The sequence below is a fragment of the Streptomyces sp. NBC_01255 genome (assembly GCF_036226445.1).
Lineage (GTDB): Bacteria > Actinomycetota > Actinomycetes > Streptomycetales > Streptomycetaceae > Streptomyces.
The window spans coordinates 5,809,091-5,865,739 of record NZ_CP108474.1; the positions used below are offsets into that span (position 1 = coordinate 5,809,091).

General features: G+C 71.9%; 53 protein-coding genes and 2 tRNA genes (2 of these 55 only partly in view). 44 read left to right on the plus strand and 11 right to left on the minus strand.

Translation table 11 applies throughout. From position 1 onward, the window contains the following. The 3 genes from OG357_RS26270 to OG357_RS26280 form a co-directional block, all read left to right on the plus strand. Positions 1 to 1,248, plus strand: the 3' portion of a protein-coding gene (locus tag OG357_RS26270; protein ID WP_329623493.1) for a glutamate-5-semialdehyde dehydrogenase. It extends 36 nt beyond the left edge of the window; the window shows 1,248 of its 1,284 coding nt (coding positions 37-1,284); its start codon lies beyond the left edge, outside the window; its stop codon occupies positions 1,246 to 1,248. Between the two features lie 77 nt (positions 1,249 to 1,325). Next, a complete protein-coding gene (locus tag OG357_RS26275) occupies positions 1,326 to 1,892 on the plus strand; it encodes an SCO2584 family spore wall biosynthesis protein (protein ID WP_329623494.1) in 567 nt (188 codons plus the stop codon). Between the two features lie 71 nt (positions 1,893 to 1,963). Next, the gene (locus OG357_RS26280) at positions 1,964 to 3,046 is read left to right on the plus strand and encodes an SCO2583 family membrane protein (RefSeq protein ID WP_329623495.1); all 1,083 of its coding nucleotides are present in this window, start codon (positions 1,964 to 1,966) and stop codon (positions 3,044 to 3,046) included. On the opposite strand, the gene OG357_RS26285 is transcribed toward OG357_RS26280, so the two are convergent. Next, entirely contained in the window at positions 3,031 to 4,167 is a 1,137-nt protein-coding gene (locus tag OG357_RS26285; protein WP_329623496.1) for a M48 family metallopeptidase, read from the minus strand. The genes OG357_RS26280 and OG357_RS26285 overlap by 16 nt on opposite strands. 223 nt (positions 4,168 to 4,390) lie before the next feature. On the opposite strand from OG357_RS26285, the gene OG357_RS26290 reads away from it, so the two are divergent. The 6 genes from OG357_RS26290 to OG357_RS26315 all read left to right on the plus strand — a co-directional run bounded on the left by OG357_RS26290 (position 4,391) and on the right by OG357_RS26315 (position 8,364). Continuing rightward, positions 4,391 to 4,555, plus strand: a complete 165-nt coding sequence (locus OG357_RS26290) for a hypothetical protein (RefSeq protein ID WP_329623497.1) — start codon at positions 4,391 to 4,393, stop codon at positions 4,553 to 4,555. Positions 4,556 to 4,607: 52 nt separating this feature from the next. Beyond that, on the plus strand, positions 4,608 to 5,228 hold the full coding sequence (nadD, locus tag OG357_RS26295; RefSeq protein WP_317595110.1) for a nicotinate-nucleotide adenylyltransferase: 621 nt from the start codon (positions 4,608 to 4,610) through the stop codon (positions 5,226 to 5,228). Between the two features lie 19 nt (positions 5,229 to 5,247). Continuing rightward, the gene (locus OG357_RS26300; RefSeq protein ID WP_329623498.1) at positions 5,248 to 6,999 is read left to right on the plus strand and encodes an LCP family protein; all 1,752 of its coding nucleotides are present in this window, start codon (positions 5,248 to 5,250) and stop codon (positions 6,997 to 6,999) included. 82 nt (positions 7,000 to 7,081) lie between these two features. Further along, positions 7,082 to 7,546: a ribosome silencing factor gene (rsfS, locus tag OG357_RS26305; protein WP_024756719.1), complete on the plus strand. Its 465-nt coding sequence runs from the start codon at positions 7,082 to 7,084 to the stop codon at positions 7,544 to 7,546. Continuing rightward, positions 7,543 to 8,196: a histidine phosphatase family protein gene (locus tag OG357_RS26310; RefSeq protein ID WP_329625702.1), complete on the plus strand. Its 654-nt coding sequence runs from the start codon at positions 7,543 to 7,545 to the stop codon at positions 8,194 to 8,196. The genes rsfS and OG357_RS26310 overlap by 4 nt, the downstream gene beginning before the upstream one ends. Before the next feature lie 95 nt (positions 8,197 to 8,291). Next, positions 8,292 to 8,364 (plus strand) — tRNA-Ala (locus OG357_RS26315). Here OG357_RS26315 and OG357_RS26320 read toward each other — a convergent pair. Next, positions 8,346 to 9,266: a helix-turn-helix transcriptional regulator gene (locus OG357_RS26320; protein ID WP_329623499.1), complete on the minus strand. Its 921-nt coding sequence runs from the start codon at positions 9,264 to 9,266 to the stop codon at positions 8,346 to 8,348. The two genes, OG357_RS26315 and OG357_RS26320, sit on opposite strands and share 19 nt — an antisense overlap. Before the next feature lie 101 nt (positions 9,267 to 9,367). On the opposite strand from OG357_RS26320, the gene OG357_RS26325 reads away from it, so the two are divergent. Both OG357_RS26325 and OG357_RS26330 read left to right on the plus strand, forming a co-directional pair. Continuing rightward, positions 9,368 to 10,801, plus strand: coding sequence for an MFS transporter (locus tag OG357_RS26325; RefSeq protein WP_443066736.1), 1,434 nt, complete (start codon positions 9,368 to 9,370; stop codon positions 10,799 to 10,801). Positions 10,802 to 10,938: 137 nt separating this feature from the next. Then, positions 10,939 to 11,172: a hypothetical protein gene (locus OG357_RS26330; protein WP_024756723.1), complete on the plus strand. Its 234-nt coding sequence runs from the start codon at positions 10,939 to 10,941 to the stop codon at positions 11,170 to 11,172. On the opposite strand, the gene OG357_RS26335 is transcribed toward OG357_RS26330, so the two are convergent. Then, positions 11,151 to 12,383, minus strand: a complete 1,233-nt coding sequence (locus tag OG357_RS26335) for a glycosyltransferase 87 family protein (RefSeq protein ID WP_329623500.1) — start codon at positions 12,381 to 12,383, stop codon at positions 11,151 to 11,153. The two genes, OG357_RS26330 and OG357_RS26335, sit on opposite strands and share 22 nt — an antisense overlap. A gap of 124 nt (positions 12,384 to 12,507) precedes the next feature. On the opposite strand from OG357_RS26335, the gene OG357_RS26340 reads away from it, so the two are divergent. From OG357_RS26340 to OG357_RS26380, 9 genes are all read left to right on the plus strand, one after another. Then, positions 12,508 to 12,580, plus strand: a tRNA-Ala gene (locus OG357_RS26340). Positions 12,581 to 12,860: 280 nt separating this feature from the next. Then, positions 12,861 to 15,743 (plus strand): leucine--tRNA ligase, encoded by a 2,883-nt coding sequence (gene leuS / locus OG357_RS26345; protein WP_329623501.1) that lies wholly within the window; start codon positions 12,861 to 12,863, stop codon positions 15,741 to 15,743. A 174-nt stretch (positions 15,744 to 15,917) separates the two neighbouring features. Beyond that, complete coding sequence (locus OG357_RS26350) at positions 15,918 to 16,625, plus strand: hypothetical protein (RefSeq protein ID WP_329623502.1); 708 nt, start codon at positions 15,918 to 15,920, stop codon at positions 16,623 to 16,625. Positions 16,626 to 16,725: 100 nt separating this feature from the next. Further along, on the plus strand, positions 16,726 to 17,571 hold the full coding sequence (locus tag OG357_RS26355; protein ID WP_329623503.1) for a DegV family protein: 846 nt from the start codon (positions 16,726 to 16,728) through the stop codon (positions 17,569 to 17,571). A 109-nt stretch (positions 17,572 to 17,680) separates the two neighbouring features. After that, the gene (locus tag OG357_RS26360) at positions 17,681 to 18,706 is read left to right on the plus strand and encodes a ComEA family DNA-binding protein (protein WP_329623504.1); all 1,026 of its coding nucleotides are present in this window, start codon (positions 17,681 to 17,683) and stop codon (positions 18,704 to 18,706) included. Positions 18,707 to 19,089: 383 nt separating this feature from the next. After that, positions 19,090 to 21,225 carry a ComEC/Rec2 family competence protein gene (locus OG357_RS26365; protein ID WP_443066821.1) on the plus strand — a complete coding sequence of 712 codons (2,136 nt, stop codon included), beginning with the start codon at positions 19,090 to 19,092 and terminating at the stop codon, positions 21,223 to 21,225. A 74-nt stretch (positions 21,226 to 21,299) separates the two neighbouring features. After that, on the plus strand, positions 21,300 to 21,929 hold the full coding sequence (locus tag OG357_RS26370; protein ID WP_329623506.1) for a winged helix-turn-helix domain-containing protein: 630 nt from the start codon (positions 21,300 to 21,302) through the stop codon (positions 21,927 to 21,929). A gap of 5 nt (positions 21,930 to 21,934) precedes the next feature. Next, positions 21,935 to 23,203 (plus strand): MFS transporter, encoded by a 1,269-nt coding sequence (locus tag OG357_RS26375; RefSeq protein ID WP_329623507.1) that lies wholly within the window; start codon positions 21,935 to 21,937, stop codon positions 23,201 to 23,203. 27 nt (positions 23,204 to 23,230) lie between these two features. Continuing rightward, a complete protein-coding gene (locus OG357_RS26380) occupies positions 23,231 to 24,082 on the plus strand; it encodes an arylamine N-acetyltransferase family protein (RefSeq protein WP_329623508.1) in 852 nt (283 codons plus the stop codon). A 46-nt stretch (positions 24,083 to 24,128) separates the two neighbouring features. On the opposite strand, the gene OG357_RS26385 is transcribed toward OG357_RS26380, so the two are convergent. Beyond that, complete coding sequence (locus tag OG357_RS26385) at positions 24,129 to 24,392, minus strand: hypothetical protein (protein ID WP_329623509.1); 264 nt, start codon at positions 24,390 to 24,392, stop codon at positions 24,129 to 24,131. Between the two features lie 111 nt (positions 24,393 to 24,503). On the opposite strand from OG357_RS26385, the gene holA reads away from it, so the two are divergent. Then, positions 24,504 to 25,490, plus strand: a complete 987-nt coding sequence (holA, locus tag OG357_RS26390) for a DNA polymerase III subunit delta (protein ID WP_329623510.1) — start codon at positions 24,504 to 24,506, stop codon at positions 25,488 to 25,490. A gap of 715 nt (positions 25,491 to 26,205) precedes the next feature. Here the strand turns inward: holA and rpsT are convergent. Further along, entirely contained in the window at positions 26,206 to 26,472 is a 267-nt protein-coding gene (gene rpsT / locus OG357_RS26395; protein ID WP_317595090.1) for a 30S ribosomal protein S20, read from the minus strand. A 183-nt stretch (positions 26,473 to 26,655) separates the two neighbouring features. On the opposite strand from rpsT, the gene lepA reads away from it, so the two are divergent. From lepA to hemW, 3 genes are all read left to right on the plus strand, one after another. Then, the gene (lepA, locus tag OG357_RS26400) at positions 26,656 to 28,521 is read left to right on the plus strand and encodes a translation elongation factor 4 (protein ID WP_329623511.1); all 1,866 of its coding nucleotides are present in this window, start codon (positions 26,656 to 26,658) and stop codon (positions 28,519 to 28,521) included. Between the two features lie 234 nt (positions 28,522 to 28,755). Next, positions 28,756 to 30,633 carry an AMP-dependent synthetase/ligase gene (locus OG357_RS26405; protein WP_329623512.1) on the plus strand — a complete coding sequence of 626 codons (1,878 nt, stop codon included), beginning with the start codon at positions 28,756 to 28,758 and terminating at the stop codon, positions 30,631 to 30,633. Positions 30,634 to 30,698: 65 nt separating this feature from the next. Further along, positions 30,699 to 31,931 (plus strand): radical SAM family heme chaperone HemW, encoded by a 1,233-nt coding sequence (gene hemW / locus OG357_RS26410; protein ID WP_329623513.1) that lies wholly within the window; start codon positions 30,699 to 30,701, stop codon positions 31,929 to 31,931. 32 nt (positions 31,932 to 31,963) lie between these two features. Here hemW and OG357_RS26415 read toward each other — a convergent pair whose 3' ends face one another. Both OG357_RS26415 and OG357_RS26420 read right to left on the minus strand, forming a co-directional pair. Next, positions 31,964 to 32,767 (minus strand): DUF3097 domain-containing protein, encoded by an 804-nt coding sequence (locus tag OG357_RS26415; protein WP_329623514.1) that lies wholly within the window; start codon positions 32,765 to 32,767, stop codon positions 31,964 to 31,966. A gap of 10 nt (positions 32,768 to 32,777) precedes the next feature. Next, positions 32,778 to 33,506: an MBL fold metallo-hydrolase gene (locus OG357_RS26420; RefSeq protein ID WP_329623515.1), complete on the minus strand. Its 729-nt coding sequence runs from the start codon at positions 33,504 to 33,506 to the stop codon at positions 32,778 to 32,780. 156 nt (positions 33,507 to 33,662) lie between these two features. On the opposite strand from OG357_RS26420, the gene hrcA reads away from it, so the two are divergent. The 4 genes from hrcA to OG357_RS26440 all read left to right on the plus strand — a co-directional run bounded on the left by hrcA (position 33,663) and on the right by OG357_RS26440 (position 37,809). Further along, positions 33,663 to 34,682: a heat-inducible transcriptional repressor HrcA gene (hrcA, locus tag OG357_RS26425; protein WP_317595083.1), complete on the plus strand. Its 1,020-nt coding sequence runs from the start codon at positions 33,663 to 33,665 to the stop codon at positions 34,680 to 34,682. After that, entirely contained in the window at positions 34,683 to 35,819 is a 1,137-nt protein-coding gene (gene dnaJ, locus OG357_RS26430; RefSeq protein WP_329623516.1) for a molecular chaperone DnaJ, read from the plus strand. Positions 35,820 to 35,986: 167 nt separating this feature from the next. Then, entirely contained in the window at positions 35,987 to 37,069 is a 1,083-nt protein-coding gene (locus OG357_RS26435; protein WP_329623517.1) for a nitronate monooxygenase, read from the plus strand. Further along, positions 37,066 to 37,809, plus strand: coding sequence for a 16S rRNA (uracil(1498)-N(3))-methyltransferase (locus OG357_RS26440; RefSeq protein WP_329623518.1), 744 nt, complete (start codon positions 37,066 to 37,068; stop codon positions 37,807 to 37,809). The genes OG357_RS26435 and OG357_RS26440 overlap by 4 nt, the downstream gene beginning before the upstream one ends. On the opposite strand, the gene OG357_RS26445 is transcribed toward OG357_RS26440, so the two are convergent. Then, on the minus strand, positions 37,806 to 38,171 hold the full coding sequence (locus OG357_RS26445; RefSeq protein WP_329623519.1) for a hypothetical protein: 366 nt from the start codon (positions 38,169 to 38,171) through the stop codon (positions 37,806 to 37,808). The two genes, OG357_RS26440 and OG357_RS26445, sit on opposite strands and share 4 nt — an antisense overlap. A gap of 94 nt (positions 38,172 to 38,265) precedes the next feature. On the opposite strand from OG357_RS26445, the gene OG357_RS26450 reads away from it, so the two are divergent. From OG357_RS26450 to OG357_RS26470, 5 genes are all read left to right on the plus strand, one after another. After that, positions 38,266 to 39,582, plus strand: coding sequence for an ATP-binding protein (locus tag OG357_RS26450; protein ID WP_329623520.1), 1,317 nt, complete (start codon positions 38,266 to 38,268; stop codon positions 39,580 to 39,582). After that, positions 39,579 to 40,673 (plus strand): tetratricopeptide repeat protein, encoded by a 1,095-nt coding sequence (locus OG357_RS26455; protein ID WP_329623521.1) that lies wholly within the window; start codon positions 39,579 to 39,581, stop codon positions 40,671 to 40,673. Before OG357_RS26450 ends, OG357_RS26455 begins: the two co-directional genes overlap by 4 nt. 86 nt (positions 40,674 to 40,759) lie before the next feature. Next, positions 40,760 to 41,119, plus strand: a complete 360-nt coding sequence (locus OG357_RS26460; protein WP_329623522.1) for a histidine triad nucleotide-binding protein — start codon at positions 40,760 to 40,762, stop codon at positions 41,117 to 41,119. 3 nt (positions 41,120 to 41,122) lie between these two features. After that, a complete protein-coding gene (locus OG357_RS26465) occupies positions 41,123 to 42,025 on the plus strand; it encodes a ribonuclease Z (protein WP_329623523.1) in 903 nt (300 codons plus the stop codon). Between the two features lie 10 nt (positions 42,026 to 42,035). Further along, positions 42,036 to 43,043, plus strand: a complete 1,008-nt coding sequence (locus OG357_RS26470) for an adenosine deaminase (protein ID WP_329623524.1) — start codon at positions 42,036 to 42,038, stop codon at positions 43,041 to 43,043. A 19-nt stretch (positions 43,044 to 43,062) separates the two neighbouring features. Here OG357_RS26470 and OG357_RS26475 read toward each other — a convergent pair whose 3' ends face one another. Together OG357_RS26475 and OG357_RS26480 are read right to left on the minus strand one after the other, a co-directional pair. Next, complete coding sequence (locus OG357_RS26475; RefSeq protein ID WP_329623525.1) at positions 43,063 to 43,809, minus strand: class I SAM-dependent methyltransferase; 747 nt, start codon at positions 43,807 to 43,809, stop codon at positions 43,063 to 43,065. 220 nt (positions 43,810 to 44,029) lie between these two features. Next, positions 44,030 to 45,385, minus strand: a complete 1,356-nt coding sequence (locus OG357_RS26480; RefSeq protein ID WP_329623526.1) for an MFS transporter — start codon at positions 45,383 to 45,385, stop codon at positions 44,030 to 44,032. A gap of 254 nt (positions 45,386 to 45,639) precedes the next feature. Here OG357_RS26480 and OG357_RS26485 point away from each other — a divergent pair, with 254 nt between their 5' ends. From OG357_RS26485 to OG357_RS26505, 5 genes are all read left to right on the plus strand, one after another. After that, positions 45,640 to 46,770, plus strand: a complete 1,131-nt coding sequence (locus tag OG357_RS26485) for a carbohydrate kinase family protein (protein WP_329623527.1) — start codon at positions 45,640 to 45,642, stop codon at positions 46,768 to 46,770. Positions 46,771 to 46,875: 105 nt separating this feature from the next. Beyond that, positions 46,876 to 47,958 (plus strand): PhoH family protein, encoded by a 1,083-nt coding sequence (locus OG357_RS26490; RefSeq protein WP_329623528.1) that lies wholly within the window; start codon positions 46,876 to 46,878, stop codon positions 47,956 to 47,958. A gap of 12 nt (positions 47,959 to 47,970) precedes the next feature. Beyond that, positions 47,971 to 48,468, plus strand: a complete 498-nt coding sequence (ybeY, locus tag OG357_RS26495; RefSeq protein WP_141297996.1) for an rRNA maturation RNase YbeY — start codon at positions 47,971 to 47,973, stop codon at positions 48,466 to 48,468. 4 nt (positions 48,469 to 48,472) lie between these two features. Next, complete coding sequence (locus OG357_RS26500) at positions 48,473 to 49,774, plus strand: hemolysin family protein (protein WP_329623529.1); 1,302 nt, start codon at positions 48,473 to 48,475, stop codon at positions 49,772 to 49,774. Positions 49,775 to 49,779: 5 nt separating this feature from the next. Beyond that, positions 49,780 to 50,133 carry an MmcQ/YjbR family DNA-binding protein gene (locus OG357_RS26505; protein WP_329623530.1) on the plus strand — a complete coding sequence of 118 codons (354 nt, stop codon included), beginning with the start codon at positions 49,780 to 49,782 and terminating at the stop codon, positions 50,131 to 50,133. Position 50,134: 1 nt separating this feature from the next. Here the strand turns inward: OG357_RS26505 and OG357_RS26510 are convergent, their stop codons facing one another. After that, on the minus strand, positions 50,135 to 51,529 hold the full coding sequence (locus OG357_RS26510) for an MFS transporter (RefSeq protein ID WP_329623531.1): 1,395 nt from the start codon (positions 51,527 to 51,529) through the stop codon (positions 50,135 to 50,137). A gap of 167 nt (positions 51,530 to 51,696) precedes the next feature. Here OG357_RS26510 and OG357_RS26515 point away from each other — a divergent pair, with 167 nt between their 5' ends. The 6 genes from OG357_RS26515 to era form a co-directional block, all read left to right on the plus strand. Then, positions 51,697 to 52,518 carry a helix-turn-helix transcriptional regulator gene (locus OG357_RS26515; protein ID WP_443066822.1) on the plus strand — a complete coding sequence of 274 codons (822 nt, stop codon included), beginning with the start codon at positions 51,697 to 51,699 and terminating at the stop codon, positions 52,516 to 52,518. 111 nt (positions 52,519 to 52,629) lie between these two features. Continuing rightward, on the plus strand, positions 52,630 to 52,992 hold the full coding sequence (locus tag OG357_RS26520; protein ID WP_329623533.1) for a cytidine deaminase: 363 nt from the start codon (positions 52,630 to 52,632) through the stop codon (positions 52,990 to 52,992). A gap of 209 nt (positions 52,993 to 53,201) precedes the next feature. Further along, complete coding sequence (locus tag OG357_RS26525; RefSeq protein WP_329623534.1) at positions 53,202 to 53,681, plus strand: hypothetical protein; 480 nt, start codon at positions 53,202 to 53,204, stop codon at positions 53,679 to 53,681. A 191-nt stretch (positions 53,682 to 53,872) separates the two neighbouring features. Further along, positions 53,873 to 55,207, plus strand: coding sequence for a beta-xylosidase (locus OG357_RS26530; protein WP_329623535.1), 1,335 nt, complete (start codon positions 53,873 to 53,875; stop codon positions 55,205 to 55,207). 66 nt (positions 55,208 to 55,273) lie between these two features. Next, complete coding sequence (locus OG357_RS26535) at positions 55,274 to 56,233, plus strand: WxL protein peptidoglycan domain-containing protein (protein WP_329623536.1); 960 nt, start codon at positions 55,274 to 55,276, stop codon at positions 56,231 to 56,233. Between the two features lie 51 nt (positions 56,234 to 56,284). Beyond that, a protein-coding gene (era, locus tag OG357_RS26540; protein ID WP_399222362.1) for a GTPase Era crosses the window boundary here: on the plus strand, positions 56,285 to 56,649 show its beginning. The gene runs 586 nt beyond the window's last position; 365 of the gene's 951 nt are visible here — the first part of the coding sequence; its start codon is at positions 56,285 to 56,287; its stop codon lies beyond the right edge, outside the window.

Consider the following 56,649-nt stretch of genomic DNA (forward strand, 5'->3'; position numbering starts at 1 on the left):
GTCACCCGGGCCGCCTACCGGGCCCGTGGCGCCGCCGCCGAAATCGCGCCACTCCCGCGCTCGGCCAAGGACGATGCCCTGCTGGCGATCGCGGACGCCCTCGAAGTCCGTACCGCCGAGATCGTCGAGGCCAACGCCGAGGACATCGCCAAGGCCCGCGAGGCCGGCACCGACGAGGGCATCATCGACCGGCTCACCCTCACGCCCGAGCGCGTCCGGGCCATCGCCGCCGACGTCCGCCACGTCGCCGCGCTGCCCGACCCCGTCGGCGAAGTCGTCCGCGGCTCGACCCTCCCCAACGGCATCGACCTCCGCCAGGTCCGCGTCCCGCTCGGCGTCGTCGGCATCATCTACGAGGCCCGCCCCAACGTCACCGTGGACGCCGCCGCCCTCTGCCTCAAGTCCGGCAACGCCGTCCTGCTCCGCGGTTCGTCCTCCGCGTACGCCTCCAACACCGCCCTGGTGAAGGTCCTGCGCGACGCCGTCGGCGGCGCCGGACTGCCCGCCGACGCCATCCAGCTCGTCCCCGGCGAGTCCCGCGAATCGGTCCGCGAGCTGATGCGCGCCCGCGGCCTCGTCGACGTCCTCATCCCGCGCGGCGGCGCCTCCCTCATCCGCACCGTCGTCGAGGAGTCCACCGTCCCGGTCATCGAGACCGGCACCGGCAACTGCCACGTCTACGTCGACGCCAACGCCGACCTCGACATGGCCGTCGACATCCTGGTCAACTCCAAGGCCCAGCGGCCCAGCGTCTGCAACGCCGCCGAGACCCTCCTCGTCCACCAGGACATCGCCGACGCCTTCCTGCCCCGGGCCCTCGACGCCCTCGCCGAGGCCGGCGTCACCGTCCACGCCGACGAGCGGGTCCTCGCCCACGCCCCGGCCTCCAAGGCCACCGTCGTACCGGCCACGCCCGAGGACTGGGAGACCGAGTACCTGTCGTACGACATCGCCGCCGCCGTCGTCGACTCCCTCGACAAGGCCGTGGAGCACATCCGCACGTGGTCGTCCGGTCACACCGAGGCGATCGTCACCACCTCGCAGGCCGCGGCGCGCCGTTTCACCCAGCTGGTCGACTCCACCACGGTGGCCGTGAACGCCTCCACCCGGTTCACGGACGGCGGGCAGTTCGGATTCGGCGCCGAGATCGGCATCTCCACGCAGAAGCTCCACGCCCGGGGCCCCATGGGGCTTCCCGAGCTGACCTCGACCAAGTACATCGTCACCGGCGACGGTCACGTTCGATAACCGGCTCCTTTCGGTACGGGCGGGGAGGGTTCGCACTCTCCCTGCCCAAAACCACCTCCCGGGTCTACTCTGAAACCGTGCCGGACGACGTGGGGGGCACGCCGTTTCCGGACGGCGGGGACCCTGAGGACTCTGTCGACCGCGGAGGCGCGTCCGAGGACTTCGCCGCCGTGGTCTTCGACGAGGCCTTCGTACGGGCCGCCACGGTGCACGAGCCGAGCGCCGTCGAGCGACTCCTCGCCGCTGCCCAGGCCCGCGCCGAGGCCGAATCCGCCCGGGCCCGCGCCGGCGGCGGATCCGCCGACGACGACCCCTACGAGGACGGCCGCGACCCCGTCGGCCTCACCTACGAGCCCGACGACATCGGGGACGACGCCAGCCCCTACGGCCGCCACGGAGGCGCCCTGCGCCCCTACCGGGGCAGCCCTCGCTGGCACCGGCCCGTCGCCTGGGCCCTGGCCCTCCTCATGGGCATCGGCATGGTCGCCCTCGCCTTCAGCGCCGTCTATCGCGGCGCCGTCGCCAACCGCCAGGACCGGATCCCCCCGCCTGCCACCACCGGCGTGGACACCCCGAACCCGGCCCCCGCCCCGCCCGCCGCATACGCGCCGCCGCGGGTCTCCGTCGCTCCCCGTACACCCTGACGGCGGAACTCTTCCGAAGTTGTCGCGCACCTCGGCGTTTACCAAAGCCCCCGCCGACCTACCCTGAAGGTATGGCAGGGCGTGGCGACCCGCCTGAGGGGACACCCGAGGGTCTCCCCGGCGGTGGTGAGGACGAATACCGATCCGTCGTCTTCGACGAGGCGTTCGTCCGTGCTGCCCGCCTCCAGGAGTTCTCCGCCCAGGAGCGGATGGGGGAGTACGCCCAGGCCGTCCGGTCCCGGGCCGCCCGGGAGGGCCGAACCGGCTCCCGCCAGGCCGTCCTGCTGGTCCTGCTGATCCTCCTCGCCTTCGGCACCGCCATCTACCTGGGCGTGCGCAACCCGTACCAGCCCCCCGTCGACCAGCGGGCCGCACCGCTGCGGACCACCGTGGTCCCGCTCGCCCCGCAGGGCACCGTCCCCGGCGGGCAGCCCGATCAGCTCTTCGACCACAGCCCGGTCGCCGAGTACCGCACGGGAGCCGCCGGCATCAATCTGCCCGTCGTCGGACGCACCTCCCACTTCGCCGAGAGCCAGGTCGTCACCGCCCTCGCCATCGCCAAGGACTACCTCGTCGCCTCGTCCCTGGAGCCCGACACCCTCTCCGGGACGACCGTGCGGCCCGTCCGGCTGCTGCTCGACCCCGACCAGCTGGAGCAGTTCGACCGGAGCGTCGAGTCACCGGCCGACGACGGACGGCACGCCCTCGCCGGCTGGCTCGTCCGCTTCGACCCGCGGCAGGTCGCGCTCGCCGACCCCGGCACCCGCGTGCAGGGCACGCTCCGCTTCGAGGAGTCCGGTCCGGACACGCTGGACGTCACCGCCGACCACACGTTCACCTACGCGCTGCGCCCGGCGACCGAGGGCGCCGGACCGGCCGCCGCGGCCTCGCTCTTCACCGTCCACCGCGTGGTGCACTTCCGCTTCGACCGTGAAGACCTGCGCATGCACCGGGCCGAGCTGCTGGCCAGCACGGTGGAGGCCGGACCGCAGGCGTGCGGCCCCGGCTCCACCGGCATCCTGAAGCCGCTCCTGGCCGGAGCGCGGGCCCCGGAGGCGGGCGGGCCGGCGGTCACCGACCCGTACGCCACGACCAGGCCCGCGGCCCCGTCCCTCTGCGGTGCGCTGGCGCCGAGCGCTCAGCCCTCGCTCTGACCGTCCCCGGTCCTGCCGTCCGCCGCCTTACCGTCGGCGGCCCCGCTGCCGGGCTCTCCGTCGGTCTCCTTGGAGCTCGGACCGCTGCCCTGGCCGCCGAAGCGGTTGCGCAGTCGCCCGCCCAGGTCGCCCGCGAGGTCACCGGCGCCACCGGCTATGTCCCCGACGAGCTTGATCAGCGGATCCTTGCTCGTCCGCACCGTCTCGGCGTAGTGCCCCGCCGACTCGCGGAAGGCGTCCGTGACCGAGGTGTCCTTGTCCTCGGAGCGCCGGGGGTAGTGCCCGTCCATGATCCGCTGGTGGTCGCGGCTCTCCGACCACTTCTTCAGCTCGGCGGCCCGCACGGTGGTGAAGGGGTGCGAGCGGGGCAGCACGTTGAGGATCTTCAGGACCGAGTCCCGCAGGTCACCGGCCTTCTCGTACTCGTCGGCCTGGGCGAGGAACGCGTCCACGTTCATCTCGTGGAGGTGGTTGCCGCCGGCGATCTTCATCAGACCGCGCATCGAGGCCTGCACGTCCTGCCCGACGAGGAGCCCGGCCCGGTCGGCGGAGAGCTCCGACTTCCGGAACCACTCGCGCAGCGCCGTCACGATGGCCGTGATCGCCACGGTCCCCAGCGGCACCCAGGCGATCTTGAGCGCGAGGTTGGTGAGGAAGAGGAGGATCGTGCGGTACACGGAGTGGCCGGAGAGCGCGTGCCCCACCTCGTGGCCGATGACCGCCCGCATCTCCTCCTCGTCGAGCAGCTCCACCAGGCCGGTGGTGACGACGATGATCGGCTCGTCCATGCCGATGCACATCGCGTTGGGCTTGGGGTCCTGCGTGACGTACATCGACGGGACCTTCTCCAGGTCCAGGATGTAACAGGCGTCCCTCAGCATGTCGTTGAGCTGGCCGAACTGCGCGTCGCTCACCCGGACGGAGTCGGAGAGGAAGAGCAGTCTCAGGCTGCGCTCGGGGAGGAGTCCGCTGAGTGCCTTGAAAGCGGTGTCGAAACCGGTGAGTTTCCGCAGCGCGACCAGCGCGGAGCGGTCGGCCGGATGTTCATAGGCCCGCGAGGAGATGCCGGGGAACCGCTTTCGCTGCCTGCTCGGCACGTTCCCCTGGTGGTTCTCGGTCATGGATGCCCCCTGTTCGTACGAGTCGGTGCTCGTCCCCCTGACGGAACCCAGCCTAGGCGTTGGCACCATGGCGTGCCGGAGCCTGTGGATAACCGAGGCCGGCACCGACACCAACATCGTCGACAACGCGAACGCCTGAGTCGGCGTGAGAGTGCCCGGACGGCCCGCATACGATGTGCGCGAAGTCTCCGCTCCCATTCCCGATCGATAGGTCCTGCTGACGATGAGCCTCCACAGCACCGCTGCCAACCTGGTCACGCTCGCCGAGGGCGCCGCCGAGCACGGTGGCAACCACGACAGCCTCAGCCCCTACGTCACCGGCCTCGGCGCCCTCGGTGCGCTGCTCCTGCTGCTGTGGATCACCACGCGCTTCAACCGCGACCGCTGATCCGAGGACCGCTGATCCGGCGTCCGCCGCGGTGCCAGTAGGCTCTGCACGCATGGGAGAGCAGGAAGTGTCTACCGGCGGCCGCGGCAAACGCCGACTCGGCGTGATGGGCGGAACGTTCGACCCGATCCACCACGGTCACCTGGTGGCCGCCAGCGAGGTGGCCGCCCTGTTCCACCTCGACGAGGTGGTGTTCGTGCCGACCGGGCAGCCGTGGCAGAAGGGGCACAAGACCGTGTCGGCGGCGGAGGACCGCTATCTGATGACGGTCATCGCCACCGCGTCCAACCCGCAGTTCTCGGTCAGCCGGATCGACATCGACCGGCCCGGCGCGACCTACACCATCGACACGCTGAGGGACCTGCGCTCTCTCAACAGCGACTCGGACCTCTTCTTCATCACCGGGGCCGACGCGCTGTCGCAGATCCTCACCTGGCGCGACGCCGAGGAGCTCTTCTCACTCGCGCACTTCATCGGCGTCACCCGGCCGGGCCACGACCTCACCGACGACGGACTGCCCAAGGGCGGGGTCTCGCTGGTCGAGGTTCCCGCGCTCGCCATCTCGTCCACCGACTGCCGGGCGCGGGTCGCGCAGGGCGATCCCGTCTGGTATCTCGTCCCGGACGGTGTGGTGCGCTACATCGACAAGCGCCAGTTGTACCGCGGCGAGTGAGCTTCGGGGAGGGCCACCGGTGAACGACCAGCAGAATCCGTACGATCCGTACTATCCGCAGCCGCAGATCATCGGCTACGACGAGTACGGACAGCCGGTGTACCAGCAGCCGCAGCCACCGCAGCAGTCCGGTCAGCAGCACTACGACCCGTACGGCGGTCAGCAGCAGCAGTCGCAGCAGCCGCCGCAACAGCAGGCGTACGGCTACGACCCCTATGCCCAGCAGCAGCAGCCCGCCCAGCCCGTCCAGCAGCCGCAGTACGACCCGTACGGGCAGCAGGGCTACGCCTACCCCTCGTACGACACGGACACCGGGCAGCAGTGGGCCGCGCAGGCCGAGCCCGCCCCCGTACAGGCCACGCAGGCGATGCCGACGACGCAGGCCATGCCGACCACCCGGGCGGTGCAGGCCGCGCCCGCCGGTCCCGTCGCGGCGCCGGCCGGTGTCCCCGGTCAGCGCCCCGCGTCCGAGCGGCCCGGCCCGGCGCGCCAGGGCGAAGACGACGACCGGGAGTACCGGACCGAGCAGTTCTCGTTCATCGAGGAGCCCGACGAGGACTCCGAGGACGTCATCGACTGGCTGAAGTTCACCGAGAGCCGCTCGGAGCGGCGCGAGGAGGCCAGGCGGCGCGGCCGCAACCGGATCGTCGCGCTCGTGGTCGTCCTCGTGCTCGCCGCCGTGGGCGGTGTCGGCTACCTCTGGTCCGCGGGGATGCTCCCCGGCACCTCCGCCCCGGAGCAGCAAGAGAACACGGCGACCGGCCCGCAGAAGCGCGACACGATCGTCGTCCACCTCCACGACACGAGGCGCGGCGGGACCTCCACCGCCCTGCTCGTGGACAACACCACCACCAAGCAGGGCACCACCGTCCTGCTCCCCGACAACCTCGCCGTTGCCGACGGAGAGGGTTCCGCGACCACCCTCGGCAAGTCGGTCGAGGAAGACGGTTCGGGCGGCACCCGCGAGGCGATCGGCAACCTCCTCGGTGCGAAGATCACCGGCACCTGGCGGCTGGACACCCCGTTCCTGGAGAACCTCGTCGAGCTGGTCAGCAGCATCGAGGTCGACACGGACACGGCCGTGCCCGACACGAGGAAGGGCGCGGGGCCGCTCGTCCAGAAGGGCGAGAAGCAGACCCTGAACGGCCGCGCGGCCGTCGCCTACGCGACCTACCGGGCCCCCGGCGAGGCCGAGGCCAAGCAGCTCCAGCGCTTCGGTCAGGTCCTGTACGGGGTGCTGCGGAAGATCTCCGACGACCCCAAGGCCGCCACGGTCACCGTCGAGTCCCTGGTCCAGATCCTCGACCCGTCGCTCCCCGAGAAGGACCTCGGCGCCTCCCTCGCCAAGCTCGCAGAGCACGCCAAGATCGGCGCACACAAGACGGCCCTGCTGCCGGTCGCCCAGGACGGCTCTCTGGCCGAGGGCGCGAGCGACAGCGTGGTGAAGGACATCCTCGGCGGCAAGGTCTCCGCCCCCGACGCCGGCGATGTGCCGCGGGTCTCCCTGCGGGACGGATCCGGCAAGGACGCGACCGAGGCGGCCCGGGTCGTCCTGATCAACGGCGGCTACGCCTTCATCGGTGGATCCGAGACGGACACCCAGGAGAAGTCGCAGGTCATCTACGGTGACGAGGCCCAGAAGGCGACGGCGGCCGAGGTGGCCAAGACCCTGGGTCTCCCGGCCGGCTCGGTCGAGAAGGGCAAGCCCTCGGGAACGGCCTCGGTGACCGTCGTCCTGGGCCAGGACTACAAGGTCCCGGAGGCCCGATAGCGGCCCCCGGTAAACGTTGGCGGCGTCGTCGGCGGTCCGTGAGACCCTGGAGGGGTACTGGACCGCCGACGAAAGCCTGCTTGTGACCGCTACGGATCGCTCCATCGAGCTCGTCAACGCCGCCGCCCTGGCGGCTGCCGACCGGCTCGCTCACGACATCATCGCGTACGACGTCAGCGACGTGCTGTCGATCACCGACGCCTTCCTGCTCGCCTCCGCCCCCAACGACCGCCAGGTCAAGTCGATCGTCGACGAGATCGAGGAGCGGCTCAACAAGGACCTCGGCGCCAAGCCGGTGCGCCGCGAGGGCGACCGCGACGCCCGCTGGATCCTCCTGGACTACGTCGACATCGTCGTCCACGTCCAGCACAGCGAGGAGCGTGTCTTCTACGCGCTCGAGCGCCTGTGGAAGGACTGCCCCGAGCTCCCGCTGCCCGAGGAAGCCCTGAAGACCCGCGGCAAGGCAGCCGAGCACGCCGCCCTGACCGGTGCCGACATCGACGCCGGCTCCGGCCTGCCCGAGGGACCGGACGGTGAGCTGAGCTGAGCACCACCAAGGGCGGCATCGGCCGCCGTATCGTCCTCTGGCGTCACGGCCAGACCTCCTGGAACCTGGAGCGCCGGTTCCAGGGGTCCACGGACATCGAGCTGACGGAGACCGGCGTCGCCCAGGCGCGCCGGGCCGCCCGGCTGCTCGCCGCGCTGAAGCCGGACGCCGTCGTGGCCTCCGACCTGAAGCGGGCGGCGGCCACCGCCGCCGAGCTCGCCGCGCTCACCGGCCACACCGTCGCCCACGACTCCGCGCTGCGCGAGACGTACGCGGGGGAGTGGCAGGGGCTGACCCACGACGAGATCGTCGCCCGGTACGGCGAGCAGTACGCCGCCTGGAAGCGCGGCGAGCCCGTGCGCCGGGGCGGCGGCGAGCTGGAGACCGAGGTGGCCGACCGGGCCGCTCCGGTGGTTCTCGAACACGCCGAGAAGCTCCCCGAGGACGGCACGCTCGTCATCGTGAGCCACGGCGGCACGATCCGCACCACCATCGGCCGGCTCCTGGGCCTGGAGGCCCAGCACTGGGAGAGCCTGGGCGGGCTCTCCAACTGCTGCTGGTCCGTCCTCGGAGAGGGCGCCCGTGGCTGGCGCCTGATGGAGCACAACGCGGGCACGCTGCCCGAGCCGGTCCTCGGCGACGACGACTGAGGCACGTGAGCGGCCTGCCGGACCCGGATTTCACTTTCCGGCAGGTCACAGGCTAAAGTTCTTCTTGTTCGCAGCGCAGAGCGCGAAGAACACGAGGGGCTATAGCTCAGTTGGTAGAGCGCCTGCATGGCATGCAGGAGGTCAGGAGTTCAATTCTCCTTAGCTCCACAGTCGCCGAATCCCGTCCCCAACAGGGGGCGGGATTCGTTGTTTCCGCCCAGCCCGCGGATCGCACGGCGGCTCTCCTCGTCGTTGGGCGTGTACGTCACGATCCGGCACTCCGGCATCCCGTTGACGGACAGGGAGACCGAGGTCATCCGCATCTCGCCGACCGACTCGTGACGGAAGGTCTTCACCCGGGTCCCCGGCGGGACCACGTCGCCGCTGCGCCAGAGCCGCGCGAAGAGCGGGCTGGCCTCCGCCAGGCGCCGGACGAACGCCTCCCAGGAGGGCTCGCCCACGTGCCGTCCGTAGGCGCCCCGCAGCTGGGCCACCATGAGCGGCAGCTCCTGCTCCCGGTTGACCAGGGGGCACGTCGGCTCCGACGCGGTGAACAGCGCCCACAGCACGTTGCGTAAACCGAACGGGCCCGTGTCCATCCTGCTTCCCTCCCACAGGAAGAGCCGCTCGTAGGTGGTGTTGGTCGCCAGCACGTCGTACCGCGCGTTGTAGAGCACCGCCGGGTGCGGGTCCAGCGCGTCGAGGATGCCCTGGATCTCGGGGCTGACGACCTCGATGTCGGGGGTGGTGTGCTCGGGGGCGTACGGCACCTCGGCGAGGTGGTAGAGGTGCTCGCGCTCGGGCCGGTCGAGGCGGAGCGTACGGGCGACGGCGTCGAGCACCTGCGCCGAGGCGTTGATCGGACGGCCCTGCTCCAGCCAGGTGTACCAGGTCACGCCGACCCCGGAGAGCTGGGCGACCTCCTCGCGGCGCAGCCCCGGTGTGCGGCGGCGGAGTCCCGGCGGCATGCCCACGTCCTCCGGGGTCACCCGGGCCCTGCGGCTGCGCAGGAACGCGGCCAGCTCAGGCCGTCGGCGCGGCTGGATCGGTACAGCTGCCAAAGTCGTCACACCCCCATGGTCGAGTCCCCGTGCCGCCGTTGCCAGGTGGTGTCAGTACCAGTATCGGCGGGCTCTCGTTACCCGTATCAGACCGGGGGCACGCTCCTCGCATGCCCTCGACCACAACACGTCCCGTACTCAGTAAAGACGGTGGCACCGACAATCGCCCCGGACCGCTGCTCAGCGTGGTGCTGGCCGCCCAGTTCATGGCACTCCTCGACGTCTTCATCGTCAACGTCGCCGCCCCCACCATCCGCGCCGAACTCTCCGCGTCCGGAGCCGGACTTCAGCTCGTCGTCGCCGGATACACCATCACCTACGCGGTGCTGCTCATCACCGGCGCACGCCTCGGCGACCTGCTCGGCCACCGCCGGATGTACCTCGGCGGCCTCGCCCTCTTCACCGCGGCCTCGCTGGCCTGCGGACTCGCCGCCGAAACCGGCCAGTTGATCGCCTTCCGGCTGGTCCAGGGCGCCGGCTCCGCCCTGATGATCCCGCAGGTGCTCAGCCTCATCCAACGGAACTTCACGGGCGAGAACCGGGTCAGGGCGCTCGGCGCCTACTCGGCGGTCCTGGCCACCGGCGCCGCCGCCGGCCAGGTCGTCGGCGGCGTCCTCGTCAGCGCCGACCTGTTCGGCGCCGGCTGGCGGCCGGTCTTCCTGGTCAACGTGCCGATCGGGCTCGCCCTGCTCGCCCTCGGCGCCCGGACCCTCCCGCGCGACGCCCCCACCGGGCCCGAGCGGGCCCGCGGCCTCGACCTGCCGGGACTGCTGCTCCTCGCGGCCGCCGTGTCCCTGCTGACCGTCCCCCTGGTCCTCGGGGAGGAGCAGGACTGGCCGCTGTGGTCATGGGTCTCGCTCGGCGGCTCCCTCGCGCTCCTCGCCGTGTTCGGCGCGTACGAAGCGGGCCTCGCCCGGCGCGGTGGCGCGCCCCTCATCGCCCCGCGCGTCCTGCGCGTTCCCGGCATGGGACGGGCGGTCCTCCGGATCGCCGTGGCGATGGGTGTCAACGCCGGGTTCCTGTTCACCCTCACCCTGCACCTGCAGGGCGGGCTCGGACACAGCGCCCTGCGCGCCGGACTCACCTTCGTTCCCGCCGCGGTCGCGTTCGGCGTCGTCGGACTGACCTGGCGGCGCTGGCCGGCCCGGACGCAACGCGCGCTGATCCCGGGCGGATTCCTGCTCGCGGCCGCCGCCGCACTCGCCCTCGGCCTGTCCCTCGCGGACGGCGGCACGGGCGGCTGGGCGCTCTACCCGGCCCTGTGCGGAGTGGGTGTGGGCATCGCGCTGGCCTTCAGCCCCGCCCTGACCGGCGCGCTGGCCACCGTACGGCCCGAGGACGCGGCCGATGCCAGCGGACTGCTCGCCACCGTCACCCAGCTCGGCCAGCTCATCGGAGTCGCCGTCTTCGGCACCGTCTTCCTGGGGCGCCTGACGACTACCGGAGCGCAGGGGTCCGCCGACGCGCTGTGGGCGACCACCCTCGCCCTGGCCGCCGCGGCGGTCGTGGGCGCCCTGTCCGGGCTGCCCCGGCGAGCGCGCTGACCCCCTTGCGGGGCCATGGCAGAATCGGACGGCCGGAGGGGGACGAGGATCCGGACGGGAGGGTGACCCAAGTGCTCGGCGACAACGGCAGGGTGTCCTATGGGTGCACGGCCTGCGGCCACAGCTGGAGCTGACTGATGGGTGCACACAGGCGGAAATGCGACTGGTGCGGCAGCGGTACGCCCATCGTGCGCGACATGGACCCCGTCAATCCCGAGTTCCAGTACTGGTGCGAGGAGTGCGCGCGGGCGCTGATCATAAAAGGCGACCCCATCGAGACGTACCGCGAGCTGGAAGGGGAGCCGATCTACGGCCGGCTCCTCGACGAGCACTGCACCCTCAAGCGGTTCTACTCCTTCGCCAGAGCCTGATCCCGGGCCTGACGCCGCTCCGCCAGTACGTACGCCACGAGCAGGGCCGTCGCCGTCAGCGGATAGACGGCGGACAGCAGCATCTGGCCCGCGTTCTGGTCCAGTTCGGGACGGCCCGGGTCGTGCGGCACCCACCACAGCGCGAACGACGTGAAGGCCACGGCCACCACACCGGTCACCGGCCACGCGCGCGTGGCGCGGTCCGCGAGCAGGATCAGCAGGGGCACGCACCAGACCCAGTGGTGGGACCAGGAGATCGGGCTGATCATCAGCGCCGTGAACGCGCAGATGATCACGGCCACCGCCTTGTCGCCGCGGACGGCGGCCCGTACCGCGAGGAACATCGCCGCACCGCCCATGACGGCGGCGGTCAGCACCCACCAGATGCCCGGGGAGTCCGTGTGCATCAGCCGGGCCAGGACGCCGCTGATGGACTGGTTCGCGGTCTCCTCGGCGAAGCCGACCCGGCCGGTCGCGAAGAGCGTCTCCGTCCAGAACTTATTCGAGTCCGCCGGCAGGGCCAGCGCCACGGCCAGCGTCGTCGCCAGGAACACCCCGGTCGCCGTCACTCCCGTGCGCAGCCACTGGTTCCAGCGGCGGTTCCGGCGCCACAGCAGCAGACCGGCGGCCAGCAGCAGGACCACGAAGAGCCCCGGTGTGAGCTTTACCGCTGTCGCGAGACCGATACCCAGACCGGCCCAGCGGCTGCCCTCGCGGCGCGTGAGGTCCCACAGGACCGCCACCGCTATGAGCAGGTTGATCTGGCCGTACCGCAGCGTCGTCCACACCGGCTCGCACCAGACCACGGCCGCGGCGACCAGCAGTGTCGTACGCCACAGGTCCGTCCGGGACAGCGCCGGGCGGACCAGCTGGAGCGACAGCTGGACCAGGGCGATCACCAGGAGCAGGTTCCCCGCGGTCGCGAGCGTCCGCATCACGGGGACGCTCACCAAGGTCAGCGGGACGAACAGCAGGGCCGCGAACGGCGGATAGGTCATGGCGAGGTCCGCCGAGGTGGCGCGCATCGCGTAGAGGTCTCCGCCGGCCCGTACCGTCTCGCCCTCGGCCCGGTAGACCATCACGTCGAGCATGTTCACGTGGGCGAGGCGTTGTGCCACCCAGAAGGACACGAAGGAGAGCAGGCAGACAGCCGCGGCGGTGGCCAGGGGCCACGGCCGGGCGCGGGTTTTCGAGAGCACGGAGACGGACACAGTCGGCGACCCTACCGGGCAGGTCGGAGGGGGTCCGAGAATCGATTTGGAGATCTGCCGGGGAGCCGGTTAATGTTCTGTCTGTCGCCGCGAGGGAAACCGAAACGGAGACGGAAAACAGCAAGGGGCTATAGCTCAGTTGGTAGAGCGCCTGCATGGCATGCAGGAGGTCAGGAGTTCAATTCTCCTTAGCTCCACAGAAAAGAAGCGGGTCACCCGGATCGGGTGGCCCGCTTCTTCGTGTCCACGCGTGGAACTCCGGTGCGGCCCGCGCGGGCGCTGCGGTACCCTGGCGCCATGCGTGCCGTACGCCTCCTGCTTACCGAGCCGCGCTGATCAGTCCCGGCGCATGACCGTCGTCCCGTCGACCGTCATCCCGTCGGAGTCGGCGCGGCTTCCCCTCCTGTGCGAGGGGATTTTTCATTTAGCGGCAGTTCGTGGCAGTGGGCAGAGACGATCGATGGAGCTTCAAGGACCATGACCGAGATCAATACGACCGCCGAGACGGCGGCCCCGCATCGCTACACGGCAGCCATGGCCGCCGACATCGAGGCACGCTGGCAGGACTTCTGGGACGCCGAGGGCACGTACGAGGCGCCGAACCCCTCCGGTGACCTGGCGGGCGACCCCGAGATCGCCGCCCGGCCCAAGAAGTTCATCATGGACATGTTCCCGTACCCCTCGGGTGCGGGCCTGCACGTCGGCCACCCGCTCGGCTACATCGCCACGGACGTCTACGCCCGCCACGCGCGTATGACCGGTCACAACGTGCTGCACACCCTGGGCTTCGACGCCTTCGGCCTGCCGGCCGAGCAGTACGCCGTGCAGACGGGCACGCACCCGCGCGTGTCCACCGAGGCCAACATGGAGAACATGAAGGTCCAGCTGCGCCGGCTGGGCCTGGGCCACGACAAGCGCCGGTCGTTCGCCACGATCGACCCGGAGTACTACAAGTGGACCCAGTGGATCTTCCTGCAGATCTTCAACTCCTGGTATGACGACGAGGCCGGCAAGGCCCGTCCGATCGCCGAGCTGATCGCGCAGTTCGAGAACGGCACGCGTGAGGTCCCCGGCACGCGCGCGTGGAGCGAGCTGACCGCCGCCGAGCGCTCCGACGTCCTGAGCGAGTACCGCCTGGCGTACGCCTCCGACGCGCCCGTCAACTGGTGTCCCGGCCTGGGCACGGTCCTGGCCAACGAGGAGGTCACCGCCGACGGTCGCTCCGAGCGCGGCAACTTCCCCGTCTTCAAGTCCAAGCTGCGCCAGTGGAACATGCGGATCACCGCCTACGCGGACCGCCTGCTGGACGACCTGGACGCGCTGGACTGGCCCGAGGCCATCAAGCTGCAGCAGCGGAACTGGATCGGCCGCTCCGAGGGCGCCCGCGTCGACTTCAAGGTCGGCGACACCGGCGCGATCACCGTCTTCACCACCCGCCAGGACACCCTGTTCGGCGCCACCTACATGGTCCTGGCTCCGGAGCACCCCCTGGTCGACGGCGCCGCGACGATCGTCCCGGCCGTCTGGCCCGAGGGCACGCACGACGTGTGGACCGGCGGACACGCCACCCCGGCCGAGGCCGTCGACGCCTACCGCAAGCAGGCCGCCTCCAAGTCCGACGTCGAGCGACAGGCCGAGGCCAAGGACAAGACCGGCGTCTTCACCGGCGCGTTCGCGACCAACCCCGTCAGCGGCGAGCAGGTCCCGGTCTTCATCGCCGACTACGTCCTGATGGGCTACGGCACCGGCGCCATCATGGCCGTCCCGGCGCACGACACCCGCGACTTCGCCTTCGCGCGCGCCTTCGAGCTGCCGATGCGCTGCGTCGTCGAGCCGTCGGACGACCGCGGCACGGACCCGTCGGTCTGGGACGACGCCTTCGCCTCGTACGAGGCGAAGCTGGTCAACTCGGCCAACGACGAGATCTCGCTGGACGGTCTGGGTGTCGTCGACGCCAAGGCGAAGATCACCTCCTGGCTGGCCGACCGCGGCATCGGCGAGGGCACCGTCAACTTCCGGCTGCGCGACTGGCTGTTCAGCCGCCAGCGGTACTGGGGCGAGCCCTTCCCGATCGTCTACGACGAGGACGGCGTCGCGCACTCGCTGCCCGAGTCGATGCTGCCGCTGGAGCTGCCGGAGGTCGAGGACTACTCGCCGCGCACCTTCGACCCGGACGACGCGGACACCCAGCCGGAGACCCCGCTGTCCCGTAACGAGGACTGGGTCAACGTCACCCTGGACCTGGGCGACGGCGCGGGTCCGCGGAGCTACCGCCGCGAGACCAACACCATGCCCAACTGGGCCGGCTCCTGCTGGTACGAGCTGCGCTACCTGGACCCGCACAACTCCGAGAAGCTGGTCGACCCGGCCGTCGAGCAGTACTGGATGGGCCCGCGCGAGGGCATGCCGACCGGTGGCGTCGACCTGTACGTCGGCGGCGCCGAGCACGCCGTGCTGCACCTGCTGTACGCGCGCTTCTGGTCCAAGATGCTGTTCGACCTGGGCCACATCTCCTCGGCCGAGCCGTTCCACAAGCTGTACAACCAGGGCATGATCCAGGCCTTCGTCTACCGGGACGCCCGCGGCATCGCCGTGCCGGCGGCCGAGGTCGAGGAGCGGGACGGCGCCTTCTGGTACGAGGGCGAGAAGGTCAGCCGCGTCCTGGGCAAGATGGGCAAGTCGCTGAAGAACGCGGTGACGCCGGACGAGATCTGCTCCGAGTACGGCGCCGACACCCTGCGCCTGTACGAGATGGCGATGGGCCCGCTGGACGTCTCGCGTCCCTGGGACACGCGCGCCGTGGTCGGCCAGTACCGGCTGCTGCAGCGGCTGTGGCGCAACGTCGTCGACGAGTCGACCGGCGAGGTCACCGTCGTCGACACCGCCGCCGACGAGGACACGCTGCGTGCCCTGCACAAGGCGATCGACGGTGTCGCGCAGGACATGGCGGCGATGCGCTTCAACACCGCCATCGCCAAGGTCACCGAGCTGAACAACCACCTGACGAAGACCGGTGGCGCGCTGTCCCGGCAGGTCGCCGAGCAGCTGGTGCTGCTGGTCGCCCCGCTGGCCCCGCACATCGCCGAGGAGCTGTGGCGCAAGCTGGGCCACACCGAGTCGGTCGTCCACCAGGGCTTCCCGGTCGCCGACCCGGCGTACGTCGTCGACGAGACCGTGACCTGCGTCGTGCAGATCAAGGGCAAGGTCAAGGCCCGCCTGGAGGTCTCCCCGTCGATCACGGACGCGGAGCTGGAGGCGCTGGCGCTGGCCGACCCGCACGTGGTCGGGGCGCTGGGCGGCGCGGAGATCCGCAAGGTGATCGTGCGCGCGCCGAAGCTGGTCAACATCGTCGCGGGCTGACGGCTGACGGCTGACGGCTGACGGCTGACGGCTGACGTCTGACGTCAGACGGAGGTATGGGGGGTTTCCCCTACGGGCAGGTTAGGGGTTCCGATGGAACCACTGGCCTGCCCGTTCCGTTTACGGTGGAGGGACCACAGTCGTGGGGACTCGACGGATGCCGGAGGGGCGGACATGGAAGCCGCGATTATCACGATCATGGCGCTGCTCTTCTTCGCCTTCGTGGCGCTCGGGGTCTACGCCACCGTGAAGGTGGCCAAGGCGGCCAAGCGCGGGGTGGACCGCACCCTGGACCAGGCGCGGCGCACGGTGGAGGACACCACGCTGCGGGCCAAGAGCTTCGGCCAGGCCGGGGCCGCGAGCGAGCTGGCCCGGCTGCGGCTCTCGCTGCGCACCTCGATGCGGGCCACGCAGGAGGCGTTGCAGGCGGGCGTCGGCGAGGACGCCTCGCTGAAGGAGTCGCTGGACCTGTTCCACCGGCTCAGCGCGCACGGGCTCGAACTGGACGAGGACCTCAAGCGCATGGAGCGGGAGCCGGACAAGGCCTATGTGGCCGGACAGCTTTCCGACCTCGCGCGGCGGACGGAGCAGATCACGGGGTCGGCCGACGCGCTGCGCCGGGCCGCCCGGGACCGGGCGCTGAAGTTCGCCGAGGACGACCTGTCGTCGCTGAGCGCCCAGATCGACGTCGAGGCGGGCGCCCTGCGTCACTGGGACGGCCCGGAGACGGCGCCGGAGTCGGGTGCCGCGGAGGCGTGGGGGAGCCCCGCCGGGACGGCGGGTCCGCAGGTCGGGGACGAGCCGCCCGCGATCACGGCGCGTGATCCCCGGCGCACGGCCTACCCGTGGGAGAAGTCGGCCCGCCCGGAGACCACTACCTGACCTGACCTGACCTGACCTGACCGTGCCGGGAGGGACGTGGGGGACGTCCGGCGGGGGGCCGGGCTGCCGCGCCGGGGCTTCGACGGGTAACCTCCCGCTCATGTCCCGGCATGTCGCGATCGTCACCGATTCCACGGCCTACCTGCCACCTCAGACGAGGGAGCGGCACGCCATCACGACGGTCCCGCTGACCGTCGTCATCGGCGACCGCGCGCTGGAGGAGGGCACCGAGATCTCGGCCCGGTCGCTCGCCGAGGCCCTCCAGAAGCGGCGGCCCGTCACCACCTCGCGACCGAGCCCCGAGGTCTTCGCTGCGGCCTACCGCGAGGCGGCGGAGGCGGGGGCGCGGGGAGTCGTCTCGCTCCATCTGTCCGCCGAGGTCTCCGGGACGTACGACGCCGCCGTGCTCGCGGCGAAGGACGCCCCCGTGCCGGTGCGCGTGGTGGACACCCGCATGGTCGGCATGGCGCTGGGCTTCTGCGCCCTGGCAGCGGCGGAGGTCGCGGAGGCGGGCGGCTCTCTCGACGAGGTGGTCGCGGCGGCGGAGAAGCGCGTCGCGGGAACCTCCGCATACTTCTACGTCGACACGCTCGACTATCTGCGCCGGGGCGGGCGCATCGGCGCCGCGCAGGCGCTGCTCGGCTCCGCGCTCGCGGTGAAGCCGCTCCTGGAACTCGACGGCGGCCGGATCGAGCTGCGGGAGAAGGTGCGGACGGCCTCGAAGGCCATCGCACGCCTGGAAGAGATCGCCGTGGAACGGGCCGGCTCCGGTGCCGTCGACATCGCCGTGCACCACCTCTCCGCGCCGGAACGGGCCACCGTGCTGGCCGACCGGCTCAGGGAGCGGATCCCCGGGATCGGGGAACTCCACGTCAGCGAGGTGGGGGCGGTCATCGGCGCGCACACGGGCCCGGGGCTGCTCGCGGTCGTCGTCTCGCCGCGCTGAGCGTCCTCGCCTCCCCGTACGAGTGACGGAGATATCCACAACCGGAGTCTTTTCCACGGGCCTTGGGTGAGTCCCGCACGGGGTGCTCGTGATCTCTACCGTCACGAGCATGGCACTTCGTACACGTATCGCATCGATCACCACCGGAGTCGCGGACAGGCCGGGGGCTCCCACGAGCGGGCCCGGGAGGGCGCCGGGTTCGGACGGGCGCAGCCGTCCCGGAGGGCGCGGAGCGCCTCCTGGGCGGGCTCGGAGGCGCACCCGGGTGCGTCGGGTCTCCGAGGTGCCCGGAGCCGTCGTGCGGCGGCGGGGGGACGCCCTGTTCCCGCCGGTGGCACAGCCGGCGCCGCCGGTGCCGGCTGCGGGGCGGCCTGAGACGCCGGAGGCGCCGGAGCGTGGTTCTCCGACGCGGGCGCGGGAGCGGCTGGCGGCGGCGTTACGGGAGCGGACTCCGCTGTGGGTGCAGACGCGGTGCGGGCTCGAACCGAGGGCGCTGGCCGCGCTGACCGTGATTCTGCTCGTGGCCGCGGGCCTCGCCGGCGGGTACTTCTGGACGGGGCGGCCGGAGCAGGTACGGGCCCCCGAGATCGTCCGCGCCGTCCCAGCGGCGGCCACGCCCGCCACAGCCACAGCCACAGCCACAGCCGTGGCACGGGCCGGGCCCGGGAGCGAGCCGGGTCCCGGGCCCGGAGCGGGTGGGGCGAAGGTGGTCGTCGACGTCGGCGGCAAGGTGCGCAGGCCCGGAGTGCTGACCCTGCCCGCAGGCTCGCGGGTGACGGACGCACTGAGGGCCGCGGGCGGGGCGGAACCCGGGGCCGATCTCACCGGGATCAACCGGGCCCGCGTCCTCATGGACGGCGAGCAGGTCCTGGTCGGGCTGCCAGGGATGCCGGGGCTGCCGGTCGGCGGCTCCGGTCCCGGCTCCGGGACCGGTGGGCCGGGGCCGCCGTTGAGTCTCAACGCGGCCACCGTGGAACAGCTCGACACCCTGCCCGGCGTCGGTCCTGTCCTCGCCCGGCACATCGTGGACCATCGCACGGAGCAGGGCGGCTTCCGGTCGGTGGCCGAGCTACGGGAGGTCAACGGCATCGGGGAGCGTCGGTTCGCCGACCTCGAACCGCTGGTCCGGCCGTGAACCGGGCCGGGACGGAGGGGCCGGCCGATCTGCGGCTCGTGCCCCTCGCGCTGGCGGCCTGGGCGGCCGCGGCCTGTGCTGTGGGCGTTGCCGGGTGGTGGACGGTGGCCGGGGTCACGCTCTGCCTCGTGGGGGCGGCCGCCCTGCTGGCTCCGGGCCTGGCCCGGCGGCTCGGAGATGCGGGTGGTTCCCGGGGCGCGTCAGGAGGGGAGCCGGACGTGCCGGGGGCCTCTCCGGTGTCGCCGGGGTGGCGGTTGCGGGCGACCGCGTGCGCGGGGGTCCTGCTCTGTGCCGCGGCCGGGGCGGCCTCGGCGGGGCTGCACGCGGCGGATCTGCGGCGCGGTCCCGTACCTGCCCTGGCACGGGAGTACGTCCGGGCGCAGATGGAGGTCACCGTGACCTCCGATCCACGGCTCACCCGGCCCCAGGTGCGGGGCAACGCGATGGCGCCGGTCTCGGTCGTCCTCGACGGAGAGGTGACCCGCGTCGAGCGGTCGGACGGTGCGGCGCACCGGACGCGTACGCCGGTGCTGCTGATCGTGCCGCCGGGGGAGGGCCGGGAGGAGTGGCTGCGGCTCCTTCCCTCGACCCGGCTGCGGGTCGGAGCCCGGCTGGCGCCGCCGCTGCGCTCCGGTGAACCGTTCGCCGCGGTGCTCAAGGTCGACGGGGAGGGTCCACCGCGGATCGTCGGTCCGCCGAGCGCTCCGCAGCGCACGGCGGGCGAGCTGCGCGCCGGGCTGCGGAGAGCGACCGAGGGGCTCGATCCGGACGCGCGGGCCCTGCTGCCCGGACTGGTCGTCGGGGACACCTCCAGGATCGGCCCCGAACTGCGGGACGCTTTCGAGGCCACCGACCTCACCCATCTCCTCGCGGTCTCCGGCAGCAATCTCTCCGTCGTGCTGCTCCTGCTCGTCGGGCGTCCCGGGCGGGCGCATCAGGTGGAGCGGGGCGGGCTCGCTCCCCGGCTCGGTCTTTCGCTGCGGGCGACCGCGGTGGCCGGGGGAGCGCTGACGCTGGCCTTCGTCGTCGTCTGCCGACCCGATCCGAGCGTGCTGCGCGCGGCGGCCTGCGGGCTCGTCGTCCTCCTGGCGATCGGCACCGGGCGTCGGAGATCGCTGATCCCCGCGCTGGCCACCGCCGTCCTGCTTCTGGTGCTCTACGACCCTTGGCTGGCGCGGAGCTACGGGTTCCTGCTCTCGGTCCTGGCCACCGGGGCCCTGCTGACGGTCGCCCCGCGGTGGAGCGAGGCGCTGCGGCGGCGCCGGGTGCCGGGGCGGCTCGCGGAGGCGCTGGCGGCGGCCCTCGCGGCGCAGGCGGTGTGCGCGCCGGTCGTGGTGGTCTTCGCCGCCCGGGTGAGTCTGGTCGCGATTCCGGCGAACCTCTTCGCCGAACTGGCCGTCGCGCCCGCGACGGTGCTCGGCTTCGCCGCGCTCGCCCTGGCGCAGGTGTGGGAGCCGGCAGCGGCGGGGGCGGCGTGGGTGGCGGGATGGCCGGCCGGGTGGATCGCGGGGGTGGCCCGCGCGGGCGGGGAGCTGCCGGGAGCCCAGCTGTCCTGGCCCGGCGGGTGGTGGGGCGGGCTGGTCCTCGCGCTGCTCACGGGTCTCGTGCTGCTCGGGGCGCGCAGACTGCCGTACCGGGGGTGGGCTGCCGCGCTCGTCGCCGGGCTGCTTCTCCTCGTGGTCGTCCGGCCGGTGCCACTGACGCGGTGGGCCACCGGGTGGCCGCCGCCGGGCTGGGTGTTCGCGATGTGCCAGGTGGGGCAGGGGGACGCGACGGTGCTGGCGGCGGGCGGGGACGCGGCCGTCGTGGTGGACGCCGGCCCCGATCCCGTACTGGTGGACCGCTGTCTGCGGGAGCTCGGGGTGCGGCGGGTGCCGTTGCTGGTGCTCACGCATTTCCACGCCGACCATGTGGCAGGGCTGACGGGGGTGCTACGGGGGCGGTCGGTGGGGGCGATCCAGACGACGGGGCTCGAAGAGCCGCCCGCCCAGGCCGCGTTCGTGCGGCGGATCGCGGCCGCCGCAGGGGTGCCGTTGGTCCGTGCGGGGCCGGGGGAGCAGCGGAGGAGCGGGGCCCTGGAGTGGCGGGTGCTGTGGCCGCCGGCGGGTTCCGGAGGGTCGGTCGGCGGGGCGGTCGGCGGGTCGGCCGGTGGGGCGAACGACGCCAGTGTCACGCTCCTCGTCCGTGCTGCCGGAGGGCTGAGTCTGCTGCTCCTCGGTGACCTCGAACCGCCGGCTCAGCGCGCGTTGCTGAGGAGCAGTCCGGGGCTGGGCCCGGTGGACGTGCTCAAGGTCGCCCACCATGGGTCCGCGCACCAGGACCCGGGGCTGATACGGGCGGCGCGGCCGCGTCTCGCGCTGGTCTCGACAGGACGCGACAACCCGTATGGACATCCGTCGCCCCGGACGGTGGAGGCGTTGCGGGCCGGTGGGGCGCGGGTGCTGCGGACGGACGAGGACGGGGCGATCGCGGTGGTGGGTGCGGGGCGCGGGCTCGTGGCCGTACCGAGGGGAGGGTGAGTCATCGGAGTGAGAGAGCGATTCGATGTAAAGAAATCCTTGTAAAGAAGTCTTTCTAAAGATAGCTTTTCATTATGCCGGAGATCAGCGAACCGCGACCCGAGGGCGAGCAGCCCCGCAGTATCCGCCTCACCGACCCGCGCGCCCTGCGGGCCTACGCCCACCCCCTGCGGATGTCCCTGGTGGGACTGCTGCGCAGCAGCGGCCCCTTCACCGCCACCAAGGCCGCCGAGCTGACCGGTGAGTCCGTGGCCAGCTGCTCCTACCACCTGCGGATACTCGCCAAGTACGGCCTCGTGGAGGAGGCGCCGGGGGGCCGGGGGCGGGAGAAGCCCTGGCGGGCCACCGCCCGGTACACGGAGTGGCCGGAGTACAGCGAGGACGACACGGTCGCGGAGGCCGCCGGCGCCCTGACGGCCGCCGTCACCGAGCTCTACTTCGAGCGGGTCACCCGGGCCATCGAGCGCCGGCACACGCTGCCGAGGGAGTGGCGGGAGGCCGAGCAGTTCGGTGACTCCCTGCTCTTCCTCACCCCCGAGGAGCTGACCGGCCTCGGAGAGCGGATCGACGGACTCCTCCGCCCCTTCGAGGGGCGCGAGTCCGACCCGTCCCTCAGGCCCGAGGGCGCCCGGGCCGTCAGCATCCTGCGGATCGCCTACCTGGACCAGGAAGTCCCCCACCGCCAAGAACACGAAGAGGAGTAAGCGAGATGGCCCTCGTGGAACGCATACCAGCACTGCTGCGCGAGCGGACCTTCCGCCGCTACTGGACCGGGCAGACCATCTCGCTCGTCGGGGACCAGATCTCGCTCATCGCCATCCCGCTCGCCGCCGTCCTGATCCTCGGCGCAGACGCCGCCGAGATGGGCTGGCTCAAGACCGCCGAACTCCTCCCCGCCCTCCTGCTCAACCTGCCGCTCGGCGCCTGGGCGGACCGGCAGGCCCGCCGCAGACGCGTGATGATCGTCGCCGACCTCGGGCGGGCGGCTCTGATGCTGACGCTCCCGGTGGCCTACGCGCTCGACGCGTTGACGCTTGGTCAGCTGTACGCGGTGGCCTTCGGGATCGGCGCGCTCACCGTGCTCTTCGAGGTCTGCAACGCCACGCTCATCGTGGCACTCGTCCCCACCGAGCGGTACGTGCAGGCGAACTCGCTGGTCAACGGAAGCCGCTCGATGTCCTGGCTCGCGGGACCCGGGATCGGAGGCGTCCTCGTACAAGTCCTCACCGCGCCCTTCGCCCTGGTCGCCGACGCCCTCACCTATGTGGTGTCGGCCGGCTACCTGGCCCGGGTCAAGGCGGTCGAACCTCCGCCGGCCGCCGTGGTCAAGGGGCACTTCACCGAGGGGATGCGCTGGGTGGTCCGGGACCGTTCGATGCGCGCGCTGTTCTCCGCCTCCGGCACGGTCCAGTTCTTCAACTACATGTTCCACACCCTCTTCGTGCTCTACGCGACGGCCGAACTCGACATCGGCGCCGGGCTGCTCGGCCTGGTCCTCGGAGCCGGTGCGGTGGGCGGTCTCATCGGGGCCGCGTGCAGTGGAGCGGTCGTCCGGCGGATCGGCATCGGCGCCTCGCTCGTCACCGGCTTCCTCGGGTTCACGCTGCCCCTGCTCCTGATACCCCTGGCCGGCGGGCCGCTGCCGCTGGTGGTGGCCGTGTTCTTCGCGGCGGAGTTCCTCTCCTGCGCCGGGGTGATGATCGTGGACATCGCCGCGGGATCGTTCCAGATGGCGGCGATCCCCGATGCGATACGGGCCCGGGTCATGGGCGCGTTCCGCACGCTCAACCACGGCTTCCGTCCCCTCGGCGCACTCGCAGGAGGCCTGCTCGGCACCGCGATCGGGCTGCGCCCGACGCTGTGGATCGCCACCGGCGGAGCCGTCCTCGCCGTGCTCTGGCTGCTGCCCTCGCCGCTGGCGCGGATGCGTGAACTGCCCACGAAGGGTGAGGAGTCGACCCCGGTGGGGGCGTTGTGACGGTGCGAGAGGAGGGAGACTGGCCGCATGAGTGACGCAACGGATGCCCCCTCCCCGGCTGCTCCCGGCCGTGCCGCGCCTGACCCCGTCGCGCCCGCCCTCCCGGACGCGGGTGCCTATCTGGCGCGGATCGGCGCGCGGCGACCCGCGCGTGCCGACGCCGACGCCCTGCGCGAGCTGCATGTGCGGCACCTGCTGAGCGTGCCCTTCGAGAACCTCTCCATCCATCTCGGCGAGGACATCGTCCTGGACGAGAAGGCGCTGGTCGACAAGGTGGTCGGCGGCCGCAGGGGCGGCTTCTGCTACGAGATCAACACCACGTTCGCGGTCCTGTTGCGGGAGCTCGGCTACCGGGTGTCGCTGCTCCAGGCGCGCGTCGTCGACGCGGAGGGGAGGCCCGGGATCCCGTACGACCACATGGCGCTCCTCGTGGAGACGGCCGACGGGGAGCGGTGGCTGGCCGACGTCGGCTTCGGCGACCACAGTCACTACCCGTTGGCCTTCGACGAGCGCGGGGACCAGGAGGACCCCGGCGGCCGCTTCCGTGTCCAGGAGGCCGCCGACGGCGATCTGGAGGTGCTGCGGGACGGGAAGCCGCAGTACCGGCTGGAGGTGCGGCCCCGCGAGCTCGCGGACTTCACGGCCGGGGCCTGGTATCACCGGACCTCGCCCGACTCGCACTTCCCGCGGTCCCTCGTCTGTTCCCTGCTCACGGAGGAAGGCCGGATCACCCTCAGCGACCGGAAGCTGATCACCCGCGCCCACGGGGAGCGCGTCGAGCGGGTGCTCGACGGGGACGAGGAGGTACGGGGCGCGTACCGGGATCTGTTCGGCATCGTGCTCGACGAGCTGCCGGTCGTCGCGAAGCCGCGTTCCTGAGGCGGAGTCGCCGTCGTCCCGAGGCGCGCGTAGTCGGCGCGCGTGGTTACGGGGCCTCCAGCCAGCCCTCGTGCTCGGCGGCGAACTCGTCGAGCGCCGCCGCGTCGAGCCGGCCGTCCGGGTCCTCGACGACCACCAGCCACTGGGCGTCCTCGGCGTCGTCCTCCCCGGCCAGGGCGTCCCGGACGAGTTGCGGCATCTCGGCCACGCCGAAACGGTCGGGGAGTTCCTCGGCGACCTCCTCGGCGGCGTCGCGGTCGGGGAGTACCAGTACGTGTCGTCGTTCGCTCACTCGGCCATTCTCGGGCATGGCGGTCGGGCGTAGCCGTCGGGTGCGGTTGTCGGGTGCGGTTGTCGGGTGCGGTTGTCTGGCCTGGCTGTCGGGCATGGCTGTCGGTGGCCCGTGGGATGCTGGATCGCGATGGCCACCAGAAAGACTTCCCCCGACGACCTCCTCGGCCCCGTGACGCTCGCCGTGGGCCAGGAGGACCTGCTCCTCGACCGCGTCGTCCAGGAGGTGGTGGCGGCCGCCAGGGCCGTCGACGCCGACACGGACGTGCGCGACCTCACGTCCGACCAGCTCCAGCCCGGGTCGCTGGCGGAGCTGACCAGCCCCTCGCTCTTCGCCGAGCGCAAGGTCCTGGTCGTGCGGAACGCGCAGGACCTCTCCGCCGACACGATCAAGGACGTCAAGGCCTACCTCGACGACCCGGTCGAGGACATCTCGCTCGTCCTGCTCCACGCCGGCGGTGCGAAGGGCAAGGGCCTGCTCGACGCCGCGCGCAAGGCGGGGGCGCGGGAGGTGGCCTGCCCGAAGACGACGAAGCCGGCGGAGCGGCTGACGTTCGTACGGCAGGAGTTCCGGGCGCTCGGGCGCGCGGCGACGCCGGAGGCGTGCCAGGCGCTGGTGGACTCGATCGGCAGCGACCTGCGGGAGCTGGCGTCCGCGTGCGCGCAGCTGACGGCGGACGTCGACGGGACGATCGACGAGGCGGTCGTCGGGCGCTACTACACCGGCCGCGCGGAGGCCTCGTCCTTCAACGTGGCCGACCGGGCCGTGGAGGGGCGTGCGGCGGAGGCCCTGGAGGCGCTGCGCTGGTCTCTCTCGACCGGGGTGGCGCCGGTGCTCATCACGAGCGCGCTCGCGCAGGGCGTACGGGCGATCGGCAAGCTCTCGTCGGCGCGGGGCGGCCGGCCGGCGGATCTGGCGCGTGAGCTGGGCATGCCGCCGTGGAAGATCGACCGCGTGCGGCAGCAGATGAGGGGGTGGACCCCGGACGGGGTGTCCCTCGCGCTGCGGGCGATCGCGGAGGCGGACGCGGGGGTGAAGGGCGGGGGCGACGACCCGGAGTACGCCCTGGAGAAGGCGGTGGTTGCGGTGGCGCGGGCGGCGCGGCTGCGGAGGTAGGGGGGCGGGGGTTTGGGGTGCGGGCCGGGGCCGGTGCGGGTGCGTTGCGCCGGGACGGTTGATTCCCCCCACCCCGCCCCTTCCCGAAACCCTGCCGGGGGCTGGTGGCGGCTGAGGCCCCCGGGGCTCCGCCCCGAACCCCTGCGGCGGCTTCGCGCCGCGCGCCGGGTTGGGCCGTGCCCCCTGCGGCGGCTTCGCGCCGCGCGCGGTTGGGCTGCGCCCCTTGCCGTGGCTTCGCGCCCGTATCGCGCCCGCCGGCGTTGGCGTCCCTGCGGTTGCTTCGCGTCGCCCCGGGTGGGCTGCGCCCCCGGGCCCTGCGGTCGCTTCACGCTGGGCTGGGTGGGGGTGCGACCCCTGGCGGTTGCTTCGCGCTGCCTCGGGTGGGCTGCGCCCCCGCCACGGCGGCTTTGGGCGGGTCCCCTGCGGTGGCCTTGCGTCGCGTGGGTGGGGTGTGGTGTCCCACGTCGCCCCCGGCGGATTTGCGCCGCGTTGGTGCGGCCGTGGCCCCGCCCCCCATGGCGGCTGCGCGCCCAGGTTGGGGGTGGGTGCGGCGAAGGCCCCGGCCGGCTCCTGGGGTGGAGGCGGCGGGGCCTTCGGCGTACAGCTGGGTGGGCTCGCACCCGCGTGGCGAACGCGTCCGCGTGCGAGTCCTGGTGGTCGGGCGGGAGCGGGAGAGAGGGCCCGCTGGGTCCCGTACGACCGGTTACATCAGAGCTCAGCCCTGGAGGGAGGAAACCTTGATCGCCAGCGCCGACTTCTTGTTGGCGGCGGCGTTCTTGTGGATGACACCCTTCGAGACAGCCTTGTCGAGCTGACGCGAGGCGGCGCGAGTGGCAACGGTGGCCTTCTCGAGGTCGCCGGCGGCGACAGCCTCACGGGCCTTGCGGATCGCGGTCTTGAGCGACGACTTGACGGCCTTGTTGCGCAGGCGCGCCTTCTCGTTGGTCTTGTTCCGCTTGATCTGGGACTTGATGTTCGCCACGAAAGAGCCTTTACAGGTTCGATGTTCCTTCTGGAGTGTGACTCGCAGCTGAGAGGGCATACGAGGCACAGCTGTCCACAGTATCAGTCACTCTCGGGGCCGCCCAAACCGGGCGTAGGGCGGCGGGCATGGGACCATGGAGCCTACGTATCGATCCGACATCGCCCCGAGACGAGACCCTGCGTGCCCGCGACTCCTACCAACGTGCCCGAGCCGAGCCGTACCGACCCGGCTCTGATCCGCAACTTCTGCATCATCGCGCACATCGACCACGGCAAGTCCACGCTCGCCGACCGGATGCTCCAGCTCACCGGTGTGGTCGACCAGCGGCAGATGCGTGCCCAGTATCTCGACCGGATGGACATCGAGCGGGAACGCGGCATCACGATCAAGTCCCAGGCGGTCCGTCTGCCGTGGGCCCCGACCGACGGGCAGGGTGAGGGTCGCACGCACATCCTGAACATGATCGACACTCCGGGGCACGTCGACTTCACCTATGAGGTCTCGCGTTCGCTCGCGGCCTGTGAGGGCACGGTCCTGCTGGTCGACGCGGCCCAGGGCATCGAGGCGCAGACGCTCGCCAACCTGTACCTGGCGATGGAGAACGATCTGACCATCGTTCCCGTGCTGAACAAGATCGACCTGCCGGCCGCCCAGCCGGAGAAGTTCTCCGAGGAGCTCGCCAACCTCATCGGCTGCCAGCCGGAGGACGTCCTCAAGGTCTCCGCGAAGACCGGTGTCGGTGTCGACGCGCTGCTCGACCGGGTCGTCCGGGACGTCCCCGCCCCGGTCGGCGTCGCCGACGCCCCCGCCCGCGCGATGATCTTCGACTCCGTGTACGACTCGTACCGGGGCGTCGTGACGTACGTGCGAGTCATCGACGGGCAGCTCAACAAGCGCGAGCGCATCAAAATGATGTCGACCGGCGCCACCCACGAGCTGCTCGAGATCGGTGTCTCGTCTCCGGAGATGACGCCGTCCGACGGTCTCGGCGTCGGCGAGGTCGGCTACCTCATCACCGGCGTGAAGGATGTCCGCCAGTCCAAGGTCGGTGACACGATCACCTCCCTGCACAAGGGCGCGACCGAGGCGCTCGGCGGCTACAAGGACCCCAAGCCGATGGTGTTCTCGGGCCTCTACCCGCTGGACGGCTCGGAGTACCCGGACCTCCGCGAGGCCCTCGACAAGCTCCAGCTCAACGACGCCGCGCTCGTCTACGAGCCGGAGACCTCCGCCGCGCTCGGCTTCGGCTTCCGCGTCGGCTTCCTGGGCCTCCTGCACCTCGACGTGATCCGTGAGCGGCTCGAGCGCGAGTTCGGGCTCGACCTCATCGCCACCGCCCCCAACGTGGTCTACCGCGTGGTCATGGAGGACGGCAGCGAGCACACGGTCACCAACCCGAGTGAGTTCCCCGAGGGCAAGATCGATGACGTCTTCGAGCCCGTCGTGCGCGCCACGATCCTGGCCCCGAGCGAGTTCATCGGCGCGATCATGGAGCTGTGCCAGACCCGTCGCGGCACCCTGATCGGCATGGACTACCTCTCCGAGGACCGGGTCGAGATCCGCTACACCCTCCCCCTCGCCGAGATCGTCTTCGACTTCTTCGACCAGCTGAAGTCCAAGACGCGCGGTTACGCCTCCCTCGACTACGAGCCCACGGGCGAGCAGGCCTCCAGCCTGGTCAAGGTCGACATCCTGCTGCACGGCGACAAGGTCGACGCGTTCTCCGCCGTCACCCACAAGGACGCCGCGTACGCCTACGGTGTGCGGCTCGTCGCCAAGCTGCGCGAGCTCATCCCGCGCCAGGCCTTCGAGGTGCCGATCCAGGCCGCGATCGGCTCCCGGGTCATCGCCCGCGAGACCATCCGCGCCATCCGCAAGGACGTCCTCGCCAAGTGCTACGGCGGTGACATCTCCCGTAAGCGGAAGCTGCTGGAGAAGCAGAAGGAAGGCAAGAAGCGCATGAAGATGGTCGGCTCGGTGGAGGTGCCGCAGGAGGCCTTCATCGCCGTCCTGTCGAGCGACGAGTCCTCCGGCAAGAAGAAGTAGCCGGCCGGAGGGGAGTGCAGCGAGTAGCTGCTCTGTGCATCTAACGGGTCCACGTGCCGACGGCGCGTGGACCCGTTCGTTATGAAGCGGGGCCCTGCAAGCTCTTACGCGCCGGTCCTCGGGCCTTTACTCTGATCCCGAATCGAAGGTTACTCGCCAGTTAGTTACGTAGACGGTTAGACGGTTACGTAGTTACGCACCGCCAGCAGGCACCGCCGCCGCCCGGAGGACGTCGTGAGCGACACACAGACCCTGATCGAGAACCGGCCGCCCTCCGTGGCGACCCTCTTCCTTGAGCGCGTCGAGCGGACTCCCGACGCGGAGGCCTACCGGTACCCGGTTCCCGCCGCGTCCGGTGCCGGTCCCGACGACTGGAAGTCGCTCAGTTGGGGGCAGGCCGCCGAGCGGGTCTACGCGATCGCCGCCGGTCTCGTCGACCTCGGCGTGCAGTCCGAGGAGCGGGTCGCGCTCGCCTCCGCCACCCGGGTGGAGTGGGTCCTCGCCGACCTCGGCGTGATGTGCGCGGGCGCCGCGACCACCACGGTCTACCCGTCGACCAACGCCGAGGAGTCGGCGTTCATCCTCTCCGACTCCGAGTCCAGGGTCCTCATCGCCGAGGACGCGTCCCAGCTCGCCAAGGCCGTCGAGCGCCGCGCCGACCTGCCGGACCTCCGCCACGTGGTCGTCATCGACGCCGAGGGCGTGGAGACCGACGGCGACTGGGTCCTCTCCCTCGCCGACCTGGAGGCACGCGGCCGCGCGTACCTGGAGAAGCACCCCGAGTCCGTCAAGGAGCGGGTCGCCGCGATCACCGCCACCCAGCTCGCCACCCTCATCTACACCTCGGGCACCACCGGCCGCCCCAAGGGCGTCCGCCTCCCGCACGACAACTGGTCGTACATGGCCAAGGCCATCGCCGCCACCGGTCTCGTCACCCAGGACGACGTCCAGTACCTGTGGCTGCCGCTCGCGCACGTCTTCGGCAAGGTCCTCACCTCGGGCCAGATCGAGGTCGGTCACGTCACCGCCCTCGACGGCCGGGTAGAGAAGATCATCGAGAACCTGCCAGTGGTCCAGCCGACCTACATGGCGGCTGTGCCCCGCATCTTCGAGAAGGTCTACAACGGGGTCGCAGCCAAGGCGCGCGCCGCCGGCGGCGCCAAGTACAAGATCTTCCAGTGGGCGGCCGAGGTCGCCCGCGAGTACGCCAAGGCCAGCCAGGACAACTTCCGCCGCACGGGCACCGCCTCCGCGCCCTTCGGCCTCACCGTCAAGCACAAGGTCGCCGACGTCCTCGTCTACAGCAAGATCCGTGAGGCCTTCGGCGGCAACCTGCGCGCCTGCGTCTCCGGCTCCGCCGCGCTCGCCCCCGACATCGGCTACTTCTTCGCCGGCGCGGGCATCCACATCCTGGAGGGCTACGGCCTCACGGAGACCTCCGCCGCCTCCTTCGTCAACCCGGGCGAGGCCTACCGCACCGGCACCGTCGGCAAGCCGCTCCCCGGCACCGAGGTCCGGATCGCCGACGACGGCGAGATCCTGCTGCGCGGACCCGGCGTCATGGAGGGCTACCACGGCCTGCCGGAGAAGACGGTCGAGGTCCTGGAGTCCGACGGCTGGTTCCACACCGGCGACATCGGCGAGCTGTCCGCCGACGGCTACCTCCGGATCACCGACCGCAAGAAGGACCTGATCAAGACGTCCGGCGGCAAGTACATCGCGCCGGCCGAGGTCGAGGGCCAGTTCAAGGCCGTCTGCCCGTTCGTCTCGAACATCCTGGTCCACGGCGCCGACCGGAACTTCTGCACCGCCCTCATCGCCCTCGACGAGCCCTCCATCCTCGGCTGGGCCGCCGACCACGAGCTCGCGGGCAAGTCGTACGCCGAGGTCGTCGCCGCCCCGCAGACCCAGAAGCTCATCCAGGGCTACGTCGACCGCCTCAACGAGGGTCTCCAGCGCTGGCAGACGATCAAGAAGTTCCGTCTGCTGCCGCGCGACCTCGACATCGAGCACGGCGAGCTGACGCCGTCGCTGAAGCTGAAGCGGCCGGTGGTGGAGCGGGAGTACAAGGAGCTCATCGAGGAGATGTACGCGGGGTCCCGCGAGTCCTGACCTGCGTGGACCTCGGTTGTCCACAGGCAGACCGTTTACCTCGGGCGGTACGGGACAATGGGCTCATGCCTTCCGTACTGCCCGATGGTGAGACCGTGCCCGAGACCGGGGCGCTGCCCGCGCACGCCCTGGAAGGGGCGGCCGAGCGGCCCCTCGGGTTCTACCTGCACGTGCCGTACTGCGCGACGCGCTGCGGGTACTGCGACTTCAACACGTACACCGCGAGCGAGCTGCGCGGTGCCGGTGGCGTGCTCGCCTCCCGGGACAACTACGCCGGGCAGGTCGCCGAGGAGATCCGGCTCGCCCGCAAGGTGCTCGGGGACGACCCCCGGCCGGTGCGGACGGTGTTCGTCGGCGGCGGCACGCCCACGCTCCTCGACGCCGGCGACCTCGTACGGATGCTGGGGGCCATCCGCGACGAGTTCGGGCTCGCGGACGACGCCGAGGTGACGACGGAGGCCAATCCGGAGTCCGTGAATCCGGCTTACCTCGCCGAGCTGCGGGAGGGCGGGTTCAACCGGATCTCCTTCGGCATGCAGAGCGCCAAGCAGCACGTCCTGAAGATCCTCGACCGGACACACACGCCCGGGCGCCCCGAGGCGTGCGTCGCCGAGGCGCGGGCGGCCGGGTTCGATCACGTCAACCTCGACCTGATCTACGGCACGCCGGGGGAGACCGACGACGACTGGCGGGCCTCGCTCGACGCGGCGATCGGCGCCGGGCCCGACCACGTCAGCGCCTACGCGCTGATCGTGGAGGAGGGGACGCAGCTGGCGCGCCGCATCCGGCGCGGCGAGGTGCCGATGACCGACGACGACGTGCACGCCGATCGGTACCTGATCGCGGACTCCGTCTTCGCCGAGGCCGGATTCGAGTGGTACGAGGTGTCCAACTGGGCCACCTCCGAGGCCGGGCGCTGCCTCCACAACGAGCTGTACTGGCGCGGCGCCGACTGGTGGGGCGCCGGGCCGGGCGCCCACAGCCACGTGGGCGGCGTCCGGTGGTGGAACGTGAAGCACCCCGGGACGTACGCGGCGGCCCTCGGGGCCGGCAAGTCGCCGGGCGCCGGGCGGGAGCTCCTCTCGGAGGAGGACCGGCGGGTGGAGCGGGTGCTGCTCGAGCTGCGGCTTCGGGAGGGGGTCGAGCTGTCGATCCTCAAGCCGGCCGGACTCGACGCCTCGCGGAAGGCGCTGGCGGACGGGCTTCTCGACCCCTCGTCGTACGAGGCGGGGCGGGCGGTTCTGACCCTGCGGGGTCGGCTGCTTGCCGACGCGGTCGTGCGGGACCTGGTCGACTAGGGCCTGTCCGGCCATGATCCGCCGGACAGGTCCTAGGGTGCCGTCACGAAGTCGATCAGTTCTTCCACTCGGCCCAGGAGTTCCGGTTCCAGGTCCTTGTAGGACGTGACCTTCGACAGGATGTGCTGCCACGCCGCGCCCGTGTTCGGCGGCCAGCCCAGGGAGCGGCAGACGCCCGTCTTCCAGTCCTGGCCGCGCGGGACCGTCGGCCAGGCTCTGATGCCCACGGAGGACGGCTTCACGGCCTCCCAGACGTCGATGTACGGGTGGCCTACCACCAGGACGTCCGGGGACGTGACGGTCGCCGCGATCCTTGATTCCTTCGAGCCCGGGACCAGGTGGTCCACCAGGACGCCCAGGCGGGCGTCCGGGGCCGGGGCGAACTCCGCCACGATCGACGGCAGGTCGTCGATGCCTTCGAGGTACTCGACGACCACGCCCTCGATCCGGAGGTCGTCGCCCCAGACCCGTTCGACGAGTTCGGCGTCGTGCCGGCCCTCCACGTAGATCCGGCCCGCCCGCGCCACGCGCGCCCGCGCGCCCGGGACGGCGACCGAGCCGGAGGCCGTACGGGTGGGGCGTACCGGCGCGGCGGCGGTCGGGCGGACCAGGGTGACCACCCGGCCCTCCAGGAGGAAGCCGCGTGGCTCCATCGGGAAGACCCGGTGTTTGCCGAAGCGGTCCTCCAGGGTCACCGTGCCCGCCTCGCAGCGGATCACCGCCCCGCAGAAGCCCGTGGTGACCTCTTCGACGACCAGGTCGTGGTCGGCCGGGATCTCCGGGACGGGCGCCGAGCGCTTCCAAGCGGGCGTCAGGTCCGGGTCGTAGCTGCGCATTCGGGCGACGTTATGCGACCGAGAAGCGGCGTGCCAGTTCCTCGCGCTGGCGTCGTACGAACGTGGCGTCCACCACCGCTCCGTGACCCGGCACGTACAGCGCTTCCTCGCCGCCGAGCGACAGCAGCCGGTCCAGCGCGTCCGGCCAGCGGGACGGGATCGCGTCCGGTCCGGCCTGCGGCTCGCCCGACTCCTCCACCAGGTCCCCGCAGAAGACGACCTCGCGCTCGCCGGGGACGCAGAGCGCCAGGTCGTGGCCGGTGTGGCCCGGGCCGACGTTCGCCAGGAGCACCTGCCGGCCGCCCAGGTCGAGCGTCCACTCGCCGGAGACCACGTGCCGCGGGGCCACCAGGACGTCGGCGGCCTCCGTCGCCGCCCGCTCGTCGACCCCTTGTCGTACGGCGTCCCCGCGCAGGTCCTCCCGGTCCCGTTCCCGGCCCAGCAGCTCGTCCACGCCCACCGCGCCGAAGACCTCCGCGCCCGCGAAGGCGGCGGTGCCGAAGACATGGTCGAAGTGCGGGTGGCTCAGTGCGATGTGCGTCACTCTTCGGCCGTCCGTCAACGCCGCGATCTGCGCCCGCAGCTCGGCCCCCTCCGCGAGCGTCGAGCCCGTGTCGTAGAGCAGGACCGCCTTCGCGCCCACCACCAGGCCCACCGTGGCGTCCCAGCCGGGCAGCCGGCGCCTGCCCACTCCGTCCGCCAACCGCTCCCACCCGTACGCTTCCCAATCGATGTCCATGGGGCGACGCTAACCGGTGCGCCCCCGCCTCCTTGCCAGGAGCGTTGTCCGCCGCCGTACACTGGCCGGGGGATTGCTGGCACTCGGGCAGGGTGAGTGCCAAAACCGGAGCAACCGGAGCATCCGGAACGACGACGACAGCTGGAGGTGCGCACGATGCTCAGCGAACGCAGACTCGAGGTCTTGCGCGCCATCGTCCAGGACTACGTCGGGACGGAGGAGCCGGTCGGCTCGAAGGCGCTCACCGAGCGCCACAAGCTCGGCGTCTCGCCCGCCACGGTCCGCAACGACATGGCCGTGCTGGAGGAGGAGGGCTACATCGCCCAGCCTCACACCAGTGCCGGGCGCATCCCGACCGACAAGGGCTACCGGCTCTTCGTCGACCGGCTGGCCGGCGTCAAGCCGCTGTCGACGCCCGAGCGGCGCGCGATCCACAACTTCCTGGACGGTGCGGTCGATCTCGACGACGTCGTCGGGCGTACGGTCCGGCTGCTGGCTCAGCTGACCCGTCAGGTCGCCGTCGTCCAGTACCCCTCGCTGACCCGCTCGACCGTCCGTCACGTGGAGCTGCTCGCGCTGGCCCCGGCCCGCCTGATGCTTGTGCTCATCACGGACACCGGCCGCGTCGAGCAGCGCGTCATCGACTGTCCCGCGCCGTTCGGCGAGACCTCCCTCGCCGACCTGCGGGCCCGGCTCAACAGCCGGGTGGTCGGCCGCCGGTTCGCCGACGTGCCGCAGCTGGTGCAGGACCTCCCCGAGTCCTTCGAGGAGCTCGAGGACCGCGCCACGGTCTCGACCGTGCTCGCGACCCTCCTCGAATCGCTCGTGGAGGAGCACGAGGAGCGGCTGATGATCGGCGGAACCGCCAATCTCACCCGCTTCGGACCCGACTTCCCCTTGATGATCAGGCCCGTCCTGGAAGCCCTGGAGGAGCAGGTCGTGCTCCTCAAGCTGCTGGGCGAGGCCAAGGAATCGGGCATGACCGTACGCATCGGGCACGAGAACGCCCACGAGGGGCTGAGCTCCACCTCGGTCGTCTCGGTCGGCTACGGTTCGGGCGGCGAAGCAGTCGCCAAACTCGGCGTGGTCGGACCGACCCGCATGGACTACCCCGGAACGATGGGAGCGGTACGCGCAGTGGCACGTTACGTCGGACAGATCCTGGCGGAGTCGTAAGTGGCCACGGACTACTACGCCGTACTCGGCGTGCGCCGCGACGCTTCCCAGGACGAGATCAAGAAGGCTTTCCGGAGGCTCGCGCGCGAGCTGCACCCGGACGTCAATCCCGATCCGAAGACGCAGGAACGCTTCAAGGAGATCAACGCCGCCTACGAGGTCCTCTCGGACCCGCAGAAGAAGCAGGTCTACGACCTCGGCGGCGACCCGCTCTCGGCCTCCGGCGGCGGCGCGGGCGGCTTCGGGGCCGGTGGCTTCGGCAACTTCTCCGACATCATGGACGCCTTCTTCGGCACGGCCTCGCAGCGCGGACCGCGCTCGCGGACCCGCCGCGGCCAGGACGCCATGATCCGCCTGGAGATCGACCTCAACGAGGCGGCCTTCGGCACCACCAAGGACATCCAGGTCGACACGGCCGTCGTCTGCACCACCTGTTCGGGTGAGGGTGCCGCGCCCGGCACCTCCGCGCAGACGTGTGACATGTGCCGCGGCCGCGGTGAGGTCTCCCAGGTCACCCGGTCCTTCCTGGGCCAGGTCATGACCTCCCGGCCCTGCCCGCAGTGCCAGGGCTTCGGCACCGTCGTCCCGACCCCGTGCCCCGAGTGCGCGGGCGACGGCCGGGTCCGGTCCCGTCGCACCCTCACGGTCAAGATCCCGGCCGGTGTCGACAACGGCACCCGGATCCAGCTCGCCGGCGAGGGCGAGGTCGGCCCCGGCGGCGGCCCGGCCGGTGACCTGTACGTCGAGATCCACGAGATCCCGCACGACACGTTCCAGCGGCGCGGCGACGACCTGCACTGCACGGTGACCATCCCGATGACGGCGGGCGCGCTCGGCACGAAGGTGCCGCTGCAGACCCTCGACGGCATCGAGGAGATCGACATCCGTCCGGGCACGCAGTCCGGCCAGTCGGTTCCGCTGCACGGCCGCGGCGTCACGCACCTGCGGGGCAACGGCCGGGGCGACCTGATCGTGCACGTCGAGGTGCAGACCCCCGGAAAGCTCGACGCGGAGCAGGAGCGGCTCCTGCGCGAGCTGGCCAAGCTGCGCGGCGAGGAGCGGCCCACCGGGCAGTTCCAGCCGGGCCAGCAGGGGCTGTTCTCGCGCCTGAAGGACGCCTTCAACGGGCGGACCTGACCGGACGGCATCGTGAGGGAAGGGGCGGGACGGCGACGAGCTGTTCCGCCCCTTCCCTCTTCCTGAGGTTCCGGAGATTCCTGAGGTTCCTGAGGTTCCGGAAGCCCGCCTTCCGTGACCTGACGTACCGATTCGGCCCGCCGGGGCCGTCATGAAACGATGCCCGTATGTCCACCACCGCACTGAACGATCTCTTTCGGTATCCGATCGTGCAGGCCCCCATGGCGGGTGGCGCTTCCTGTCCCGAGCTCGTCGGAGCCGTCTGCGAGGCCGGTGCGCTCGGCTTCCTGGCCGGCGGGTACAAGACGGCCGGAGGCCTGTACCAGGAGATCAAGCAGGTGCGCGGGCTCACCGCGCGCCCCTTCGGCGTCAACCTCTTCATGCCGCAGGTCGGCCCGCACGCCGATCCCGCCGCCGTCGAGGTCTACCGGCACCAGCTCGCCGGCGAGGCGACCTGGTACGAGACCTCCCTCGGGGAGGCCGACGACTGCCGCGACGACGGCCACGACGCCAAGATGGCGATCCTCCTGGACGACCCGGTCCGCGTCGTCTCCTTCACCTTTGGCTGTCCCCCGCCCGAGACGCTCGCCGCCTTCGCCCGTGCCGGAACGTTCACGCTCGTCACCGTCACCTCCGCCGAGGACGCCGTCGCAGCCGAGCGGGCCGGTGCCGACGCCGTCTGCGTCCAGGGCGTCGAGGCCGGCGGCCACCAGGGCACGTACCGCGACGACCCGCAGGACGACGACACTCCGGGGACCGGGCTCCTCGCCCTCGTCACCCAGGTCCGCGAGAGCGTCGCGCTGCCGATCGTCGCCACCGGCGGGATCATGCGCGGCGCGCAGATCGCCGCCGCCCTCGCCGCCGGGGCCGACGCCGCCCAGCTCGGCACCGCCTTCCTCGGCTGCCCCGAGTCCGGCGCGCACCCGCTGCACAAGCGGGCCCTGACGGATCCGCTCTTCACCCGGACCGCCTTCACCCGGGCCTTCTCCGGGCGTCCGGCGCGCGGGCTCGTCAACCGCTTCATGCGCGAGCACGGGCCGTACGCCCCCGCCGCCTACCCCGAGGTCCACCACCTCACCGCCCCGCTCCGCAAGGCCGCCGCCGCCTCCGGCGACGCCCAGGGCATGGCCCTGTGGGCCGGACAGGGCCACCGTCTCGCCCGCGAACTCCCCGCCGGGCAGCTCGTCGAGGTCCTGGCCGCCGAACTCGACACCGCACTCTCCGACCTGGCTCACAGGAGCGCTTCATGACCGCACCCGTCTTCGTCGTCGACGCCGTCCCCGGCCCCGGGAGCTTCCTCCTGGACGGTTCCGAGGGCCGGCACGCCGTCTCCGTGAAGCGGCTCCGGGAGGGCGAGGAGCTCGTCCTCGCCGACGGCCGGGGGCGCTGGGCCGAGTGCGTGGTGCTGGCCGCCGAGGGCAAGGACCAGCTGACCGTGCGGGTCGACGAGGTGCACGAGGACCCCGCGGAGGAGCCGCGGATCACGGTCGTGCAGGCGCTGCCCAAGGGCGACCGGGGCGAACTCGCCGTCGAGACCATGACGGAGACCGGGGTCGACGCGATCGTGCCCTGGGCCGCGTCCCGCTGCATCACCCAGTGGAAGGGCGACCGGGGTCTCAAGGCGCTCGCCAAGTGGCGTTCCACCGCGCGCGAGGCGGGCAAGCAGTCGCGCCGCACCCGTTTCCCCGAGGTCGCCGACCTGATGACGACCAAGCAGCTCGCCGCCCTCCTCGCGGCCGCCGACTTCGCCGCCGTCCTGCACGAGGACCGTGCGCATCCGTCCGGTGCGCTGGCCACCGCCGAACTGCCCGCGAAGGGTTCGATCGTGCTGATCGTCGGCCCCGAGGGCGGAGTCTCCCCGGACGAGCTCGCGGCCTTCGAGGCGGCCGGCGCGAAGCCGTACCGGCTGGGCCGCAGCGTCCTGCGCACCTCCACGGCGGGTACGGCGGCGACGGCCCTCGTCCTGGGGCGCACCGGCCGCTGGAGCTAAGCGGAAGGGGGTTCGGTCGCCGTGAGCGTGTCGAAGAGCGGCCAGCCGTCCTCCTCCCACTGCCCGTGTGCGGTGGGGACGAGGTCCCGGGTCAGGGCCTCTTCGAGGAAACGGCGCACCACACCCGGCTCGTTGAGGTTGAGCCAGCCCCCTCCGACGGCGGCCACCTCGCCCAGGCCCATCGGATAGCCCGCCACGATCCGGCCCGGCCCGTCCCGGAAGACCAGGCGGAGCTGGGCGTGCCGGGTCTCGGCGCGGCGCAGGGTGAGGACCGTACGGCAGTCGGGGTGGCGGTGGCGGACATTCCAGAGCCACACCGTGCCGTCCACCGTCAGCTTGCGCAGCGCGCCGTCGCGTCTCATCCGGCGCAGTGTACGGACGGCCTTCCTGCCCGGACGGCCTTTTTTGCCGGAACCCGGTGGACGGCTGCCCCGGGGGGCTTCATAGGGTGGCCGCATGGCCGACGAGTCCCCTCTGATCCGCAGTCTGCGCACCGCCGTTGCCGCCGCCCCCGGTGACGTACCCCTGCGCCTCCACTTCGCCGAGCTGCTCCTTTCCGAGGGGCGCAACGAGGAGGCCGTCGCGGAGGCAGCGGTCGCCCTCCAGCACGCGCCCGGGGACGCGGACGCCCGCGCGCTGATGATGCGGGCGATGGGCATGCCCCCGGCCGCGGCGCCTGCCCCGGCTCCGGCTCCGGCTCCGGCTCCGGTGCAGCCTCCCGCCGCCGAGCAGCCCGCACCCGAAGCACCCGAGGCCCCCGCCCCTGGCAACGCCCCCTCCTTCGACTGGGACGCCGCCGAGCAGCAGGTCCAGGACCTCGTCGGCCCCCGCTTCCTGGAGGACCCGCAGGCCGACGGCGGTGACGGGCCCGCCGGGGACGCCGCCGCCTGGGACGTGGACGCCCCCGGCTCCGTACGCCTCGCCGACGTCGGCGGCATGGAGGAGGTCAAGGACCGCCTGGAGGCCGCCTTCCTCGCCCCCATGCGCAACCCCGAACTGCGCAGGCTGTACGGCAAGTCGCTGCGCGGCGGACTGCTCCTGTACGGGCCGCCCGGCTGCGGCAAGACCTTCATCGCCCGGGCCGTCGCGGGCGAGCTCGGCGCGAACTTCCTCACCGTCTCGCTCTCCGACGTCCTCGACATGTGGATCGGGGCCTCCGAGAAGAACATCCACGACATCTTCGAGACGGCCCGCCGCCAGGCCCCCTGCGTCGTCTTCCTCGACGAGTTGGACGCCCTCGGCGCCAAGCGTTCCCGCACCCACCACAGCGGTCTGCGCAACGTCGTCAACCAGCTCCTCACCGAGCTCGACGGCATCGCGAGCGGCGCCGGCAACGAAGGCGTCTTCGTGCTCGCCGCCACCAACGTGCCCTGGGACGTGGACATCGCGCTCCGCCGCCCCGGCCGCCTCGACCGCACGCTCCTCGTGCTGCCGCCCGACGCCGCCGCCCGGGAGGCGATCCTCCGCTACCACCTGCGCGAGCGCCCCATCGAGGCCGTCGACCTCGGCAAGCTCGTCAAGGTCACCGAGGACTTCTCCGGCGCCGACCTCGCCCACCTCTGCGAGACCGCCGCCGAGGCCGCGCTCCTCGACTCCGCCCGCAGCGGCTCCGTACGCCTGATCACGACGAAGGATCTGCTCGGCGCGGCCAAGCAGATCAAGCCGTCCACGGAGCCGTGGTTCGCCGCCGCCCGGAACGTCGCCATGTTCGCCAACGAGGGCGGGCTCTACGACGACCTTCTCGCCTACCTGAAGCGGAAGCGCAAGCTGTGACCACTCCGACCGCGCTCCTGCGCGCCGAGGCGCTGTACGACACCGGACGGTACGAGCAGGCCGGGGCGCTCGTCGCCCAGCACCTGGCGACCGACCCGGAGGACGCCGACGCCCTCGTCCTGCTCGCCCGCTGCCACCACCGGGCCGGCGACGCCCCGGCCGCCCTGGCCGCGGTGGACCAGGCGCTGGGCGCCCGGCCCGAGCTGCTCATGGGCTGGCTGATGCGCGTCCAGATCCTGCTGGCCCTGAAGCGGTTCCCGGAGGCCGAGACCACGGCCCGGCGGGCCGTCGGGATCGCCCCGCAGTACTGGGGCAGTCATTACGCGCTCGGCACCGCCCTCGCCGAGCACGCCGAACACGCCCGCAGCCGGGGCCGCGCGGTCGAGGCGTACGAGGCGGCGCGGGCCGCCGTCGCCCTCGGCCCCGAGGAGGACGCGGCGCACTTCCTGGTGGGCCTGACCGCCCAGCGCCGGGGCGACCACGCCACCGCGCAGCGGGCGTACGAGACGGCCCTGCGGCTCAACCCGCAGAGCAGCGAGGCCCACAACAACCTCTCGCTGCTGCGGCTGCGGCGCCGCTGGTTCCGGCGCGGGGCCTGGACGCAGGCCGCCGAGGGCTTCGTGGCCTCCGCCGCGCTCGACCTCGACGACCGCAAGGCCCGCTACAACCTGGAGGCCATGGCCTGGAACACCGCGGCCGGGGCCCGCTGGGTGGCCCTGCTCGGCTTCGTGGCCTCCGCCGTCGCCATCGCCTGGATCCCCGGCCGCGCGACCTGGGCCGACGCGGCCGGCCCGCTGCTGGTCGGCCTGGCCGTGCTCGTGGGCGCCTGGACGGGATGGGGCGTGTGGATGGCCCGTAGGGTGCCGCCCCGGCTGCGCCGCCCCATGCTCCTCGTGGCGCGCAACTGCCGGCCGGTGCTGTTCATGGCCGGGGCCGTCGGGCTCCTCGGCCTCTACTCGCTCGCCGCGCTCGCCCTGTGGTCCTTCGACTCGGGCGTGGTGGGCGGGCTCGGCACGCCGCTGTTCTGGGCGGTGATCATCACGTACTGGGTGAGCCGCTCGGCCCTGAACCGCCGCGCGCCGAAGGACTGACCGGGGAGCGGGTCCTGTCGGTGGCGGCGGATAGCATTCCCGTCGTACCGACGTGTATCGACCGACAAGGCGAGGAGGCCCAGGCCATGGCCGGAGAGCCGCAGAGCGACTGCCTGTTCTGCAAGATCGCGGAAGGGGAGGTGCCGGCGACGATCGTGCGCGAGACCGAGACGACCCTCGCGTTCCGCGACATCAACCCGCAGGCGCCCACGCACATCCTCGTCATCCCGCGGCTCCACTACCCGGACGCCGCGTCCCTGGCCGCCGCCGCGCCGTCCGTCGCCGCCGACATACTGCGGGAGGCGGGAGAGATCGCCGCGCAGGAGAAGATCGACGGCCACGGCTTCCGGATCGTCTTCAACACCGGCACCGGCGCCGGTCAGACCGTCTTCCACGCCCACGCGCACGTGCTGGGCGGCCGCGGTCTCAACTGGCCGCCCGGATAACCCGTGTCCGTACGCGAACTGGTCGTCCTCGGGACCGCCAGCCAGGTCCCGACCCGGCACCGCAACCACAACGGCTATCTGCTGCGCTGGGACGGCCAGGGCATCCTCTTCGACCCCGGCGAGGGCACCCAGCGCCAGATGCTGCGCGCCGGGGTCGCGGCGCACGACCTCGACCGGATCTGCGTCACGCACTTCCACGGCGACCACTCGCTGGGCCTGGCCGGGGTGATCCAGCGGATCAACCTCGACCAGGTCCCGCACCCGGTCACCGCCCACTACCCGGCGAGCGGGCAGCACTTCTTCGAGCGGCTGCGGTACGCCACGGCCTACCGCGAGACGGTGAAGCTGACCGAGGGGCCCGTCGCCGCCGACGGGCCGCTCGCGGTCACCGAGGCGTACACCCTCGACGCGCGCAGGCTGTCGCACCCCGTCGAGTCGTACGGCTACCGGATCATCGAGCCCGACGGGCGCCGGATCCTGCCCGAGCGGCTCGCCGCGCACGGCATCAAGGGGCCCGACGTGGGCCGGATCCAGCGCGACGGCGTGCTCGGCGGCGTGACGCTCGACGAGGTCAGCGAGGTCCGGCGCGGGCAGCGCTTCGCCTTCGTCATGGACACCCGCCTCTGCGACGGGGTGCACGCGCTCGCCGAGGGCGCCGACATGCTCGTCATCGAGTCGACCTTCCTCGACGAGGACGTCCGGCTCGCCACCGACCACGGCCATCTGACGGCCGGACAGGCCGCGGCGGTCGCGCGGGACGCGGGCGTACGGCACCTCGTCCTGACCCACTTCTCCCAGCGCTACAGCGACCCGGCCGAGTTCGAGCGGCAGGCGCGGGCGGCCGGCTTCGACGGCGAACTGAGCATTGCCCAGGACCTCATGCGGGTCCCCGTACCGAAGAGATAGAGCACCACCCATGCCCCTCCCCACAGCCCTTCCCAAGGCCGAACTCCACCTCCACATCGAAGGCACCCTCGAACCCGAGCTGGCCTTCGCGCTCGCCGCGCGCAACGGCGTCACCCTGCCGTACGCGGACACCACCGCGCTGCGCGAGGCGTACGAGTTCAGCGACCTCCAGTCCTTCCTGGACCTCTACTACGGCCTGATGGCGGTCCTGCGCACCGCCGAGGACTTCACGGAGCTCGCCGACGCCTATCTGGAGCGGGCCGCGGGCCAGGGCGTCCGGCACGCCGAGATCTTCTTCGACCCGCAGGCGCACACCGCCCGCGGAGTCCCGATCGGCACCGTGATCGAGGGCCTCGGGGCCGCCCTCGACCGGGCCGGGGAGCGGTACGGGATCTCGACCCGGCTCATCATGTGCTTCCTGCGCGACGAGTCCGCCGAGTCGGCGATGGCCACCCTGGAGGCGGCGAAGCCGTACCTGCACCGGATCACCGGCGTCGGCCTGGACTCGGCGGAGGTCGGCCACCCGCCGGCGAAGTTCCGCGAGGTGTACGAGGAGGCCGCCCGGCTCGGGCTGCGGCGTGTCGCGCACGCGGGCGAGGAGGGCCCCGCGGAGTACGTCCGCGAGGCCCTGGACGTCCTCGGTGTGGAGCGCGTCGACCACGGGCTGCGCTGCATGGAGGACCCGGAGCTCGTCGACCGGCTGGCCCGCGAGCGGGTGCCGCTCACGCTCTGCCCCCTGTCGAACGTCCGGCTCCGCGTCATCGACACCCTCGCCGACCACCCGCTGCGCGCGATGATGGCGGCGGGCCTGCTGGTGACGGTGAACTCCGACGACCCGGCCTACTTCGGCGGCTACGCGGGCGACAACTTCGACGCCGTCCGAACGGCCCTGTCCCTGGAGCCGGAACAGCTCCGCGCCCTCGCCCGCAACTCCTTCGAGGCCTCCTTCCTGGAAGACGACGAACCCCGCAGGGCCCGTTGCCTCGCCGAGGTGGAGGCCTACGACTTCGGGGCGTAGGGGACGGGGCCCGGCACCGTCAGGCGCGGCAGCGCAGCAGTTCCAGTGGCGGGTTGGAGAGCATGTCCGCCCAGAACTCCTCGCCGTACGCGCGGATGCCGGCCTCGGACACCGACAGCGGGACCCACTCCAGCGCGCTGAACCCGGCCGCCTTCAGGGACTGCTCGTAGACCTCGCGGCGCGGGCACGTGGTGATGATGGTGATCGGCTGCGGGTCGAGGAGAGCCGTGAGCCGCCCTCGGCTGCCCGTCTCGATCTCCTCGCCGGTCGCCTCGATGCGGAAGCCGTACTTGTCCAGCGGCGGGCCGTCGTACCGGTAGTCGGGTGTCTGGACGAGGAGGAAGAACTCTCCGCCCGGCTTCAGGTTCTTGTGGATGTTGGCGCACATCCGCTCCGTCTCGGCGATGTCCGCGGCGTAGTTGAGACACTGCACGCCCAGCGCGATGTCGTAGCGCCGGTCGAGCTGCCGCAGCTCGGCCACGTCGCCGACCTCGTAGACCACGCCCAGCGGGTCGCGCTGGTCGATCTCCTTCGCGGCGGCGATCATCTCGACGGAGATGTCGACGCCGAAGACGTCGGTGGCGCCGCGCCGCTTGAACTCCCTGCTGTAGAAGCCGGTGTCGCACGCCAGGTCGAGGACCGACTTGCCGGTCACGTCACCGACCAGGCTCAGGAAGCTCGGCACCTCCCCGTAACGCATCAGCGGCAGGGACTTGAAGCCCTCGAACGCCTCGCCGATCTCGTCGTACTGGTCCTGCACGTTCACGTGTTTCCCCCATCTACTCGTCCTGTAGGTGGCCACGTCGAACAGCCCTCCGGAAAGGGAGGGTTGTCCGTCAGCGGTCGTGGCAGTGAGTCTGCGCCTGCCTTGTCCGGCTGTCGTATGAGCGGATCACACAAAGAAGTTGGCCGGGTCACCCTCGTATCACCCAACAAGCAGATCCACTGCGAGATGAACGTCGCAGGTGGCGGGGGTGGAATCGCCGCTAGCCGCGGTCCGACGGACGCGCCAGGCGGAAGGCCGATTTCGCAGCCCGGCGGCGTGCCGTGCGCACGCGGAACTCGGTGACCGGCTGTTCCGGGGCGCCCATCTGCGGGACGAGCGCGGAGGACGCCGAGGCCGTGCCCGCGAGGACCGCGGCCGGGGCGCCGCCGCGGCGGCGGACGGAGCCCGGGACGAGGGGGCGGCCGGAGGCATGCCGGGCCACCGCCGCCATGGGGGCCGCGACGAGGAGGAGCAGGGTGCAGAGGACCACGCCCATGCCCGTGTACCCGGCGCTCTCCGAGAGCAGGCTGCCGACGACGGGGCCGCACGCGACGCCCAGGGAGGACGCCGAGCCGACCAGGACGGCCCAGCGGCCGCGCGGGTCGAGGGAGGCGGCGAGGCCGAGGAGGTACGAGAGGACGACCGGGTAGACGGCGTTCCACAGGATCTCGCCGGTCGCGAAGGACGCCAGGTTCCCGGCGGCCGAGCTCAGCAGCACGCAGGCCGCGATGGCGGCGGTGCCGACGCCGATCGGCACCGCCCTGCCGAGGCGCGAGCCGAGCGCGCCCGCCGCCGTGACCCCGACGAGTCCCGCGCCGAGCGCCGCCGCGAAGACCGCGCCGACCGTGACCTCGGAGAGCCCGGCCTGGGTGAGACCGATGCGGCCGCTCACGCCCCAGAGCGCGTTCTGCGCGAGGGACCAGCAGAGGATGGCCCCGGCGAGTACCGCCCCGGCCCGGCGGTACGGGAGGGGGCCGGCGGGCGCGGAACCCGGGGCCGTACGACCGGCGGTGCCCGGCAGCCGGCCCGGCAGCCGGCCCGGCAGCCGGCCCGTCAGCGGCCACACCAGGGCCGCCGCGCAGGCGATCGCGAGCAGCGGGGGCGCGTGGCCCGCGCTCAGGTGCGGCAGCGTGAGGTAGAGGGCGCCCGCGGTGGCCGAGACCGTCAGCAGGCCCAGCGACGAGGCCCGGTGCGGGTCGCGCTGCCCGGCGATCCCGGCCGCGGCGACCGCCGTCGCCGTACCCGAGCCGAGGCCGCCGAGGACCGCGCCCGCGACCACCAGCGGCACGGCGTGGGTCGCGGCGGCGGAGCCGTACCCGATCGCCATGGCGATCAGGCCCGCGCGGGCCGCCGTGCGGGGGCCGATCCGCTCTCCGCGCGCGGCGAGCGTGAACCCGGCGGTGGAGGATCCGAGCAGCAGGACGGAGCCGACCAGGCCCGCCTGGGAGGGGCCGATGCCGAGCCCCGAGGCGAGGCGGCCGACGACGGTCGGCAGCAGGTACGGGGCGAGGTAACCGGCGGTGAAGAGGGCGACGAGGGCGACAAGGGCCCCCGAGCCGCGCAGGCGCGACGACATGGGCGTTCCCGGGAACGAAAAGGGAGGGTGGAGCGCCCGGTGGTGCAGGGAACACGGGGTCGCGGAACCATGTGTATCAAGCAGGTGAGTTGCCCGAGAAGGTGGTTTCCGGGAGTAAAATGTGTGATCCCGGTCACTGTTGGTTTGGTGTGCGGGTTTACGGGTACGGGGTGGACCTTCCTCGTGCGTCCCACCCGTCACCCTGCCCCCATCGGGCACACTGATCTGATCCGCACCACGTTCGGGGAGCCGCCGTGAGCACAGCAAGGGGAGACCAGCCGCAACACCACGCCGGGGTCGACCCGTTGGTGTGCCTGCGCGAGCCCACCGACCCCGACTGCGACGTCTTCCTGACCGGCACCGTCTTCCTCGACATCATCTTCACCGGCCTCGACAGCGCGCCCGTCCGCGGCACCGAGTCCTGGGCCCGTGGCATGGGCTCCAGCCCCGGCGGCGTCGCCAACATGGCCACCGCCCTCGCCCGCCTCGGTCTGCGCACCTCCCTCGCCGCCGCCTTCGGCGACGACCACTACGGCGAGTACTGCTGGGACGCCCTGGAGCAGGGCGAGGGCATCGACCTGACGCTCTCCCGCACCGTCCCCGGCTGGCACTCCCCGGTGACCGTCTCCATGGCCTACGAGGGCGAGCGCACGATGGTCTCCCACGGCCACGAGGCCCCGCCCGATGTCGACGCCGCCGCCGGCGCCCTGCCCGCCTACCCGCCGCACGCCCGCGCCGCCGTCGCCTCCCTCGTCCCCGGCCGCAGCGAGGCGTGGGTCGCCCAGGCCGCACGCGGCGGCGCCAAGGTCTTCGCCGACGTCGGCTGGGACGACACCGGCCACTGGGACCTGGCGGGCCTCACCGACCTGGAGCACTGCGAGGCCTTCCTGCCCAACGCCGCCGAGGCCATGCGGTACACCCGCACCGACTGCCCCCGGGCCGCCGCCCGCGCCCTCGCCGACAAGGTCCGCTACGCGGTGGTCACCCTCGGTGCCGAGGGCGCCTACGCCGTCGACGGCGCCACCGGCGAGACCGCCGAGGTCCCCGCCATCCAGGTCTCCGCCCTCGACCCCACCGGCGCCGGGGACGTCTTCGTCGCCGGCTTCGTCACCGGCACCCTCGCCGACTGGCCCCTCGCCGACCGCCTCGCCTTCGCGGGCCTCACCGCCGCACTCTCCGTCCAGGAGTTCGGCGGCTCGCTCTCCGCCCCCACCTGGGGCGAGATCGCCGCCTGGTGGCAGCACGTCCAGGGCCACGCCAAGCAGGACCCCGAGGCGCTGCGCAGCCGTTACGCCTTCCTGGAGCGGCTCCTGCCGGCCCCCGCGCGCCCCTGGCCGCTGCGCCGGGCTGTCCCCACGATCGGCTTCCGTGCGGCCGCTTCGTAAATCCCTTCGGGCTGTGGCTACCAAGTCGTAGGCTTGGAAGCCGAGAGGTTGTCGAGCAGCGAGAACCCTGCAACGGGAGGTATGCGCAGGCCACAGTGCCGGCCCATGACTCAGACACCCACAGCCCACGACGGAGCGTCCCTCGACGGGACGTCCGACCAGGCCCGCGCCCACTTCACCGTCCCCGCCAAGCATCCGATGGTGAGCCTGCTGGGCTCCGGTGACGCGCTGCTCCGCGTCATCGAGAAGTCCTTCCCGCAGGCCGACATCCATGTCCGGGGCAACCAGGTCAGCGCGGTCGGGGACGCGGCGGAAGTCGCCCTGATACAGCGCCTGTTCGACGAGATGATGCTGGTGCTCCGCACCGGTCAGCCGATGACGGAGGACGCAGTGGAACGTTCGATCGCCATGCTCAGGGCGAGCGAGAACGGATCGGCGGACGGCGGCGGCGAGACCCCCGCCGAGGTGCTCACGCAGAACATCCTCTCCAGCCGCGGCCGCACCATCCGCCCCAAGACGCTCAACCAGAAGCGGTACGTCGACGCGATCGACAAGCACACGATCGTCTTCGGCATCGGCCCCGCCGGTACCGGCAAGACCTACCTCGCCATGGCCAAGGCGGTCCAGGCCCTGCAGTCCAAGCAGGTCACCCGGATCATCCTGACCCGGCCCGCCGTCGAGGCGGGCGAGCGGCTCGGCTTCCTGCCCGGCACGCTCTACGAGAAGATCGACCCGTACCTGCGCCCGCTCTACGACGCGCTGCACGACATGCTCGACCCCGACTCGATCCCCAAGCTCATGGCGAGCGGGACGATCGAGGTCGCGCCGCTGGCCTACATGCGAGGCAGGACGCTCAACGACGCGTTCATCATCCTCGACGAGGCGCAGAACACGAACCCCGAGCAGATGAAGATGTTCCTCACCCGCCTCGGCTTCGACTCGAAGATCGTCATCACCGGTGACGTCACCCAGGTCGACCTGCCGAACGGCACGAAGAGCGGTCTGCGCCAGGTCCGCGACATCCTGGACGGTGTCCAGGACGTCCACTTCTCGACGCTCACGTCGCAGGATGTCGTCCGGCACAAGCTCGTCGGCCGTATCGTCGACGCGTACGAGCAGTACGACCTCCGCAACGAGACCCGCGACGACAGCCGCGGCGAGCATCGGCGCGGCCGTAACGGGAAGTAGAACGCAGAACACATGTCGATCGACGTCAACAACGAGTCCGGTACCGAGGTCGACGAGCAGGCGATCCTCGACATCGCCCGCTACGCGCTCGCGCGCATGCGCATCCACCCGCTCTCCGAGCTCTCGGTGATCGTCGTGGACGCGGAGGCGATGGAGCAGCTCCACATCCAGTGGATGGACCTGCCCGGGCCGACGGACGTCATGTCCTTCCCGATGGACGAGCTGCGCCCGCCGGCGAAGGACGACCAGGAGCCCCCGCAGGGGCTCCTGGGCGACATCGTGCTCTGCCCCGAGGTCGCCACCCAGCAGGGCAAGGACGCGCCGACGGAGCACTCCATGGACGAGGAGCTCCAGCTCCTCACCGTCCACGGCGTGCTCCACCTCCTCGGATACGACCACGAGGAGCCCGAGGAGAAGGCCGAGATGTTCGGCCTCCAGGCGGCGATCGTCGACGGCTGGCGCGCGGAGAAGGGCCACACCGGCCCGTCCCCGGCGCCGACCGTCTCCTGACCCGATGGACGTCTCGCTGATCCTCGGCGCGGTCGCCCTGGTCGTCGTCGCCTGGCTCGCCGCCTGCGCCGAGGCCGGTCTCGCCCGCGTCACCAGCTTCCGCGCCGCCGAGGCCGTACGGTCCGGGCGGCGCGGGGCCGAGAAGCTCGCCCAGATCGCCTCCGACCCGACCCGCTATCTCAACGTGGCGCTGCTCGTCCGCGTCGCCTGCGAGATGGCGGCCGGCGTCCTCGTCACGTACGCCTGCCTCGAAGCCTTCCCGGAGACCTGGGAGGCGCTGCTCGTCGCCATCGTCGTCATGGTCCTCGTCTCGTACGTGGCCGTCGGCGTGTCGCCGCGCACCATCGGCCGCCAGCACCCGCTGAACACGGCGACCGCCGCCGCGTACGTCCTGCTGCCGCTCGCCCGGATCATGGGGCCGATCCCGCAGCTCCTGATCCTCATCGGCAACGCGCTCACCCCCGGCAAGGGCTTCCGCAAGGGCCCCTTCGCCTCCGAGGCCGAGCTGCGGGCCATGGTCGACCTCGCCGAGGCGGAGTCGCTGATCGAGGACGACGAGCGCCGCATGGTGCACTCCGTCTTCGAGCTGGGCGACACGCTCGTACGGGAGGTCATGGTGCCGCGCACCGACCTCGTCTGCATCGAGCGGTACAAGACGATCCGTCAGGCCCTCACGCTCGCGCTGCGCTCCGGCTTCTCCCGGATCCCGGTCACCGGCGAGAACGAGGACGACATCGTCGGGATCGTGTATCTGAAGGACCTCGTCCGCAAGACGCACATCAACCGCGACTCCGAGGCCGACGTCCTGTCGACCGCGATGCGGGCCGCCGCCTTCGTCCCCGACACCAAGAACGCCGGCGATCTGCTGCGCGAGATGCAGCAGGAGCGCAACCACGTCGCCGTCGTCATCGACGAGTACGGCGGCACGGCCGGCATCGTCACCATCGAGGACATCCTGGAAGAGATCGTCGGCGAGATCACCGACGAGTACGACCGCGAGCTGCCGCCCGTCCAGGAGCTGGGCGAGGGCCGCCACCGCGTCACCGCCCGCCTCGACATCGGCGACCTCGGCGAGCTGTACGGCTTCGGGCCCGACGAGTACGACGACGAGGACGTCGAGACCGTCGGCGGACTCCTCGCCAAGGCCCTCGGCCGCGTCCCGATCGCGGGCGCGAAGGCGGTCGTGGAGCTGCCGGACGGCCGCTCGCTGCGGCTCACGGCGGAGTCCCCGGCCGGCCGCCGGAACAAGATCGTCACCGTGCTCGTGGAACCGCTGGAACCGGAACCGACGGAACCCGAGGAGTAGCCCGCATGACCCCCGACGAGCTGCGCGCCTTCTGCCTGGACTTCAACGACGCGACGGAGGAGTTCCCCTTCGGCCCGGAGACCTCCGTCTTCAAGGTCGCCGGGAAGCTGTTCGCGCTGTCGGCACTCGACTCCGCGCCGCTGCGGGTCAACCTCAAGTGCGACCCGGACGAGGCGGTACGGCTCCGCGAGGAGCACCCGGCCGTCGCCCCCGGCTATCACATGAACAAGCGGCACTGGAACACGGTGACCGTCGGAGAGCTCCCGGACCGGATGGTCCGGGAGCTCGTCGAGGACTCGTACGACCTCGTCGTCGCCGGTCTTCCCAAGGCGGTACGGCTCCGCCTCGACCGGCCCTGAGCTACCTTCGGCGCAGGCCGAGGGCGACGAGCACCGCCGTACCGAGCACGATCGCCGCGTCCAGGGCGAGGACCGTGCGGACGCCCCCGTACAGGTCCCCGCTCGTCGTCGCGAGCACCCCGAGCAGCGGGATCCCGATCGTGAGCCCGACCTGCTGGGTGGTCGTCACCAGGCCGGTCGCCAGGCCCTGCTCCTCGTCCGGCACACCGGAGGTGACGGTCAGTCCGTACGAGATGATCGCGCCCAGGTGGCACATCGAGGCCAGCGAGACGGCGACCGTCGCCAGGACCACGCCGCCGTCCTCGCTCACCCCGAGGATCGCGGCCGTCAGCAGGCCCTGCCCGACGAGCGAGCCCACCAGGACGCTGCGGGCGCCGATCCGGCCGATGGCCTTCGGCGCGAGCATGCCGGCGACGATCGAGGCCACTCCCTGCACGCCGAAGACGAGACCGGTGGCGAAGGCCGACAGGTCCAGCGTCTCCTGGAGGTACAGGGTCAGGACGAAGACGACGGCCGACATCATCGAGAAGGTGATCAGGCCGCCCAGGTTGCCGAAGGCGACCGTGCCCCGCCGCAGCATCGGCAGCGAGACCAGCGGAGCCGCGTGCCGGGACTCGACCCGGACGAAGACCGCGAGGAGCAGCACCCCCGCCACCAGCGTGACCTGCACGTCCGTACGGCCGAAGCCGTGCTCCGCGGCCGTCGACAGCGAGTAGATCAGGGCGAGCAGACCACCGGTGACGGTGACCGCGCCCGGCACGTCGAGCCGGGGCCGCTCGGGGGTGCGGGACTCGGGGAGCAGACCCGGCGCGAGCGGCAGCACGATCACGGTGAAGAGGGCGAGCAGGCCCATCGTGGAGCGCCAGCCGAGGGTGTCGGTCATGACCCCGCCGAGCAGCATGCCGACGGTGAAGCCCAGCGAGAGCAGGGTGCCGGAGATGCCGAGCGCCTTGTCCCGCAGCGGACCCTCGGGGAACGTCGTCGTCAGGAGCGACATGCCGGTGGGCACGATCGCGGCGGCGCCGATGCCCTGGAGGGCGCGCCCGGTGAGGAAGGCGGCCGGGTTCCAGGCGAAGGTGGCGAGCAGCGAGGCAGCGCCGAAGAGCGCGAGCCCGGCGAGGAAGAGCTTCTTGCGTCCGTAGAGGTCGCCCATCCGGCCGAAGAGGAGCAGGAATCCGCCGGAGGGGAGGGCGAAGGCGGTGACGGCCCACTGGAGGGCGGACTGGTCGAGGCCGAGGTCGGCGCCGAGGACGGGCAGGGCCACGTTCAGGACGGAGAAGTCGAGCGCGACCATGAACTGGGCGGCGCACAGGACGAAGAGGATGAGCCGGTTGCGGCCGGTGAGGGAGGCCGGGGGAGCGGTGTTCGGAGCGGGGGGAGTGGTCGTCGTTGCCATGCCGACGACTCTCGTGCCACGGGAACAAGGGTGGGGAGCGGGTACTTATCCTGTTGGTCGTACCACCAGGCACCACAGGCATCCAGGGGGAGGAAGCACACGTGGCCACCGCTCTAGAGAGCACCAGCACGAAGCAGCACCGCCTCGGCGAACTGCGCGAGTTCCTGATGAGCCGCCGGGCCCGGGTGAGCCCGGCCGAGGCGGGGCTCCCGGACGGCGGGGCGCGCCGCCGCACGCCGGGGCTGCGCCGCGAGGAGGTCGCGGTCCTCGCGGGGGTCGGGGTGTCCTGGTACCAGTGGCTGGAGCAGGGCCGCGACATCACGGTCTCGCCGCAGGTACTGGACTCGGTGGCGCGCGTGCTGCGGCTGAGCCCGGCGGAGCGGCGTCATCTGTACGTCCTCGCGGCGCTCAACCCGCCGGCCCTGGAGGCCGCCCCGGAGGACCGGGACATGTGCCAGGGGCTGCGGCGGCTGATCGACACGTGGATGCCGTTCCCCGCGCACATCATGGACGTGTACTGGAACACGGTCATCTACAACGACGCGGCGGCGATCGTGCTCGGGATGCGGCCGGAGACCCCGCAGAACTGCCTCGTCACCTTCTTCACCGACCCGCTGTACCGCTCGCGCATGGGCCACTGGGAGGCGCTCGCGCCCCGGGTCGTCGCCCAGTTCCGTTCCGCCTGCTCGGAGTGCCCGGACGACGAGGGGTTCCGGGCGGTCGTCGAGGAGCTCAAGGAGCTGAGCCCGGAGTTCGCCGAGCTGTGGGAGCGGCGGGACATCCTGCCGGGCGGCCAGAACCGCAAGGAGATGGAGCACCCGCTGGTCGGCACCCTGGTCGTCGAGGCCACGCAGCTCAGGGTCCCGGCCCGGCCGGACCTGGTCATCGTCATGCACACCCCGCTGCCGGAGGCCGACACGGCCGCGAAGCTGGAGTGGCTGGTCTCCCCGGAGGGCCGCCGCGGGGCGATGTACCCGGTCGCGGGCTGAGGCCCGCACGAGTCCGGGGACGAGATCTGCACAAGCCCCGGGATGAGACCCGCCCGGCCGTGGGATGAGACGGGGTCCGGCTGTTCCCGGGCCCCGACCTATGCTCGGGCCATGACACTCAGCAGCGAGCACGGCGACCTCGGCGCCGAGGACCTCAAGATCATCACCTTGGCGCGCAGCGCCCGCGCGCGCAACGGCGTGCCCGAGGGGGCGGCCGTACGGGACGAGACCGGGCGGACGTACGTGGCGGGGACCGTGGAGCTGGAGTCGCTCAAGCTGAGCGCGCTGCAGACCGCGGTGGCGATGGCGGTGGCCAGCGGAGCCCAGTCGCTGGAGGCGGCGGCCGTGGTGTCGGCCGCCGATGCGGCTTCGGCGGCCGACCGCGCGGCCGTACGGGACCTCGGCGGCCCGGAGACGCCGGTGCTGCTCGCCGGTCCCGACGGGCAGCTGCGCGAGGCCGTCACCGCGGGCTGAGCGACGGGAACAGGACATCGAGCGACATCGAGGGCCCGGCGGCACGCCGGGCCCTTGTGTGTTTGTGAAGGATCACCGCATCTTCTCTTGCCTTCCCTGGCGGTCTGCGTCTCAATGAGCATCGGTTCGCCCGACGGACCGTCAGATATTCGCCATTCACGCAGTGTCCGCACCCCTGCGTTCGTCATCGGAAGGGGTTCGAACTCGCCATGAGAAGCAGAAGCACCTTAGGGACGGTCGCGGTACTCACCGGAGCGCTCGCCGCCGCCGGACTCGCCTTCGCCCCGACGGCCGGGGCCGTCGCACCGGGGTCGGCCACGGCGTCGTACGACTGTGGCAGCTGGGGCGGCGGCGTCGCCAACATCACCGCGACCCAGAGCGGCACGTCCGCGACCATGACGATCAGCACGGCCGTCACGACGCCGATCGCGGTCGGCGCCGACCAGATCAACGCCACGCTGACGCTGGCCAAGGCGGGCGGCGGCACCCGGGTCTTCACCGGGAAGAAGAACCCGGCGGTCGGCGCCGGGCAGCCCGTCACCATCGGCCCCCTCAGCGGGACCGTGGCCTCGGGCGACAGCCTCAACTCGTACTTCGCGGGTGTCGCACTCAAGATGGTGATCTTCGGAGTGACGGTGAACTGTGATGCCGTGACCTCGCAGACGCCGGGCCCGTTCGTCTTCAGCTGAGCCCTGCCCCACCCCTGACCGGTGTCGCCGACGGCGGCACCGGTCTCTGGCGTGACCTGGGGAAATGCCAGGAAAGGGCTGATCTTGACAGAATCTGATGGGTCATCAGTCGATGGTTTTCGATTCCATTGACTTCTCTCGGCCCGCAGCCGTCAATGGCGCCCTCTCATCCCTCAGGAGGGGGCCCACACATGGCACTCACCCGATCCCGGGCGGCGACCCGAAGACGGCGTTGGACCGCCGTCCTCGGCGCGACCGCCCTCGCGGTCGCCGCAGGCGGCGCCATCGCCGCTCCGGCCCACGCGACCGCCGGCTCCACCCCGGTGGAATTCCAGACGCGCTGCGTCCCGCCGCCGATCGCCGGCATCCCGCCCATCACGGGCACCACGACGGCCGACATCACGGTCGACAAAGCCGCGCCGAAGGTCGGCGACACGGTGACGGTGACCTACACGATCACCAAGCCCGCCGCGTCGAACCCCGTCGACCTCGCGCTCCCGGCCGACATCATGACCCCGAGCGGCAAGGTCGTCCTCGGCGGCGCCCAGACCGGCGCGGTCACCGTCACGGGACCCAAGAAGAACCCGCCCATCCCGGCCAAGGGCTCCTTCCCGGCCTTCTCCATGACCGGCACCTTCACGGTCACCGAGGCCGGATCGATCACCCTCTCGCCGGGCGACTACAACATCCACACCAGCTACATCATGGAGCTGGACACCCCCTGTACGGTGCTCAACCCGCCCGCCCCGGTCTCCGAGACGGTCGTCGCGAGCCCCGTGACCAGCCCCAACGCCCGCGCATTGTCGCTCGACAGCGCCACCGGCGACCCCGGGGTGCGGGTGACCGTCAACGGCTCCAAGTTCACCCCGCTCACCGAGGTCACCGTCGTCGGCCGGGCCGGCGGCGCGGAGACCGCGGACAAGATGACCGTCACGACCGACAGCGAGGGCGGGTTCGCCGCCCGCCTCAAGGTCAACGACCCGGCGACCACCGGGATCGTGGCGTACGAGGGCGCGGCCTGGGACCCGGAGAAGGGCGCCGGACCCGCCGCGTACAAGGTCGTCGTCCCGGCACCGCCGAACAGTCAGACGATCACCGCGGCCGTCACGGCGGGCGAGCTCTCCATGAGCCAGGCCGGGGACGCCGTCGAACTGACCTCGGTCGACTTCGGTCAGGGCGGCGCGGCCACCGGCGACCTGAAGACGGTGACGGTCAAGGACTTCCGCGGCGGCCCCGCGGGCTGGTCCCTCACCGGCAAGGTCACCGACTTCACCGGACCCGGCGGCGCCATCGGCGCCGGGAGCCTCAGCTGGACCCCTGCCTGCACCGCCAAGGCCGGCAGCCCCAGCACCTGCGCGGCCGGCTCGGCCGGTCCCGTCGGCAGCGGCGGCGCGACCCTCGCCTCCACGCCGAACGGCACCCTCACGGGCGGCGAGTTCACCGTCGACGCCAAGCTCTCCCTCGACGTCCCGGCGTTCACCGCGCCCGGCTCGTACGCGGGCGTGCTGACGCTGACCCTGTCCTGACCACCCGGCGGGCCGGCCGGGCGACCGCCCGGCCGGCCCGCTCCGCACCCGGGGGTTCTCCGCACTGTGCGCAGCAAGCCGTACGTCCTCCTCCTGAGCGCGGTCGCCGCGCTCCTCGTGCTCCTCGGCGCCGCGCCCCGGGCCACCGCCGCCGAGAACGGCGAGTGGGCCGTCTACCCGGCCGCCGCCAAGCCCGGCAGCCGCCCGTACTACTACCTCTCCGTCGACCCCGGCACCTCGCTCACCGAACGCGTCACCGTCACCAACAAGACGGCCGCCCCGCTCACCTTCCGGCTGTACGGCGCCGACGCCTACAACACCGACCGGGACGGCGGCTTCGCCATCCGGACGCAGGCGGAGAAGCAGACCGGGGCCGGTGCCTGGATCAAGCCCGAGCGGACCCGGGTCACCGTCCCGCCGCGCTCCGCCGTCACCGTCCCGTACACGCTGACCGTCCCCGCCGACGCCGACCCCGGCGACCACCCCGGCGCTCTCGTCGCCCTCGACGAGCGGATCAGCCCGAGCGGACAGGGCTCCGTCGCCGTCGGCGTCCAGCGCGCGGTCGGCGCCCGTGTCTACCTCCGGGTCAACGGGCCGACCGTCCCCGCCCTCGCCGTGGAGGACGTCACCCTCGAACAGGACCGGCCGCTCGTCCCCGGCGTCGGCGGGAGCAGCGCCCTCGTCACGTACACCCTCCACAACCGGGGGAACGTCACCCTCAATCCCAAGGTCGTCCTCAAGGCCGAGGGGCTCTTCGGTCGTACCCTCCTCGACCGCGACCTGGCAAAGGTGCCGTCCGAGCTGCTGCCCCGGCAGAAGATCCGGCTCACCGAGCGGTGGAGCGGATCCCCGCAGTTCGACTGGGGTGACGTGACCCTCACGGCCAGCGCGAAGGACGTGAAGGAGAGCGGCACGGTGTCCTTCATGGCCCTGCCCTGGCTCGCCGCCGGGACCCTCCTCGTCGCGGCCGTGACCGGATTCCTCGGCCTCCGGATGCGCCGCCGCCGGGCCCTGAACGAGGCCTGAGGCCGGCCCCGGGACGTACTGAGTACGTGAGGCGGGCGCTCATCGGGGACAATGGCCTCCATGAGCGCTCGCAACCAAGAAACCGAAGCCGTCCACCGGGCCGGCTTCGCCTGCTTCGTCGGCCGCCCCAACGCGGGCAAGTCCACCCTCACGAACGCTCTGGTCGGTCAGAAGGTGGCCATCACCTCGAACCGGCCGCAGACCACACGGCACACCGTCCGCGGCATCGTGCACCGCCCGGACGCGCAGCTGATCCTGGTCGACACCCCCGGCCTCCACAAGCCGCGCACCCTCCTCGGCGAGCGGCTCAACGACGTCGTGCGCACCACCTGGGCCGAGGTCGACGTGATCGGCTTCTGCCTGCCCGCCGACCAGAAGCTCGGCCCCGGCGACAAGTTCATCGTCAAGGAACTCGC

Bases quoted from the DNA above. Each gene is read 5' to 3' on its own strand.
- OG357_RS26470 (WP_329623524.1), top strand. From the start codon at position 42,036: ATGCCCCTCCCCACAGCCCTTCCCAAGGCCGAACTCCACCTCCACATC.
- holA (WP_329623510.1), top strand. From the start codon at position 24,504: ATGGCCACCAGAAAGACTTCCCCCGACGACCTCCTCGGCCCCGTGACG.
- OG357_RS26285 (WP_329623496.1), bottom strand. From the start codon at position 4,167: ATGACCGAGAACCACCAGGGGAACGTGCCGAGCAGGCAGCGAAAGCGG.
- OG357_RS26525 (WP_329623534.1), top strand. From the start codon at position 53,202: ATGAGAAGCAGAAGCACCTTAGGGACGGTCGCGGTACTCACCGGAGCG.
- hemW (WP_329623513.1), top strand. From the start codon at position 30,699: ATGCCTTCCGTACTGCCCGATGGTGAGACCGTGCCCGAGACCGGGGCG.
- OG357_RS26450 (WP_329623520.1), top strand. From the start codon at position 38,266: ATGGCCGACGAGTCCCCTCTGATCCGCAGTCTGCGCACCGCCGTTGCC.
- OG357_RS26520 (WP_329623533.1), top strand. From the start codon at position 52,630: ATGACACTCAGCAGCGAGCACGGCGACCTCGGCGCCGAGGACCTCAAG.
- OG357_RS26460 (WP_329623522.1), top strand. From the start codon at position 40,760: ATGGCCGGAGAGCCGCAGAGCGACTGCCTGTTCTGCAAGATCGCGGAA.
- OG357_RS26500 (WP_329623529.1), top strand. From the start codon at position 48,473: ATGGACGTCTCGCTGATCCTCGGCGCGGTCGCCCTGGTCGTCGTCGCC.
- OG357_RS26375 (WP_329623507.1), top strand. From the start codon at position 21,935: ATGGCCCTCGTGGAACGCATACCAGCACTGCTGCGCGAGCGGACCTTC.
- OG357_RS26370 (WP_329623506.1), top strand. From the start codon at position 21,300: ATGCCGGAGATCAGCGAACCGCGACCCGAGGGCGAGCAGCCCCGCAGT.
- OG357_RS26510 (WP_329623531.1), bottom strand. From the start codon at position 51,529: ATGGCAACGACGACCACTCCCCCCGCTCCGAACACCGCTCCCCCGGCC.
- hrcA (WP_317595083.1), top strand. From the start codon at position 33,663: ATGCTCAGCGAACGCAGACTCGAGGTCTTGCGCGCCATCGTCCAGGAC.
- OG357_RS26360 (WP_329623504.1), top strand. From the start codon at position 17,681: ATGGCACTTCGTACACGTATCGCATCGATCACCACCGGAGTCGCGGAC.
- OG357_RS26505 (WP_329623530.1), top strand. From the start codon at position 49,780: ATGACCCCCGACGAGCTGCGCGCCTTCTGCCTGGACTTCAACGACGCG.
- OG357_RS26440 (WP_329623518.1), top strand. From the start codon at position 37,066: ATGACCGCACCCGTCTTCGTCGTCGACGCCGTCCCCGGCCCCGGGAGC.
- OG357_RS26420 (WP_329623515.1), bottom strand. From the start codon at position 33,506: ATGGACATCGATTGGGAAGCGTACGGGTGGGAGCGGTTGGCGGACGGA.
- OG357_RS26365 (WP_443066821.1), top strand. From the start codon at position 19,090: ATGGAGGTCACCGTGACCTCCGATCCACGGCTCACCCGGCCCCAGGTG.
- OG357_RS26350 (WP_329623502.1), top strand. From the start codon at position 15,918: ATGGAAGCCGCGATTATCACGATCATGGCGCTGCTCTTCTTCGCCTTC.
- leuS (WP_329623501.1), top strand. From the start codon at position 12,861: ATGACCGAGATCAATACGACCGCCGAGACGGCGGCCCCGCATCGCTAC.
- OG357_RS26445 (WP_329623519.1), bottom strand. From the start codon at position 38,171: ATGAGACGCGACGGCGCGCTGCGCAAGCTGACGGTGGACGGCACGGTG.
- OG357_RS26515 (WP_443066822.1), top strand. From the start codon at position 51,697: ATGAGCCGCCGGGCCCGGGTGAGCCCGGCCGAGGCGGGGCTCCCGGAC.
- OG357_RS26280 (WP_329623495.1), top strand. From the start codon at position 1,964: ATGGCAGGGCGTGGCGACCCGCCTGAGGGGACACCCGAGGGTCTCCCC.
- OG357_RS26325 (WP_443066736.1), top strand. From the start codon at position 9,368: ATGCCCTCGACCACAACACGTCCCGTACTCAGTAAAGACGGTGGCACC.
- OG357_RS26380 (WP_329623508.1), top strand. From the start codon at position 23,231: ATGAGTGACGCAACGGATGCCCCCTCCCCGGCTGCTCCCGGCCGTGCC.
- OG357_RS26355 (WP_329623503.1), top strand. From the start codon at position 16,726: ATGTCCCGGCATGTCGCGATCGTCACCGATTCCACGGCCTACCTGCCA.
- OG357_RS26415 (WP_329623514.1), bottom strand. From the start codon at position 32,767: ATGCGCAGCTACGACCCGGACCTGACGCCCGCTTGGAAGCGCTCGGCG.
- OG357_RS26290 (WP_329623497.1), top strand. From the start codon at position 4,391: ATGAGCCTCCACAGCACCGCTGCCAACCTGGTCACGCTCGCCGAGGGC.
- nadD (WP_317595110.1), top strand. From the start codon at position 4,608: ATGGGAGAGCAGGAAGTGTCTACCGGCGGCCGCGGCAAACGCCGACTC.
- OG357_RS26330 (WP_024756723.1), top strand. From the start codon at position 10,939: ATGGGTGCACACAGGCGGAAATGCGACTGGTGCGGCAGCGGTACGCCC.
- OG357_RS26530 (WP_329623535.1), top strand. From the start codon at position 53,873: ATGGCACTCACCCGATCCCGGGCGGCGACCCGAAGACGGCGTTGGACC.
- ybeY (WP_141297996.1), top strand. From the start codon at position 47,971: ATGTCGATCGACGTCAACAACGAGTCCGGTACCGAGGTCGACGAGCAG.
- OG357_RS26435 (WP_329623517.1), top strand. From the start codon at position 35,987: ATGTCCACCACCGCACTGAACGATCTCTTTCGGTATCCGATCGTGCAG.
- OG357_RS26490 (WP_329623528.1), top strand. From the start codon at position 46,876: ATGACTCAGACACCCACAGCCCACGACGGAGCGTCCCTCGACGGGACG.
- OG357_RS26480 (WP_329623526.1), bottom strand. From the start codon at position 45,385: ATGTCGTCGCGCCTGCGCGGCTCGGGGGCCCTTGTCGCCCTCGTCGCC.
- OG357_RS26385 (WP_329623509.1), bottom strand. From the start codon at position 24,392: ATGCCCGAGAATGGCCGAGTGAGCGAACGACGACACGTACTGGTACTC.